The organism is Dokdonella fugitiva (assembly GCF_004342425.1).
GTDB lineage: Bacteria > Pseudomonadota > Gammaproteobacteria > Xanthomonadales > Rhodanobacteraceae > Dokdonella_A > Dokdonella_A fugitiva.
Map to the genome: position 1 here is coordinate 115,343 of NZ_SLWQ01000010.1, position 53,960 is coordinate 169,302.

The 53,960-nt window shown below is 69.2% G+C and carries 59 protein-coding genes and 3 pseudogenes (2 of these 62 running past the window's edge); 33 read left to right on the forward strand and 29 right to left on the reverse strand.

Annotated features, from left to right (window positions below; genetic code table 11):
• The 4 genes from EV148_RS15755 to EV148_RS15770 form a co-directional block, all read left to right on the forward strand.
• Positions 1-2,147, forward strand: partial view of an efflux RND transporter permease subunit gene (locus EV148_RS15755; protein WP_131999806.1) — the 3' portion only. It extends 1,024 nt beyond the left edge of the window; only the last 2,147 of its 3,171 coding nucleotides appear in the window; its start codon lies off the left edge, out of view; the stop codon is at positions 2,145-2,147.
• Positions 2,134-2,736, forward strand: coding sequence for a nuclear transport factor 2 family protein (locus EV148_RS15760; RefSeq protein ID WP_199222806.1), 603 nt, complete (start codon positions 2,134-2,136; stop codon positions 2,734-2,736). The genes EV148_RS15755 and EV148_RS15760 overlap by 14 nt, the downstream gene beginning before the upstream one ends.
• Positions 2,729-4,189, forward strand: coding sequence for an efflux transporter outer membrane subunit (locus EV148_RS15765; protein WP_199222807.1), 1,461 nt, complete (start codon positions 2,729-2,731; stop codon positions 4,187-4,189). The genes EV148_RS15760 and EV148_RS15765 overlap by 8 nt, the downstream gene beginning before the upstream one ends.
• Before the next feature lie 1,684 nt (positions 4,190-5,873).
• Complete coding sequence (locus tag EV148_RS15770) at positions 5,874-6,806, forward strand: HEPN domain-containing protein (RefSeq protein ID WP_158287506.1); 933 nt, start codon at positions 5,874-5,876, stop codon at positions 6,804-6,806.
• Positions 6,807-7,075: 269 nt separating this feature from the next.
• On the opposite strand, the pseudogene EV148_RS15775 reads toward EV148_RS15770, so the two are convergent.
• Both EV148_RS15775 and EV148_RS15780 read right to left on the reverse strand, forming a co-directional pair.
• A pseudogene (locus EV148_RS15775) lies at positions 7,076-7,318 on the reverse strand (IS110 family transposase); the annotation flags it as partial.
• Between the two features lie 90 nt (positions 7,319-7,408).
• A pseudogene (locus tag EV148_RS15780) lies at positions 7,409-7,630 on the reverse strand (IS110 family transposase); the annotation flags it as partial.
• Between the two features lie 163 nt (positions 7,631-7,793).
• Here EV148_RS15780 and EV148_RS15785 point away from each other — a divergent pair.
• A complete protein-coding gene (locus EV148_RS15785; RefSeq protein WP_131999808.1) occupies positions 7,794-8,210 on the forward strand; it encodes an OsmC family protein in 417 nt (138 codons plus the stop codon).
• 91 nt (positions 8,211-8,301) lie between these two features.
• Entirely contained in the window at positions 8,302-8,721 is a 420-nt protein-coding gene (locus EV148_RS15790; protein ID WP_131999809.1) for a hypothetical protein, read from the forward strand.
• Positions 8,722-8,728: 7 nt separating this feature from the next.
• Here the strand turns inward: EV148_RS15790 and EV148_RS19000 are convergent.
• Positions 8,729-8,899 (reverse strand): annotated as a pseudogene (locus EV148_RS19000) (IS110 family transposase); the annotation flags it as partial.
• 458 nt (positions 8,900-9,357) lie between these two features.
• Here EV148_RS19000 and EV148_RS15800 point away from each other — a divergent pair.
• The 3 genes from EV148_RS15800 (at position 9,358) to EV148_RS18740 (ending at position 10,914) form a co-directional block, all read left to right on the forward strand.
• Positions 9,358-9,876, forward strand: a complete 519-nt coding sequence (locus tag EV148_RS15800) for a DUF2199 domain-containing protein (RefSeq protein WP_131999811.1) — start codon at positions 9,358-9,360, stop codon at positions 9,874-9,876.
• Positions 9,877-10,061: 185 nt separating this feature from the next.
• Entirely contained in the window at positions 10,062-10,499 is a 438-nt protein-coding gene (locus EV148_RS15805) for a hypothetical protein (RefSeq protein ID WP_131999812.1), read from the forward strand.
• A gap of 58 nt (positions 10,500-10,557) precedes the next feature.
• Positions 10,558-10,914 (forward strand): hypothetical protein, encoded by a 357-nt coding sequence (locus tag EV148_RS18740; protein WP_199222808.1) that lies wholly within the window; start codon positions 10,558-10,560, stop codon positions 10,912-10,914.
• A gap of 60 nt (positions 10,915-10,974) precedes the next feature.
• Here the strand turns inward: EV148_RS18740 and EV148_RS15815 are convergent, their stop codons facing one another.
• Complete coding sequence (locus EV148_RS15815) at positions 10,975-11,910, reverse strand: CPBP family intramembrane glutamic endopeptidase (protein ID WP_131999813.1); 936 nt, start codon at positions 11,908-11,910, stop codon at positions 10,975-10,977.
• Positions 11,911-12,064: 154 nt separating this feature from the next.
• On the opposite strand from EV148_RS15815, the gene EV148_RS15820 reads away from it, so the two are divergent.
• The 4 genes from EV148_RS15820 (at position 12,065) to EV148_RS15835 (ending at position 14,553) form a co-directional block, all read left to right on the forward strand.
• Complete coding sequence (locus EV148_RS15820) at positions 12,065-12,934, forward strand: LysR family transcriptional regulator (RefSeq protein ID WP_131999814.1); 870 nt, start codon at positions 12,065-12,067, stop codon at positions 12,932-12,934.
• A 329-nt stretch (positions 12,935-13,263) separates the two neighbouring features.
• A complete protein-coding gene (locus EV148_RS15825; RefSeq protein ID WP_131999815.1) occupies positions 13,264-13,647 on the forward strand; it encodes a VOC family protein in 384 nt (127 codons plus the stop codon).
• A gap of 18 nt (positions 13,648-13,665) precedes the next feature.
• A complete protein-coding gene (locus EV148_RS15830) occupies positions 13,666-14,154 on the forward strand; it encodes a hypothetical protein (RefSeq protein ID WP_131999816.1) in 489 nt (162 codons plus the stop codon).
• Between the two features lie 123 nt (positions 14,155-14,277).
• A complete protein-coding gene (locus EV148_RS15835) occupies positions 14,278-14,553 on the forward strand; it encodes a DUF2277 domain-containing protein (RefSeq protein ID WP_131999817.1) in 276 nt (91 codons plus the stop codon).
• 13 nt (positions 14,554-14,566) lie between these two features.
• Here EV148_RS15835 and EV148_RS15840 read toward each other — a convergent pair whose 3' ends face one another.
• From EV148_RS15840 to EV148_RS15865, 6 genes are all read right to left on the reverse strand, one after another.
• Positions 14,567-14,959, reverse strand: coding sequence for a GFA family protein (locus EV148_RS15840; protein ID WP_131999818.1), 393 nt, complete (start codon positions 14,957-14,959; stop codon positions 14,567-14,569).
• A gap of 77 nt (positions 14,960-15,036) precedes the next feature.
• The gene (locus EV148_RS15845) at positions 15,037-15,669 is read right to left on the reverse strand and encodes a response regulator transcription factor (RefSeq protein WP_131999819.1); all 633 of its coding nucleotides are present in this window, start codon (positions 15,667-15,669) and stop codon (positions 15,037-15,039) included.
• Positions 15,666-16,454: a sensor histidine kinase gene (locus tag EV148_RS15850; protein ID WP_158287507.1), complete on the reverse strand. Its 789-nt coding sequence runs from the start codon at positions 16,452-16,454 to the stop codon at positions 15,666-15,668. The genes EV148_RS15845 and EV148_RS15850 overlap by 4 nt, the downstream gene beginning before the upstream one ends.
• Positions 16,444-19,812 carry a serine/threonine-protein kinase gene (locus tag EV148_RS15855; RefSeq protein ID WP_131999821.1) on the reverse strand — a complete coding sequence of 1,123 codons (3,369 nt, stop codon included), beginning with the start codon at positions 19,810-19,812 and terminating at the stop codon, positions 16,444-16,446. Before EV148_RS15855 ends, EV148_RS15850 begins: the two co-directional genes overlap by 11 nt.
• Positions 19,813-19,863: 51 nt before the next feature.
• The gene (locus EV148_RS15860) at positions 19,864-20,760 is read right to left on the reverse strand and encodes an FHA domain-containing protein (protein ID WP_131999822.1); all 897 of its coding nucleotides are present in this window, start codon (positions 20,758-20,760) and stop codon (positions 19,864-19,866) included.
• 7 nt (positions 20,761-20,767) lie between these two features.
• Positions 20,768-21,673: a DUF6689 family protein gene (locus EV148_RS15865; protein WP_131999823.1), complete on the reverse strand. Its 906-nt coding sequence runs from the start codon at positions 21,671-21,673 to the stop codon at positions 20,768-20,770.
• 253 nt (positions 21,674-21,926) lie between these two features.
• Here EV148_RS15865 and EV148_RS15870 point away from each other — a divergent pair, with 253 nt between their 5' ends.
• On the forward strand, positions 21,927-22,190 hold the full coding sequence (locus EV148_RS15870) for a hypothetical protein (protein ID WP_131999824.1): 264 nt from the start codon (positions 21,927-21,929) through the stop codon (positions 22,188-22,190).
• Between the two features lie 30 nt (positions 22,191-22,220).
• On the opposite strand, the gene EV148_RS15875 is transcribed toward EV148_RS15870, so the two are convergent.
• The 3 genes from EV148_RS15875 to EV148_RS15885 are packed head-to-tail and all read right to left on the reverse strand — an operon-like array spanning position 22,221 to position 25,058.
• Positions 22,221-22,877 carry a response regulator gene (locus EV148_RS15875; protein ID WP_131999825.1) on the reverse strand — a complete coding sequence of 219 codons (657 nt, stop codon included), beginning with the start codon at positions 22,875-22,877 and terminating at the stop codon, positions 22,221-22,223.
• Entirely contained in the window at positions 22,874-24,328 is a 1,455-nt protein-coding gene (locus tag EV148_RS15880) for a sensor histidine kinase (protein ID WP_131999826.1), read from the reverse strand. Before EV148_RS15880 ends, EV148_RS15875 begins: the two co-directional genes overlap by 4 nt.
• Before the next feature lie 55 nt (positions 24,329-24,383).
• Entirely contained in the window at positions 24,384-25,058 is a 675-nt protein-coding gene (locus tag EV148_RS15885) for a ribonuclease T2 family protein (RefSeq protein WP_131999827.1), read from the reverse strand.
• Between the two features lie 105 nt (positions 25,059-25,163).
• Here EV148_RS15885 and EV148_RS15890 point away from each other — a divergent pair, with 105 nt between their 5' ends.
• Positions 25,164-25,676, forward strand: coding sequence for an SET domain-containing protein (locus tag EV148_RS15890; protein ID WP_131999828.1), 513 nt, complete (start codon positions 25,164-25,166; stop codon positions 25,674-25,676).
• 130 nt (positions 25,677-25,806) lie between these two features.
• Positions 25,807-26,940, forward strand: a complete 1,134-nt coding sequence (locus tag EV148_RS15895) for a hypothetical protein (protein WP_131999829.1) — start codon at positions 25,807-25,809, stop codon at positions 26,938-26,940.
• 145 nt (positions 26,941-27,085) lie between these two features.
• On the opposite strand, the gene hemE is transcribed toward EV148_RS15895, so the two are convergent.
• Complete coding sequence (gene hemE / locus EV148_RS15900) at positions 27,086-28,147, reverse strand: uroporphyrinogen decarboxylase (RefSeq protein WP_131999830.1); 1,062 nt, start codon at positions 28,145-28,147, stop codon at positions 27,086-27,088.
• Between the two features lie 88 nt (positions 28,148-28,235).
• Positions 28,236-28,496, reverse strand: a complete 261-nt coding sequence (locus EV148_RS15905) for a WGR domain-containing protein (RefSeq protein WP_131999831.1) — start codon at positions 28,494-28,496, stop codon at positions 28,236-28,238.
• 238 nt (positions 28,497-28,734) lie between these two features.
• Between EV148_RS15905 and EV148_RS15910 the strand changes: the two genes are divergently transcribed.
• On the forward strand, positions 28,735-31,140 hold the full coding sequence (locus tag EV148_RS15910; RefSeq protein ID WP_199222809.1) for a TonB-dependent receptor plug domain-containing protein: 2,406 nt from the start codon (positions 28,735-28,737) through the stop codon (positions 31,138-31,140).
• 100 nt (positions 31,141-31,240) lie between these two features.
• On the opposite strand, the gene EV148_RS15915 is transcribed toward EV148_RS15910, so the two are convergent.
• The 3 genes from EV148_RS15915 to EV148_RS15925 all read right to left on the reverse strand — a co-directional run bounded on the left by EV148_RS15915 (position 31,241) and on the right by EV148_RS15925 (position 33,490).
• Positions 31,241-31,786, reverse strand: a complete 546-nt coding sequence (locus EV148_RS15915; protein ID WP_131999832.1) for an SEL1-like repeat protein — start codon at positions 31,784-31,786, stop codon at positions 31,241-31,243.
• Between the two features lie 88 nt (positions 31,787-31,874).
• A complete protein-coding gene (aroB, locus tag EV148_RS15920; protein WP_131999833.1) occupies positions 31,875-32,945 on the reverse strand; it encodes a 3-dehydroquinate synthase in 1,071 nt (356 codons plus the stop codon).
• Positions 32,942-33,490 (reverse strand): shikimate kinase, encoded by a 549-nt coding sequence (locus EV148_RS15925; RefSeq protein ID WP_131999834.1) that lies wholly within the window; start codon positions 33,488-33,490, stop codon positions 32,942-32,944. The genes aroB and EV148_RS15925 overlap by 4 nt, the downstream gene beginning before the upstream one ends.
• Positions 33,491-33,619: 129 nt before the next feature.
• On the opposite strand from EV148_RS15925, the gene xrtH reads away from it, so the two are divergent.
• The 9 genes from xrtH (at position 33,620) to EV148_RS15970 (ending at position 40,668) form a co-directional block, all read left to right on the forward strand.
• Positions 33,620-34,114 carry an exosortase H gene (xrtH, locus tag EV148_RS15930; RefSeq protein WP_131999835.1) on the forward strand — a complete coding sequence of 165 codons (495 nt, stop codon included), beginning with the start codon at positions 33,620-33,622 and terminating at the stop codon, positions 34,112-34,114.
• Between the two features lie 78 nt (positions 34,115-34,192).
• On the forward strand, positions 34,193-34,396 hold the full coding sequence (locus EV148_RS15935; RefSeq protein WP_131999836.1) for a dodecin family protein: 204 nt from the start codon (positions 34,193-34,195) through the stop codon (positions 34,394-34,396).
• Positions 34,397-34,445: 49 nt separating this feature from the next.
• The gene (locus EV148_RS15940) at positions 34,446-35,144 is read left to right on the forward strand and encodes a response regulator transcription factor (protein WP_131999837.1); all 699 of its coding nucleotides are present in this window, start codon (positions 34,446-34,448) and stop codon (positions 35,142-35,144) included.
• Positions 35,145-35,300: 156 nt separating this feature from the next.
• Positions 35,301-35,852, forward strand: a complete 552-nt coding sequence (locus EV148_RS15945; protein ID WP_131999838.1) for a hypothetical protein — start codon at positions 35,301-35,303, stop codon at positions 35,850-35,852.
• 20 nt (positions 35,853-35,872) lie between these two features.
• Positions 35,873-37,711, forward strand: a complete 1,839-nt coding sequence (locus tag EV148_RS15950; RefSeq protein ID WP_131999839.1) for a hypothetical protein — start codon at positions 35,873-35,875, stop codon at positions 37,709-37,711.
• Positions 37,708-38,208 (forward strand): Rab family GTPase, encoded by a 501-nt coding sequence (locus EV148_RS15955; RefSeq protein ID WP_199222810.1) that lies wholly within the window; start codon positions 37,708-37,710, stop codon positions 38,206-38,208. Before EV148_RS15950 ends, EV148_RS15955 begins: the two co-directional genes overlap by 4 nt.
• Positions 38,205-39,743, forward strand: coding sequence for an ATP-binding response regulator (locus EV148_RS15960; RefSeq protein WP_131999840.1), 1,539 nt, complete (start codon positions 38,205-38,207; stop codon positions 39,741-39,743). The genes EV148_RS15955 and EV148_RS15960 overlap by 4 nt, the downstream gene beginning before the upstream one ends.
• Positions 39,740-40,081 carry a YbjQ family protein gene (locus EV148_RS15965; RefSeq protein ID WP_131999841.1) on the forward strand — a complete coding sequence of 114 codons (342 nt, stop codon included), beginning with the start codon at positions 39,740-39,742 and terminating at the stop codon, positions 40,079-40,081. Before EV148_RS15960 ends, EV148_RS15965 begins: the two co-directional genes overlap by 4 nt.
• A gap of 38 nt (positions 40,082-40,119) precedes the next feature.
• A complete protein-coding gene (locus tag EV148_RS15970; protein ID WP_241988124.1) occupies positions 40,120-40,668 on the forward strand; it encodes a GNAT family N-acetyltransferase in 549 nt (182 codons plus the stop codon).
• On the opposite strand, the gene EV148_RS15975 is transcribed toward EV148_RS15970, so the two are convergent.
• Both EV148_RS15975 and pdxH read right to left on the reverse strand, forming a co-directional pair.
• Positions 40,611-40,955, reverse strand: coding sequence for a YqfO family protein (locus EV148_RS15975; RefSeq protein ID WP_131999842.1), 345 nt, complete (start codon positions 40,953-40,955; stop codon positions 40,611-40,613). The genes EV148_RS15970 and EV148_RS15975 overlap by 58 nt on opposite strands.
• 2 nt (positions 40,956-40,957) lie before the next feature.
• Positions 40,958-41,575: a pyridoxamine 5'-phosphate oxidase gene (pdxH, locus tag EV148_RS15980; protein WP_131999843.1), complete on the reverse strand. Its 618-nt coding sequence runs from the start codon at positions 41,573-41,575 to the stop codon at positions 40,958-40,960.
• Here pdxH and EV148_RS15985 point away from each other — a divergent pair.
• Both EV148_RS15985 and EV148_RS15990 read left to right on the forward strand, forming a co-directional pair.
• Positions 41,574-42,413, forward strand: a complete 840-nt coding sequence (locus tag EV148_RS15985) for a kinase (RefSeq protein ID WP_199222811.1) — start codon at positions 41,574-41,576, stop codon at positions 42,411-42,413. The two genes, pdxH and EV148_RS15985, sit on opposite strands and share 2 nt — an antisense overlap.
• Positions 42,414-42,608: 195 nt before the next feature.
• Positions 42,609-43,454, forward strand: coding sequence for an ABC transporter substrate-binding protein (locus EV148_RS15990; protein ID WP_131999844.1), 846 nt, complete (start codon positions 42,609-42,611; stop codon positions 43,452-43,454).
• Between the two features lie 58 nt (positions 43,455-43,512).
• On the opposite strand, the gene EV148_RS15995 is transcribed toward EV148_RS15990, so the two are convergent.
• The 3 genes from EV148_RS15995 to EV148_RS16005 form a co-directional block, all read right to left on the reverse strand.
• The gene (locus EV148_RS15995; RefSeq protein WP_131999845.1) at positions 43,513-44,094 is read right to left on the reverse strand and encodes a YggT family protein; all 582 of its coding nucleotides are present in this window, start codon (positions 44,092-44,094) and stop codon (positions 43,513-43,515) included.
• 32 nt (positions 44,095-44,126) lie between these two features.
• Entirely contained in the window at positions 44,127-44,975 is an 849-nt protein-coding gene (gene proC / locus EV148_RS16000; protein ID WP_131999846.1) for a pyrroline-5-carboxylate reductase, read from the reverse strand.
• An 80-nt stretch (positions 44,976-45,055) separates the two neighbouring features.
• Positions 45,056-45,745 (reverse strand): YggS family pyridoxal phosphate-dependent enzyme, encoded by a 690-nt coding sequence (locus EV148_RS16005; RefSeq protein WP_131999871.1) that lies wholly within the window; start codon positions 45,743-45,745, stop codon positions 45,056-45,058.
• 91 nt (positions 45,746-45,836) lie between these two features.
• On the opposite strand from EV148_RS16005, the gene EV148_RS16010 reads away from it, so the two are divergent.
• Entirely contained in the window at positions 45,837-46,874 is a 1,038-nt protein-coding gene (locus EV148_RS16010) for a type IV pilus twitching motility protein PilT (protein ID WP_131999847.1), read from the forward strand.
• Here EV148_RS16010 and EV148_RS16015 read toward each other — a convergent pair.
• From EV148_RS16015 to EV148_RS16025, 4 genes are all read right to left on the reverse strand, one after another.
• On the reverse strand, positions 46,867-47,196 hold the full coding sequence (locus EV148_RS16015; RefSeq protein WP_131999848.1) for a hypothetical protein: 330 nt from the start codon (positions 47,194-47,196) through the stop codon (positions 46,867-46,869). The genes EV148_RS16010 and EV148_RS16015 overlap by 8 nt on opposite strands.
• Positions 47,197-47,327: 131 nt before the next feature.
• The gene (locus EV148_RS16020) at positions 47,328-48,674 is read right to left on the reverse strand and encodes a PQQ-dependent sugar dehydrogenase (protein ID WP_131999849.1); all 1,347 of its coding nucleotides are present in this window, start codon (positions 48,672-48,674) and stop codon (positions 47,328-47,330) included.
• Positions 48,675-48,837: 163 nt separating this feature from the next.
• On the reverse strand, positions 48,838-48,990 hold the full coding sequence (locus tag EV148_RS18560) for a hypothetical protein (protein WP_158287508.1): 153 nt from the start codon (positions 48,988-48,990) through the stop codon (positions 48,838-48,840).
• Entirely contained in the window at positions 48,987-49,319 is a 333-nt protein-coding gene (locus EV148_RS16025) for a BON domain-containing protein (RefSeq protein ID WP_131999850.1), read from the reverse strand. Before EV148_RS16025 ends, EV148_RS18560 begins: the two co-directional genes overlap by 4 nt.
• A 153-nt stretch (positions 49,320-49,472) precedes the next feature.
• Here EV148_RS16025 and EV148_RS16030 point away from each other — a divergent pair, with 153 nt between their 5' ends.
• Positions 49,473-49,688: a hypothetical protein gene (locus tag EV148_RS16030; protein ID WP_131999851.1), complete on the forward strand. Its 216-nt coding sequence runs from the start codon at positions 49,473-49,475 to the stop codon at positions 49,686-49,688.
• A 40-nt stretch (positions 49,689-49,728) separates the two neighbouring features.
• On the opposite strand, the gene EV148_RS16035 is transcribed toward EV148_RS16030, so the two are convergent.
• Positions 49,729-50,436, reverse strand: coding sequence for a ParA family protein (locus tag EV148_RS16035; protein WP_131999852.1), 708 nt, complete (start codon positions 50,434-50,436; stop codon positions 49,729-49,731).
• A gap of 322 nt (positions 50,437-50,758) precedes the next feature.
• On the opposite strand from EV148_RS16035, the gene EV148_RS16040 reads away from it, so the two are divergent.
• The 3 genes from EV148_RS16040 (at position 50,759) to EV148_RS16050 (ending at position 53,864) form a co-directional block, all read left to right on the forward strand.
• The gene (locus EV148_RS16040; RefSeq protein ID WP_131999853.1) at positions 50,759-52,111 is read left to right on the forward strand and encodes a hypothetical protein; all 1,353 of its coding nucleotides are present in this window, start codon (positions 50,759-50,761) and stop codon (positions 52,109-52,111) included.
• A 62-nt stretch (positions 52,112-52,173) separates the two neighbouring features.
• A complete protein-coding gene (locus EV148_RS16045) occupies positions 52,174-53,079 on the forward strand; it encodes a metal ABC transporter substrate-binding protein (protein ID WP_131999854.1) in 906 nt (301 codons plus the stop codon).
• Positions 53,076-53,864 (forward strand): metal ABC transporter permease, encoded by a 789-nt coding sequence (locus EV148_RS16050; protein ID WP_131999855.1) that lies wholly within the window; start codon positions 53,076-53,078, stop codon positions 53,862-53,864. Before EV148_RS16045 ends, EV148_RS16050 begins: the two co-directional genes overlap by 4 nt.
• A gap of 51 nt (positions 53,865-53,915) precedes the next feature.
• Here the strand turns inward: EV148_RS16050 and EV148_RS16055 are convergent, their stop codons facing one another.
• Positions 53,916-53,960 carry the 3' portion of a S10 family peptidase gene (locus EV148_RS16055; RefSeq protein ID WP_131999856.1) on the reverse strand. Its footprint extends 1,458 nt past the window's final position, so 45 of the gene's 1,503 nt are visible here — the last part of the coding sequence; the start codon falls outside the window, past its right edge; it ends in the stop codon at positions 53,916-53,918.

Consider the following 53,960-nt stretch of genomic DNA (forward strand, 5'->3'; position numbering starts at 1 on the left):
TGGTGAGCACGCTGCTCGAGGCGGTGCTGCTGGTCGTGCTCGTGGTGATCCTGTTCCTGCAGACCTGGCGCGCGTCGATCATCCCGCTGATCGCGGTACCGGTGTCGATCGTCGGCACGTTCGCGGCGCTCTACCTGCTCGGTTTCTCGATCAACACGCTGAGCCTGTTCGGCCTCGTGCTCGCGATCGGCATCGTCGTCGACGACGCGATCGTCGTGGTGGAGAACGTCGAGCGCAACATCGAGGAAGGCCGCAGCCCGCTCGAGGCGGCGCACCAGGCGATGAAGGAAGTGTCCGGCCCGATCATCGCGATCGCGCTGGTGCTGTGCGCGGTGTTCGTGCCGATGGCGTTCCTCAACGGCGTGACCGGCCAGTTCTACAAGCAGTTCGCGGTGACGATCGCGATCTCGACGGTCATCTCGGCGATCAACTCGCTGACCCTGTCGCCCGCGCTCGCCGCGCGCCTGCTCAAGGCGCACGACGCGCCGAAGGACGCGCTGTCGCGCCTGATCGAGCGCCTGTTCGGCTGGGTGTTCCGTCCGTTCAACCGCTTCTTCAAGCGCAGCTCGGATCGCTACCAGGGCGCGGTGTCGCGCACGCTGGTGCGTCGCGCCGCGGTGTTCGCGGTGTACGCGGTGCTGCTCGTCGCGACGGGGCTGATGTTCCGCATCGTGCCGCCGGGCTTCATCCCGACCCAGGACAAGCTCTACCTGATCGCGGGCGTGAAGACGCCGGAAGGTTCGTCGATCGAACGCACCGACGCGCTGCTCAAGAAGGTCGCCGACATCGCGATGAAGACCGAAGGCGTCGCGCACTCGGTCGCGTTCCCGGGCCTCAACGCGCTGCAGTTCACCAACACCCCGAACACGGGCGTGGTGTTCTTTCCGCTGAAGCCGTTCAACGAGCGTCATCGCACGGCGGCCGAGATCGTCACCGAGATCAACCAGAAGATCGGCGGCCTGCAGGACGGCTTCACGTTCGCGCTGATGCCGCCGCCGATCCTCGGCCTCGGCAACGGCAACGGCTACCAGGCCTTCATCGAGGACCGCGACAACCTCGGCTACGGCGCGCTGCAGACCGCGGTGCAGTCGATGCAGGGTGCGATCGCGCAGACGCCGGGCATGGGCTTCCCGATCTCGAGCTACCAGGCCAACGTGCCGCAGCTCGACGCCGAGGTCGACCGCGTCAAGGCGAAGGCGCAGGGCGTGTCGCTGACCGGCCTGTTCGACACGCTGCAGACCTACCTCGGCTCGGTCTACGTCAACGACTTCAACCAGTTCGGCCGCACCTGGCAGGTCATCGCGCAGGCGGACGGTTCGTTCCGCGACAGCGTCGAGGACATCGCCAAGCTGCGCACGCGCAACGACCGCGGCGAGATGGTGCCGATCGGCTCGATGGTGAAGATCCACCAGACCTACGGCCCCGACCCGGTGCTGCGCTACAACGGCTATCCCGCGGCGGACCTCGCCGGCGAAGGCGACCCGCGCCTGCTGTCGTCGGCGCAGGCGATGGGCATCGTCGCCGACACCGCCGACAAGGTGCTGCCGAACGGCATGAAGATCGAATGGACCGATCTCAGCTACCAGCAGGCGACGCAGGGCAAGGCCGCGCTGGTCGTGTTCCCGCTGGCGATCCTGCTCGCGTTCCTCGTGCTTGCGGCGCTGTACGAGAGCTGGACCCTGCCGCTCGCGGTGATCCTGATCGTGCCGATGTGCATGCTCGCCGCGCTGCTCGGCGTCAAGCTCACCGGCGGCGACAACAACGTGTTCGTGCAGGTGGGCCTGGTCGTGCTGATGGGCCTCGCGTGCAAGAACGCGATCCTCATCGTCGAGTTCGCGCGCGAGCTGGAGATGCAGGGCAGGGGCATCGTCGAGGCCGCGCTGGAAGCGTGCCGCCTGCGCCTGCGCCCGATCGTGATGACCTCGATCGCGTTCATTGCCGGCACCGTGCCGCTCGTGCTCTCGCACGGCGCGGGCGCGGAAGTGCGCTCGGCCACCGGCATCACGGTGTTCGCGGGCATGATCGGCGTGACGCTGTTCGGCCTGTTCCTCACGCCGGTGTTCTACGTGACCCTGCGCAAGCTGTTCGGCAGCCGCCCGCTCGTGTCGCACGGCCAGCACGGCGAGATCGCCCATGCCCATGCATGAGCATGATCGCCGCCGCATGGCGCCGTCGTTCGCGGCGGCGTCCGTGCCGGCTGCAGCGGTGGCGCGCACCGACGCGGCCGGACCCGCGCATGCGGCCGGCGCGGTCGGGCCGCGCGACCAGCTCGCGATCGTCGACGCGCTGTACCGCTTCGGCGCCGGGCAGGACCTGCGCGACCGCGCGTTGTTCGCGTCGGCGTTCGCCGCCGACGCGACGCTCGACTTCAGCCAGCCAGCCGGCCGCTTCGGCGTCGCGCTCGCGCCCTTCGCGGGGCGCGAGGTGATCGTCGAGACGATCTTCGCGGCGATCGCCGCGCTGGACACGACCCACACCGTGACGAACCCGCGCATCACCGGTTACGACGGCGAGCGCGCGGGCCTGTTCGCGCTCGTCGAGGCGCAGCACCTGCCGCGCGGCGACCACCGCCGGCACCTGCTGCTCAAGAACATCTACCACGTCGATCTCGTGCGCCACGACGGCCTCTGGCTGATCGAGCACATGCGCATCGACAACGTCTGGTCCGCCGGCGACCCCACGGTGCTGTTTGCGAACGCACCCGTCGCCGCGACCGAGGAGAACCCTCATGGCTGATCCCATCCTGTCCACGGCGCCGAAGGCGCTCGCACTCGGCCTCATGCTCGCGCTCGGCGCGTGCACGGTCGGTCCCGACTACGTGAAGCCCGATGCCGCCGCGCCGGCCGAATTCGCGCGTGCCGACGCCGCCACCGATGCGGCCGCGGTTCCCGCGCCCGATGATGCATTCTGGGCGCGCTTCGGCGACGCCGAACTCACCGCGCTCATCGAGCAGGCGCTCGCCGCGAACAACGACCTCAAGGTCGCGCTCGCCCACTACGAGCGCGCCAACGCGGAACTGCGCAGCGCGAAGTTCGACGCACTGCCGGTGATCACCGCGAGTGCGAACGGCCAGGACATCCGCGCCAGCGCCGACCAGTTGCCCGGCGTCGACCGCGACGGCCGCGACACGAAGAGCTACGACGCTGGCGTCGCTGCGAGCTGGGAGCTCGACCTCTTCGGCCGCATCCGCCGCTCGATCGAAGCCGGTCGCGCCGACGCGGCCGCGAGTGCAGCCGACCTCGCCGCGGCGCAGGTCGCGATCGCGGGTTCCGTCGCGCGCACGTACGTGGAACTTCGCGGCCTGCAGGAACGCCTGCGCGTCGCGCAGGACAATGCAACGAACCAGCGCGAAACACTGCAGCTCGTCGACGCGCGCGTGAACGCGGGCGGCGGCACCGACTTCGACAGCGCGCGTGCGCGCGCGCAGCTCGAAACGACCGACGCGCGCGTGCCTGCGCTCGAGGCGCAGATCGCGTTCGCGATGCATCGCCTCGCCGTGCTCACCGGCCGCACGCCCGGCGCGCTGATCGAGGAACTGCAAACGCCGGGCGCATTGCCCGCGCTGCCCGAACGCCTCGACGCCGGCACGCCGGGCGAGCTGCTGCGCCGTCGCCCCGACGTCGCCGCGGCCGAGCAGCGCCTGCATGCCGCGACCGCGCGTATCGGCGTCGCCACCGCCGACCTGTTCCCGCGCTTCACGCTCGGCGGCCTGCTCGGCACCCAGGCGATCAGCACGGGCTCGCTGTTCGAACGCGACAGCGAAACGCATCTGCTCGCGCTCGGCGTCGACTGGTCCTTCCTCGACGTCGGCCACGTCCGCGCACGCATCGCCGCGAGCGGCGCCGACGCCGAAGCCGCGCTCGCGCAGTACCGCCAGAGCGTGCTGCTCGCGCTCGAGGACACCGAGAACGCGCTCGTGCGCTACGCCAAGGCGCGCGCCGAAGACGCCCAACTCGAACGCGCCGCCACCGACAGCGCCGAAGCCGCCCGCCTCGCCCGCGTCCGCTACGAAGCCGGCGCCGCCGGCCTGCTCGAAGTGCTCGACGCCGAACGCAGCCGCCTGCAGGCCCAGGACGCCTTCGCCGACGCACGCACGCGCAGCGTCACCGGCGCCGTCGCCCTCTATCAGGCCCTCGCCGGCGGCTGGCCGCAGCACGTGCCGCAGCGCGAGGGCATCGCGCAGCGCTGAGGCGCCGACTCCCTGCCGTCGCCCTTTTTCGTTTCGCCCCTCGCGCGCATTTCGCCTCTCTCGCTTGCGGGAGAGGCCGCCGCGCGACGCGCGGCGGGTGAGGGCATCCGGAGCGTAAGCCTACGTAGCCGTCGACGCTCCGCCAGAACCGCAACCGCCATCGACGGAGTCGGCCGGATCGCGCTCCCCGCGTCACCCTCCGTGCTCCCCGCTCCAACCCCGCCGCCGGGTCCTCCACCCGAAGGCCACGGAACTCGACACGCCACGCTCGACGCTCGACGCTCGCCGCGCCAGGCGCCGGACGCGAACGCCCGAGCGCCGAGCCCGAACGGACAAGGCGCAGGCCTCGAACCCCGAGCTCCGAGCCCGGACGACAAAGCTCAGGGCTGGAACGGCCGAGCGCCGAACTCGAAAGGCGGAGTTCCGATCTCGAAAAGTCGAGCTCCGAACTCGAAGGTCCGAGTTGCGAATCCGAAAGGTCGAGCTTCGCGAGGAGAGCGCCGAGCTTCGCGCTCGAAGTGCGAGGCTCTGCACTCGTCCCTCCGCGCTCGGAACTCGATCCTCCACCCGCGAAACCCGACCTTCCGGGCGACGAGCGCCAATGGCGCCCGGGAAAGCCCGATCCAGAGGGTTCCGAGCTTGCGGATCGCAGAAGCCGGAACGGACTCCTGAACCGACTCCGCCATTACCCGTTACGCCCGTATGTCCAGATGTGTAACCTGTTACGTCTTCACATACGGGATGTTGCGCGGTAGGGCGGACTCCATTGCGAGCCGACCGGCACCACAGGTGATTGATGTCGCACGGGAAATCATCTTGACCGGCAGGGGCGAGGACGAGCACGATGCCGCGCAATGCCCCGATCTCGGGGTCTATTTGTGGTTTGAACGCACTAATGGATCTCGATGACCTGGCATAGATACAGCATTTGGGACGACTGGAAAGAGTGGACGCAGTTTCTTGCGCTCGTGGACTATTCACTCGAAAGCTCAGCGTCTGTTTGGAAGTCCCTCCCGGTCAAAGACAGGGATCAGGTAACCCTCATACGCACAAATGGCGGCTCTAAATTCACTTGTCCAGGCGATAGGTTCTTACCGACACTCGAAAGCCGCCACACCGTATGCACCCTGCTCATACTGTCCTCATATGCATTGATTGAGGGCCATGTTGAGGAGGTGCTAAGCCATGCAGCCGATTCGTCACTTGCTTCGGTTGCTCTCGTAAACGACTTTCGCAATGGCATCGTGACTGCCAAGGGCCTCTGCTCTAGCGGAGGCATCGAGAAGTGGGGTACAACGCTACTAAGTGCTTTCGCCCGAGACTGGACCAATGTGCATGGCGGCAAGGCCGGCGCCGTAGAGGTAGCAACAGTCCGCAATGCCCTAGCTCATGGCAGAAAGTGCGTGACCACCTCCATGGTCAACCGCGTTTCGGCAGCTGGCGGAGCGCTCCCATGGAGTGTCGGCGATCCCATTACGCTGGATATGGCGTTGACTAGCCTATACCGCAATCGTTTGAGGTCGTTTGCACGTGTGGTTGGGACGGCTGCGCACGTGACGGCGTACCCTTAGCGTGCAGGTGCGTACAAGTCGTTCAAGCCGACGCCGCTTCGCGGCGCGTCACTCAGCGTTAGGCTTCACACATGGCATCTCGAAATCTGAAGCTAAGAAGGTCAATTGCTCCGATGCTTGAGTCGATTGACTCCATTCAATCTGACAATGGCAAGCCGCTACATCTGCGTCCCATTGAAGCAGCTGACCTGATTGCACGCCATTCGATCGTTAAGGTCGAAGAGGATGATGACAAGGACAACTTCATAGAGAAGCCGTGGTTCGCCGCAATCTACGCTGAGATCCACAAGTGGTACGTAGCCAAGTATGGCTCTTTGATGAAAGCCCAGCGCGACAACGCAACTGGACTTATCGTGCACAGGGGATTGCCGCACACGATCGACGTTCCAAAGACTATTTCGACGCTTCAGGAGAACGGTCTTGTGAGGCTCACTTTTCCCTCCAAGCTGTATCCCGCAGAGGATCCAATGGCATGGGTTCGGCCAAAGATATCAAAAAGGTCGATCGGGCCCAGGGCCGGAAAGTTGAGCAAGCGAATCGCAGGCACGTGCAATGGCTTGCGCAAAATTGGGCTCAATGCTGGCTTCGCTGGCGGCGAGAACACTGGGGTTCCGCTTATGGCAGCGTCCATCGTGGCGCACCTGAGCAAAGCTGCGGCGGCTGCTAGCTCGCATCACAAGGAGAGCAATTCGCTTGCCTTATGGGATCTCCACTTGGCATGCGAAAAGTCCGTTAAGTCGCTTCTTACGCAACGTAAGATACAATTTCCAAAAATACATGACTTAATGAAATTGAATGGTCTTGTTCATGATCCGGCATTACGCCAGATGGCGCACAGGGTCATTCGTCGCTTTCCAAGCGAGAATCAAGTGATTAGGCACCGGTACTTGCAGGAGATGGTAATTTCTCCAAACAAGCTTTACGTCTTCTACTCGTTGGCGCTGAGGCTTTGCGTGATCTATACCTCGAGCCTGACACAGGAATTCCAGATCGCAGACGCTTCATTCTTCCTGAAGCGGCCGCCGTGGTTCTCACAGCTGGAGTGAAGCCTACAGTTCATGTATGGATTCCCCTTGCAAGTGACCGAGTGATTCCGCTTCTGGCAAGCGGTGCGGTAGCAGTCGTGTATTCGGCCTTGGGGCGAGCAGCGGGTGCTCGGGCCATGATGGAATCCGCCGAGACGAAGCCACACGTTCAATCGGCCACACACGGCCAAAAGAGTTATAGGCTTGCTCGTCCCGGGGGCCGACTCGTTTGCCATCGTCGTTTCGCTTGGTGCAACGCGGGGTCGGGACTCAGTGGGTCGCCGGCGCGACTCGCACACGCGGTGTAGCCCCTGGATGCCTTGCTGTTCGGGCGTCTTGACAGGAACGCGTCGGATCGACGCGCAGCGCGCGGCTTCGAGCAAGCCCGCGGCGTCGGTGCGATCGGTCTTGTTGCGTCGCACGTACGGTCGCACGTCGTGCGCCGGCAGCAGCTCGACCGCATGCCCGAGTCGCGCGAAGCGGCGCGCCCAGTAATGCGCCGAACCGCAGGCTTCCATCACGACGCGCAGCGGCTGGCGGTGGATTAACGGGGTTGGATTAACGGGGTCAGAGCACCTTATTCGGGAGTCGACTCGCGATCGCGACGCGGCCGATGGGCGTTGCTGTCGCGCGAACCGGCGCGCCCAATAATGCGCCGAACCGCAGGCTTCCATCACGACGCGCAGCGGCGGGCGATTGTCGAGCACGCGCGCGAACGCCGTTCGGTTGAGCCGCCGGCGCTCGACGATGCGTGCATCGGCATCGGCGAAGGCAAGCTCGAACACGTCCTTGGCGAGGTCGATGGCGACGGTGGCAATGGCGCCATTGTCCGGCGTAGCATGCATGTCGGACTCCGCTCGCGATCCCGTGTCCGGATCATCATGATTCGCCTGGCTCACCGAAGCCGTGTGGCGACACGAGCGTTGTCCGTTCGATCATCCAAGCCGACGCCGCTTCGCGGCGCGGCTTTGCTCGGGTGTCGGGCCGCCCATTTAAGGAAGATCGCGTATGGAAATCTCCGCGCACATCCGCAATCACGCGAATGGCCACGAGGTCCGTGTTGCCACGGCGGGCAACATTCAGCGCGTCGAGGTCGCCGCGAAGACCCATGGTCCGGGAAGCTCGGTGAACGGTGGCGAGCTCCTCATGGCCGCGCTCGCCACCTGCTACTGCAACGATCTCTACCGCGAGGCTGCTCGCCTCGGAATTGAAATCAGCGGTTGCGAAGTCGTCGCCACCGCACGATTCAACGGCATCGGAGCCGGCGCCGAGTCGGTCAGCTATCGCGCCCGCGTGGATTCTTCGGCAGCACCGGAGCACATCGAGCATTTGCTGGCGCAGACCGATCGCCTGGCTGAGGTCCACAACACGCTCAGGTCCGGCTGCGCTGTGGAACGGGTTGCTTGGTATCCGCCGTCGGCCTGACAATTCGTCCAAGCCGATGCCGCTTCGCGGCGCGGCTTACGTCAGGCTTCAGCTGGACCGACATTTCGTACGCACTCTGGGGAGAAATCGAGTGAACACACCGGCGTGGTTCAAGTTCGTCGCAGTCCTCGCATTGCTCTGGAATCTGCTCGGCTGCATTGCATTCTTCTCCGACCTTCGTCTTTCGCCAGAAGACCTCGCCAAGCTTCCCGAGGCGCAGCAAGCGCTCTACGCCGCCCGTCTTGGCTGGGCGGTCGCAGCTACCGCAATGGCGGTGTTCGGCGGAGCTCTGGGTTCCATCGGGCTCCTCCTGCGCAAGAAATGGGCGCTTCCTGTTTTTGTTCTCTCCCTGCTCGGAATTATCGTTCAGGACATGGGTCTCTTTGTACTGGCAGACGGACTGCGGTTGGCGGGTCCTGTCGCTGTCGTCATGCAAGCGGTAGTGCTTGCCGTCGGCATCGGCCTCGTCTTGCTCAGCCGCAAGGGGATTGCGTGCGGTTGGCTGTCGTAAGGCGGCCAACCACGCGCAGCGGCGGGCGATTGTAGAGTCCGCGAGCGAACGCGGCTCGGTTGAGCCGCCGCGGCTCGAGGATGCGTGCATCGGCATCGGCGAAGCCAAGTTCGAACACATCCTTGGCGAGGTCGATGGCGACGGTGGAAATGGCGACATCGTTCGGCGTAGCATGCAGGGCGGACTTCTCTCGCGATCCCGTGTACGGATCATCATGATCCGCCTGGCTCATCGAAGCCGTGCGGCGACACAAGGTGAGTTCATTCGATCATTCAAGCTGGCACCGCTTCGCGGCGCGGCTTAGCTCAGGTGGTTAGGCCCCGCAATGAGCATCTCCGAACACGCTGCTGTTCGCGTTACCTCCGAGATCCCGGTGGAACGAATAGACCCTGGTGCTGGGCTAGGCCGCGTGCCGCGAGTCGGGATCTTGGCGCAGTGGTATTGGTGCATGCCATGTCTCGCGGGGAGCCGGCCTTTACAGTGGAGTGCGTCGACCCCGACGGACCCACTGTGTGGGTCGCGGATGTGTTTGCCTCGGAGATCGAGCGGGTTCCCTCCACTGCGGGCGGGCCCTAACGATTCATGTCAAGCCGAAGCCGCTTCGCGGCTCGGCTTAATTCAGGCGTCTAGGCTCCAATGACATACATCTGCGAGACGTGCGGGAAAGAGCATTCCGGATGGCCGCCGGACATCGGATTTCAGCGGCCTGATGAGGTGTGGGCTATCCCCGAGCCTACTCGTGTTGAGAGGGCGCAAGCCAACAACGATCTTTGCATCTTGGACGGCGAACGGTTCTTCATCAGGGCCATCCTCTACGTACCGCTATCGGGTCATGAAGAGAGTTGGGGGCTTGGCCTATGGATCGAAGTTTCTCAAGACGACTTCGATGTCTATTACCACCTCTACGACGAAGATGCATCATCGGCGGAACCCTTTCCAGGCCGCATCGCCAATGCTCTGAAGGCCTACCCGCAGGCACTTGGCGCCGAGGTTTCGGTTAAGTTGGGCACGGCGAAAGACCGCCCAGTGCTTACGTTTCCTCGTGACACGAATGTCGATCTAGGCGTTGCGCAGCGCGAGGGGCTTAGTGATGCTGCACTTCACGAGGCCATCCGCATCGAGCGTCCATCGCTGCTCAGTCGCGTTGGCGGCTAATTGAGGATTTCCTGCTTGTGCAATTTACATCAGCGACTTTGCGTATGTGACAAGCTGTACGCCGCCGCCAGGACCGATGCCGATGGCCACTCGCGTGTATGCCTACCTCGCCATTTGCGGCTTCACCTGCGAGGCGGAAAACGATCACGACGCTGGTTGACTTAGCCGTCCAGCGTGTCAGGCGCGTGGGCGACAGGACGCTGGGCGGCCGCCTCGTAACGGAGAACTCGTGGTCCAGTCAGCCGCCCATCCCTGCGGGCGAAGAGCAGCCGGACCATTACGTCTTGGCAGTTCTGGACCATATCGCCTCACGGCCGCCCGAGCTCGCCGAGTTCCTGCGGCGCCATGATTCGGGCATCAACGTCGTGGGCGAATTCCGTCGAATGAACGGGGGATTTCATATGTCTCCGGAGCTTGTCGCGCGCTGCGCAGACCTGGGCGTCTGGCTGGACTTTGATCTGTACAATTTCGTGGCGAGGATGAGCCAGAGGCGTGATGTACGTCGCGGCGTGCGTCGATGCCTCGGCTACCACGCCTCAGTAGCGGTGCACTCGACAGAATCCACCTCGACACCACACCATGCGCGCGACGCGATCCTCCTGGAAATGCCTGCCTCCCCCTGAGGCAACGGCGCCGCTCGGTTTCGACGCGGTCTTCACCGACGCGGAGGCGGAGCAGCTCATGCTCGGCCTCGTGCCGGAGCGGATGGAAGACAAGTGGTTCATCTATGGCGAGGACGGTTGGCTGCGGTTCCATCGCAGCTGGAGCGGCGCCTTGATCTATGCGCTGCGTCTCGACGGCTCGCCGGATGGCGTGCGTGTCGCGGAATCGTGGGTCAACCGCGATCCGGAGCAGTACGCGGCCACCGATGTTGCCTACGATCGCGCGCTTGTACGCTTCCTCATCGACGCGTTCCTGCTTCGCAAACCCGGCGTTCGTTTCCCGATGCCGCAGGATGCCGCGGGTGCCCCTGATGGGGTCGTCCAGCACGCGCTGGTCGGTCGCGCGTATCCGGAACGCGGCTCGGGCGATCGCTAGTTGGCCGGCCACGCGCTCCATGTTCGGTCAGTGATGCGACGTTGCCGCGCGGCGACAGCTTCAGGCGGGACGGGCTTCCGGTTGCGGTGACTTCAGCGTATCGATACGCGGTGTCGCGCCGCCGATGAGACGATGCTTTCGCTGGGCCCAGTACAGCATGGCAGCGACGGTGACCACGAGCATGACGATCGTGACGATGGAGCTTTCTGGACCGAACAAACCGCCTGTCAGCCAAACCGGGCCGCGATACTCGCCGACCATCGGTGCCATGCGACGCCAGTCTTCAATGCCTGACAGGGGTAGTCCGGAGAGGATGATCGTGAAGTTCCACGCAGCGTGATTCGCTGCTGCGACCCAGAGGTTTCGCGAAAGCACGAACACGAGGGTCCACAGTGCGCCGGTCAAGGTTACCGACACGATCATCGTGACCAGTTCCTGCATGCTGGCGCGGCCCTCGATATTTTCGAGATGACCGAGCGCGAAGATCACGGACTGCAGGCACAATGCCGGGACGGTGCCCCAGGCGCTTTCCAGGATGCGGAAAAGGATGCAACGGTAGGCGATTTCTTCCAGGGTCGCGGCAATCACGATCAGACCGGCGATGCCGAGCAGGCCGCGCTGCAGTCCATGGTAGGCGGTGATCTCATACGCCCCGAGCGCAAGCACCAACAGCATCGAAATCGCCACCAGCAGGCCGCCGGATGCGCCACCGAGCATGATCGCGAGCGGCGCGGGGCGCAGTTCACTGGCATTGCGGGCTTCGACAAGGCGGACGTAGGCCCAGTAAGCCAGCACGGCGAAGACGATAATGCCGGTCCGCCGCAGCAGGCTCGTGACGGAGTCGTCGGGATGGAATAGGGCCTGCAGTCCCGGCAGCACCAGCATGCGGACAAACAGCACGGCGCCGAACAGGGCGGCGAACGCCAAGAGCAGTTTCTTGGCAACGGCTATCACGCGCCGGAAATGATGCAAGGTGAACTCCTGCGTCTGTCCCATGAATGACCGGGATATCGCGAGGCGAGATGGCCCGAGTCGCAACCCGTGTCGCGCATTCTAGGTCAGTCGATAATGCATGCGCATGGTCATATCGGCATGACGCTCATGCATAATTGCATGCGAGCAACCACACGACGTCGGCAGCCGATTTCGCATGGAATGGAGCGATTTACGCATCTTCCTGGCCATCGCGCGGGAAGGAACGCTGGGGGCCGCCGCCCGGAAGCTGGCGCAGACGCAGCCAACCATGGGGCGACGATTGCGCGTCCTGGAGGACGCGCTCGGACACACGCTTTTCCAGCGGACCAAGGACGGTTTCGTCCTGACCGACGAAGGTTCCACCCTGCTGGGTCATGCCGAACGCATGGAAGCGGAAGCGCTCGCCATCGAGCGTCGGCTTGCGGGGCAAACGCAGCAACTCGAAGGCCTGCTGAGAATCACCTCGTCGGATTGGTTCGGCGCACATATCCTCACGCCGGTGCTTGCGGAGTTTTCCATCCTGCATCCTCAGGTCACGATCGAGTTGTTGACGGATGCGCGCTTCCTGAGCCTTTCCCGTCGCGAGGCCGATGTGGCGTTCCGCATCAGGCCGTTCGATGAGCCGGACGTCGTCTCGCGAAAGTTGTTGCACATGCGCTATCGCGCCTACCTTCGCCAGGGAATCGCCCATCCGATGGCGGGCGATGGCACCGGCAGTGCGTTGCTGGCGCTGGACTCCGCGTTCGCAGGGGTGCCCGACGACAGCTGGCTGCAAACGATGTTGCCGAAGGCACGCACGGTTTTCCGCAGCAACAGCCGCGACGTGCAAGCCAGGATGTGCGCTCACGGTGTGGGTATCGCGGTACTGCCGATTCCGTTGGCCGATGCCACCGGTGGCATCGAGCCGATCGACTTGGGCACCGAGCCGCCAGGCCGCGATACATGGGTCGGCTATCACCGGGATCTGCGTCGACTGCCTCGCCTTCGGGCATTGCTCGAGCTGGTGATCGCGCGGCTTGCGAACGGATCATCGGGCCGGCAGTGAACCGCGCATGTCTGTTTTGGGTCGGCAGCAGTCATTCGCCGACCACGGGACCGATCATTGCGGCCCGCGAGTCCGACACGGAGTACGCGTGCGCGCTCGTGCGCTTCCTCACCGACGCGTTCCTGCTCCGCAAGCCTGGCGTCCGCTTCCCGATGCCGCGGGGTGCCGGGGGCTCCCGAGGGCATCGTCCAGCGCGCGCTGGTCGGTCGCGCGCATCCGGAACGCGGCCCGGGCGATCGCTGGTGGGCGAGCCACGCGCTGCATGGCGACGCGTGCGCTTCGATGCGTTCGATCGGCTACGATCGAGGCTCCACCGACAGGAGGTCGCCATGCCGGGTCCCGCACGCGCTGGCCTGTTCGTTTACGCGAAGGATGCCGAGCGCCTCGCGACGTTCTACGCGTCGGTGGCCGGCATGGTTCGCCTGCACGCGACCGATGAACTCATCGTGCTCGAATCCGCGGACATCCAGTTGCTCGTGCACCGGATTCCCGCTGCCATCGCCGCGGGCATCGAGATCACGTCGCCGCCGCAGCGACGCGAGGACACGGCGCTGAAGTTCTTCTTCACGGTGCCGAGCATCGAAGCGGCGATGGCGACGGCGACGCGCCTCGGCGGCGATGTGTCCGGCGAACGATGGAACGGGCCCGGATTCGTCGTCTGCAATGCGTGCGACCCGGAGGGCAACATCTTCCAGGTCAGGGAAGCGACCTGACGACTCGGATCGGCGCCCATGCGAACGCTGCTGTACCTGTCGAGTCTCTTCCTCGCGCTGCCCTCGATCGCACTCGCCGCGGCATTCCTCGTGCTCGGCACCGCGATCTCGGCGCACTCGCTGCTCGGCTTCCTCGGCGTGCTGCTCGAGACGGCGCTCTGGTTGCTGCCGTGGGGCCTGCTCGCGATCATGGCCGTGTTCGTCGCGCTCGTGGTCGCGGGGTTTTCCGTCCGCTTACGCTGGCTCGCGAGCCTCCTCGTCGCCGCGCTCGCGATCGGCAGCAGCGCGACCGCGCTTGCGCTCATCACGTTGCACGGCAACGGGTCCCTCGGGCAGCTCGTGTTCTTCATCCCGGCTGCGGTTTCCGCTGCGATCGCGCTCTGGCTTGCGGTTCGGGAAGGCCGCGCGTCGGTGACGGCCGCGGGCGCTCGAGCGCGGGCCGACGACGCGCGCATCGCAGCGGCTGTGATCACGAGCGAAAATGGGATGCCACGTTCGCGGGAATGACGACGCCGTCAGGCCTAGGTGAGCTATCCCGCACCTTCGTGGACTCGGGAGTGATCTACTATCGACGCGGCCGAGGCAGCGCCCTACGGAGTTGCCCTCACCCGACGAGCGCTGGAGGTTTCCATGTGCAGGAACATCAAGACGCTGTACAACTTCGATCCGCCGGCGACGGAGGACGAGATCCGCGCGTCCGCGCTGCAGTTCGTGCGCAAGCTCAGCGGGTTCAATACGCCGTCCAAGGCGAACGAAGCGGTGTTCAACGCGGCGGTCGAGCAGGTCAGTGCGGCGGCCACCACGCTCATCAACTCGCTGTTCACCCTGAGCACGCCGCGCAATCGCGAGATCGAACGCGCCAAGCTCGTGATCGCCTCGGCGAAGCGATTCGGACGTTCGGAGTGACGACGGCGCGGGCCTAGTCCTCGAAGCGGTCCGTCGATTCGCGATCGCGCTCGTAGTGCCGCGCGAGCGGGAACGGCGGCAGCCACGATTCGCGCCGGATCGTCCAGAGCTCGTACGTCGGCGTGAACCGGTCGGGGGCGTCGAACGTGCCGAGGTTCACTTCGATTTCGTCGCCGCTGCGCCCGAACACCGACGAGCCGCAACGCGGGCAGAAATGCCGCCCGGCGTACGAGCGCGTCCCGCCTTCGATCGCCACCGCGTCGGCGGGGAAGATCGCCGAGGCGTGGAACAGCGCGCCGTGGTGCTTGCGGCAATCGAGGCAGTGGCAGATGCCGACGCGGTACGGGCGTCCCGTGGCGACGATGCGCACGTCGCCGCACAGGCAGCCTCCGCTGGATGTTTCCATGACGTCGCTCCTCTCGACCGTGGTCGAAACGTCGTGGGGACGCGCGCGGCGATTGCAACCGCGCGGTGGCGGGCGGTTCAGTCGACGAGGCGCTTGCGCACCGCGTAGCGCACGAGTTCGGCGCTGTTGCGCACGCCGAGCTTGGCGAGCACGCGGCTGCGGCGGTTCTCCGCGGCTTTCGCGCTGATGTCGAGCTTGTTGGCGATCTCCTTGATCGTGAGGCCGTCGACGACGAGGTGCAGCACTTCGCGTTCGCGGTCGGACAGCGCGCCGTAGGGATCTTCCGGCTGCGGATGCTTGAGCTGGCTGGCGAGGATCTTCGTCGCGTACGGGCCGAAGTAGACGCCGCCGGCGGCGATCGTGCGGATCGCATCGAGCAGCTCGTTGGTCGCGGTGTTCTTCACCAGGTAACCAGACGCACCCGCGCGCACCACCTGCACGGCGTACTCGTCTTCCTCGTGCATGGTCAGCACGAGCACCTTCGTGCGCGGCAGTTCCTCGGTCAGGCGGCGCACGACGTCGATGCCGGACAGGCGCGGCATCGAGATGTCGATCACCGCGATGTCGGGTTGCAGCGCGAGGGCCTGTTCGACGGCGCTGATGCCGTCGCCGGCTTCGCCGACGACGACGCAATCGCCGCTGGCCCGCAGCATCGCGACCAGGCATTCGCGCAACACGGTGTGATCATCGGCAATCAAGAGGCGGATCATGGGCTCGCTCCCGGGGAGGCATCCGATAGCGGGAAATGCACCGACAGGCCGAAACCGGCGCCGGGTGTGGACTGGAACTGGAGGGAACCACCGAACAGGCGCACGCGATCGCGCATGCCGCCGAGGCCGCTGCTGGCGCCCTGGCGGCCGCGCGCGAGCGCGGCATCGATGTCGCAGCCGCTGCCGTCGTCGCGCACGCGCAGGCTGGCCTGCTCGCCGCGGCCGTCGAACGCGATCGCCACGCGGCGCGCGGATGCGTGCCTGGCGGTGTTGGCGAGTGCTTCCTGCACGAGGCGGAACACCAACGTCGAGCGGTCGGCGTCGATGCCCGCGGGCGGCGCGTGGTAGTCGAGCTGCGTGTCGATGCCGTGCGTCTCGGAGAACGAGCGCGCGAGCCAGCGCAACGCGGGTTCGAGGCCGAGATCGTCGAGGATCTGCGGGCGCAGCATGCGCGACAGCGCGCGCGTGTCCTGCAGGGTCGAATCGCCGATCGCGTGCGCGCGCGCGAGTTCGTCGCGCGCGTGGCGGTTGCGTTCGTCGTCGGGCAGCGACGCCAGCGCTTCGCTGATCAGGTGCAGCATCGCGGCCAGGTTGTGGCCGACGCCGTCGTGCAGTTCGCGCGCGAAGCGGCTGCGTTCCTCTTCCTGCACGCGCCACACCGACCGCGCGATGCGCTGGAACGCGGCCTGGCCCTGGCGCAGGCGTTCGGCGAGGGCTTCGTGCGCCTGCAGGAGCTCGGTGAGCTGCGCGCGCATCTCGTTGGGGGAGGGGGGGTCAGTGCGCATCGCCGCCTTCCTCGCGCAGGCGTCGTTCGATCCGCTGGTCCAGGTTCGCGCGCGCGCCTTCGGGTGCATCGGCGAGCAGGTCCTTGCGCGCCGCGGCTGCCGCCGCGGTCGCCGCGATCGCTTCGGCTGCATCGGGCGGGAACGCGCGCGCGCCGAGGGCATGGACGAAATACGCGTCGGCCGCGCGGCCGGCATCCTTGAGCAAGGGCAGGGCTTCACGATAGCGCCGCGCGGCGGTGCCGCGATCGCCGGCCTGCAGCGCGGCGCCGATCTCGAGTTCGAGCCAGGCGAGCCGCGTCGGCACTTCGGCGAGCTGAGTGGCGTCGCCGCTCAGGGCGGCGAGTGCGGAGGCCGCGCGCGTCGGTTTGCCGGGCATCGCGAAGGCGAGTCGCGCACGCTGCAAGCGCACTTCGACCGCGACCTTGCCACTGTGCGCCTCGGCGGCGGCGGCAGCCGCATCGTCGAGCCTGGCCGCGGCGGCGGCGAAGTCGCCGCGCGCCTGCAGTTGTCTGGCGCCGACGAGCAGGAGCGTCGCGCGCTGGTCGGCATTGGCATGCCCGGCGGGGACCCTGGCGAGTGCGGCGTCGGTCGCCGCTTCGTCACCGAGTGCGCTCGACAGGCGCGCCTGCAGCAGCGTCGCCTCCACCAGCATGCGCCGGTCGGCGCGGCGCGCGGCGATCCGTTCCGCGCGCACGGCGTGGTCGAGACCCTCGGCCCAACGGCCCTCGGCGAGCGAGAGCTCGCCGAGGTCGAGGTGCGCGGCGGAGGCTTCCTCGCCGAGCTGGCGGTCCTCCGCATCGCGCAAGGTCTTCTGCAGGCGCTCGCGCGCCGCCGCGAAATGCCCGCGCGCGATGTCGAGCAGGCCGATGCTCTGCTCGACGCGCAGCAGGCCGTTGTTGTCGTCGAGCTTGCGGTAGAGGGATTCGGCCTGTTGCCAGTAGACCAGCGCATTGTCGAACTGGCCGAGCCGGAACGAACTGAAGCCGACGTTGTTGAGGCTCTCGGCGACCTGGTCGGGCAGGTCGAGCTGCTGGCGCAACGCGAGCGCCTCGCGATAGGCGACGAGCGCGGCCGCATCGTCGCCGCGTTCCTCGGCGATCACGCCGCGGTCGTTGGCAAGGTCGGCGAGGCTGGCGCGATCGCCGAGCTGCTCGAGCATCGCCTTGACGCGATCGAGCGTGCGCTCGGCCGCGTCGCGCTCGCCGCGCTCGGCCTCGACGATGGCGAGGTTGCGCAAGGTCTTGCTGAGGCCGAGCGTGTCGCCGAGGCGTTCGCGCGTCGCCGCGGCGCGCGTGTATTGCTCGGCCGCCGCGTCGAGCTGGCCGAGTCGCTCGTAGCCGATGCCGAGCGCGTTGCGCACTTCCGCTTCGGCGGCCGCGTCGCGCGCGCGCGTGTCGAGCACGAGCGCGCGCACGAGGTACTCGTCGACCGCGGGCTGCGCCTCGCCCTGCTGGATCGAGGTGCGGCCGAGCAGGAACCAGGCGCGTGCATCCTGGTCGTCTTCCTTCACGTAGCGGCGCAACTGCGCGATCGCGCCGGCGCCGTCGCCATCGGCGGCGAGGGTTTCCGCGGCGAGCAGGGAAAGGAATGGATCGTGCGGGAACGCGCGCACGGAGTCGTCGAGCAGGCTGCGCGCCTGCGCCGGGTCGTCGAGCGCGCGTGCGCGCAGCTCGCGCCCGAGCGCGCCGTCCTCGTGCGCGAACCGCTGCAGGATCGCCGCGCGCGTGTTGTCGGCCGGCAGTTCCTGCTGCGCGGCGGACTGCGCGTCGAGCAACGCGCGCGCGACGAGCGCGCTGGCCGGGTCCTGCGCGGCGAGTCCGGCGAGGGTCGCCGCCGCCGGCGCGGGTTCGTGCCGGTCGAGCGCGGCCAGCGCGCCGCCGAACGCGGCGAGCGAGGCGGGCGCGAGCGACGGGGTGGTTCCCGCGCGCCGCCCCGACGCGGCGAGCCAGGTCGCCGTCGCTTCGCGATAGGCGGCGAACAACTCGGCCGCATTCGTGCCGCGCACGTCGACGACAGGTCCGGCCTGCGGCGACGACGGCTCGCTCGACCAGAGTTGCAGGTGCAACGCCTGTGCATCGCGCGCGAGCGTGCCATGCACGAGGCGGGTCGCCTTGGCTGCGCCGGCGACGTCGGCGAGGCGGCGCAGCAGCACGTCGCGCGGCTGGTCCGGTGCGACGCGCGCGAGTGCGTCGAGCACGCGACGGCGCGGGATCGATGCCGCGCCGGGATCGTTGCGCAGCCAGGTCGCGAGGTGTTCGTCGAGGCCGCGCGCGATCGCGGCAAGCTCGGCATCGCCCGTGGGCGCGAAGATCGGCAGCACGCCGATGCGTGGCACGGCCGGCGCGACGACCGCGGCCGGCGCGGGCGCGGGCCACGGGTGGCGCCACAGCCAGGTGGCGAGCGCGGTGCAGGCGAGTGCGGCGAACGCGCCGGCCCACAGCACGCGCCGGTCGAGCGGCGGTCGCGGCACGCGCCTGGCGTCGAGCGCACGCACGGCATCGCGCGCCGAGGCGAACCGGTGCGCCGGATTGACCTTGAGCAGGCGCTCGCTGAACGCGTGCATCCATCCCGGCAGCTCCGGCCGCGCCCTGGCGAGCGACGGCGGGGGGCGCAACAGGCGTTGCACCACGGCTTCCGCCGGCGTGCCGCCGGAGAACGGCAGCTCGCCCGCGAGCATCTCGTAGAAGATGAGGCCGACGGCGTAGAGGTCGCTGCGCGCGTCGATCGGTCCACCGCGCGCCTGCTCGGGCGACAGGTATTCGGGCGTGCCGACGATCATGCCGGTCTGCGTCATGCCGGTCGCGCCGAGGATGCGGGCGACGCCGAAGTCGGTGATGTAGGCGTGGTCGCCGTCGCCGAGCAGCACGTTGGCGGGCTTCAGGTCGCGGTGGACGACGCCGCGCAGGTGAGCCGCGCCGAGTCCTTCGAGCAACCCGCGCACGATCGCGATCGCCTGTTCCGGCGCGAGCCTGCGCACGCGGTCGAGGCGGTGCTCGAGCGATTCGCCGGCGATGAAGTCCATGCTGATGAACCAGCGGCCGTCGTGCTCGGCGATGTCGTGGATGCGCACCACGTGCGGGCTCGATACCTGTCGCGCGAGCAGCAGTTCCTGGCGGAAGGTGCGGAACGCCTCCGGGCGGCGCGCGAGGTCGGGGCGCAGCAGCTTGAGCGCGACGTCGATGTCGAGCGAGAGGTCGCGCGCGCGGTAGACGACGCCCATGCCGCCGATGCCGATCATCGCCTCGATGCGGAAGCGCCCGCCCAGCACGTCGCCGGCGCGCAGCTCGCTCGCGGCGAAAAAGCCGGTGAGCGTCGCGGCGTCGTCGCTGGGCGATGGTTCGTTCAGGCCGGCATTCACGCGCCCACGATAGCGCGGAAGGCGCGCGCCGCACAGGTACGGACGCTTTTTCTAAGCCGATACCTTGCGCAAATCTTCCCACGACGGCGCATCGCCGTCGGGCAGCGCGTCGATGAGGCCGGCGATGCGGTCGCGCAGGCGCGCGGCCTCGAGCGCGGTCGCGGCCGCGCCGGCGACGTTCTCGACCAGTTCGAGGTCGAGTTCGGTGACCGGCGGCCCCGGCGTACGGCTGTCGGCGTAGATGACGCCCGTCGCGCCGTCCTGCATCAGCAGCGGCGTGCAGACGAGCGCGCGGATGCCGCCGAGGCGCACGCTCGGGCGTTGCGCCAGCCATGGCGAATCGGTCGTGTCGCAGCAGACCACGGACTTGCGGCTGGCGAGCACGCGCTCGACCGCCGCGGCGCTGCCGGCGAAGCGGTCGCCGGACAGGTCCGCCGGGCGCAGCGCGCGGCTCGCGTGCACGCGCAGGGGGCGCCCCGCGTCGGCGTACAGCACGAAGCCGCGGTCGAGGCCGGACAGCTGCAGCACCATGTCGAGCATCTGCGGGATCAGCGTGCTCATGCCGATGTTCGGCTGCTGCAGTTGCGCCGACAGCGCGCGCGACACTTCGCGTCGGCTGAGGCCGGCCGAGCGGTGCGCGGCGGCCGCGGCATCGTCGATGCGCTCGAACGAGCACTGCACGTCGCCGACGGAGAACCACGTGGATGCGGCGAGCTGCGCGCTGCGCACCATGTGGCCGTCGACGCGCAGGCCGTTCTTGCTGCCGGTGTCCGACAGCAGCCAGCCATCGCCGCGCCACTCGAGTTCGGCATGGAAGCGCGACACGGAGGGATGTTCGATGCGCAGCTCGCAGGCGCTCGCGCGGCCGAGGCGGTACGCCGTGCCTTCCTCGATCACGCGCACCAGCGCGGCGCCGTCGGGTGGATAGGCGGTCAGGCGCGCCGGCATGGAGCGATCACGCGCCGCCGGCGCAACGCAGCAGGCTGAAGCGCAGCGTGCGCGCGAGGCTCGACAGTTCGCCCGCGTCGTTGACCATGTCGCGCTGGCCGCGCCAGAGGTTGGCGATGTCGATGCCGGCGTGCGCCTCGACGTCGGCGATGAAGTCGTCGAGCGGTCCGAGTGCATTGGTGCAACCGAGCACCGGATCGAGCACTGCGGTGCCGATCGCGGCGATCACGTTGGTGAGCAGCGCCGTGAGTTCGCCGCGCAGCAGGTTGCCGAGGATCGCCGCGGTCAGGCGCAGGGTCAGCGCGGTCGACTTCGGCAGGATCACGACCAGCACCGCGACGAGGCCGGTGTTGGCGTCCTTCGCGACGATGAACTGCGAGAACGCGCCGCCGCGACCGCGTGCGCGCGCGCTGCCTTTGAGCACGTCCTCGGTCACGTCGGCGAAGGTGCCACCGATCGGCGCCTTGAGCAGGCGGTACGGACTGTTCGGCGTGTAGGCGAGCCGGTGCGTGTGCACCTCGATGTCGTAGGTGTTGTGGAACGACAGCACGCCGGTGCCGTCCTCGAAGGGTTCGAAGCCGCTCGTGAACAGTTCCGGCGTGCCAGGCGGCTCGATCGTGACAAGCATCGGGAACGCCGGGTCGATGGCGACGCCGGCGGGAAGCGCACCGGGTGGGTGGGCCGGGTCGAACAGCTCCGCGCTGAGGTTGAGGCTGCGCGGGCTGAGGTTGGTCGGCGTGTCGAAGACGATCGTGACTTCGGCGTCGTAGTGCGTGCCGAGCGCGTCCTCGAGCAGGATCGTCGCGTGCGCGGTATCGCCGATGACCTCGACGTCGACCTGCGCGTGCGCCACGTGCGCGCCGAGCAGCGCGGAGAGGAGCAGCGCGCAGGCAGGCAGGCGGAGCGGTCGCATGGTCATCGGGCCCCCGGGCACCCGGCGCGGACAAGGCGGCCGGGATTCATGCCCGAGTCTAGCGCGTAACCCATGCCACGCTCACGCCGGCGACAGCGCGAGGGAATTTCCCCGTCGCATGCGAGGGGGATTCCCTTGCGCGATCGACGCGCAAGCATGTCGCCGCGTTTTATCGTCGGGCCGCGGTGGCTGCGAACGGGACGGCAGCCGCCCGCGATCGCGAACAGGGGCGCGATGACATGGGCGACACGCAGTGAGCAACAGCCACGACGAAGAGAGCCGGCGCAACGACATGCGTCGCCGCATCGCGGAGGAACTGATCGCGAGCGAACTGCGGCGCCGGCAGCGCAAGCGCATCGACGCGGCGCTGCTCGACGCGGCGCGCGACCCGCCGGCGGACGCGGACGCGGACGCAGCGTCGCGGCAGCCCGGCGAAGCGCCGCGGCCCGCGGACGGCCAAATCGACGATGCGGACGACGAGGCGACGCCTGCGCCGCGCGATCCTGCCAGCGAATGAGCGTGCCCGCGGCCGCCGGCCGCGGCGGCGTCAGTGGGTCGGCCGCTGCTTGAGGCCGCTCTTCCATGCGTAGACGGCCGCCTGCGTGCGGTCGGTGACGTCGAGCTTGCCGAGCACGTTGCTGACGTGCGTCTTGACCGTCTTTTCGCCGATGCCGAGGCGTTCGGCGATCTGCTGGTTGTTGAGGCCCTCGGCGATCAACGCGAGCACTTCGCGCTCGCGCTGGCTCAGCGAGTCGAGCATCTCCGCGCCGGGTTCGTTCTCCTGGCGCAAAAGTTCCATCAGGCGCGCCGCGACGCGCTGGTGCAGCACGGCTTCGCCGCGCGCAGCCTTGCGCACCGCTTCGGCGAGCGCGTCGGCGTCGACGTCCTTGAGCAGGCACGAGAGCGCGCCCGCGCGCACCGCCTGGACGATCTGCTGCGCGTCCTCGAACGAGGTGAGCAGGACGACCTGGGTGTTCGGGTTCTGCTCGCGGATCAGGCGCGTGGTTTCGATGCCGCCGCCGGGCATGACGAGGTCGACCAGCGCGACCTCCGGCGATTTCTCGCGGCACAGGCGGATCGCGTCGCCGCCGTTTTCGGCTTCGCCGACGATGGACAGGTCCGCGTGCGTCTCGAGGAACGCGCGGATGCCTTGCCGGACGAGCACATGGTCGTCGGCGATGACGATGCGGATGGGCGTGTTCATTGGTCGGCAGTCTCCACTACGTTGAAGCTGACGGCAACCCTGAGGCCGCCCTCGGGGCGAGGGGCCAGCTCGAGGTGCCCGCCCGGCAGCAGCAGCGCCCGCTCGCGCAGGTTGCGCAGCCCCATGCCCGCCGCGGGCGCCTCCGGCGCGCCGCGGCCGTTGTCGGCGATGACGAGCTCGACCCGCTCCTGCTGGCGCGCGAGCCTGACCTCGACCCGGCTCGCGCCGCTGTGGCGCAACACGTTCGAGAGGGCCTCGTCGACGATGCGCAGCAGCGATTCCTCGACCGGCGCCGCCTGCGGCGGCACGTCGTCGAGCGTGGTCTCCACCGCGATGCCGCTGAGATGGGCCCACTCGACCGCGCGCGTGCGCAGCCGTTCGGCGAACGGCAGCTCGGCGTCGGAGGCGCGCAGCTCGTCGAGGATCTGCGCGAGCTCCTGCTGGATCTGCTGGGTGAGGCGCTGCGCCTGCTCGAGCCGGTCCGCGACCGTCGGGTCGGCGGCGATGCGGCGTGCGGTGGCGAGTTGCAGGTTGAGCGCGAATGCCTTCTGCTTGACCGTGTCGTGCAGGTCGCGCGCGAGGCGCTGGCGCTCGGCCAGGGTCGCCAGCTGCGCGCGCGTGCGCAGCAGGCCCTTGAGGTCGAGCGCCATGCGGTCGAGCAGGGTCGACAGCGCGCCGAGCTCGTCGCCGGAGTGGTCGCCGATGTGGTCGCCGAAGTCGCCGCGGCTCCAGGCGTTCGCCGCGTACGCGATGCGGTTGAGCCGGCGCGTCACCCAGCCGGCGAGGAACAGCGACGAGGCGATGCCGAACACGACGAGGAAGCCGAACACGGTCGGCGACTCGAAGCTCGATTCGGACAGCAGGTGGCGCCAGGGCGAAGGCAGGTGCAGTTCCAGCGCGAGCCAGCCGACGTCGCGGCCCTGCGCGTCGCGCAGCGGCGCCAGCGCGCGTCGCAGCCGGCGGCCTTCGTCGCTGCCGGGCAGCGCGACCGCATGGCCGGCGGCGCGCGCGCGGGAGAAATCCGTTGCCGACGGCGCCGTCACGTGCGCGCCGCGGTCGGGTGGCGAGACGACGCGTTCGCGGCCGTCGAGGTCGAGCAGCGCGGCGCTCAGCGGCCGCTCGGACAGTTCGAGCAACAGGTAGGATGCGTCCGGCGTGAGGCCGCCGCGCGGCTGTTGCAGGCGCAGCACCCAGCCGTCGAGCCAGGCCTGCGCGCCGACGCGCGCCGCTTCGTCGACGCCGTGCAACTCGGGCCAGCGGCGGGCGAACTCGTCGGCGCCGGCGTCCGCAGCGCGCTCGAGGCTGCCTTCGGCAAGGCCGCGCATCATCTGCTGGAACTCGTGCGAGAGGATCACCGCCTCGACCAGCACGAGGGTCGGCAGCGCGAGCAGCGCGTAGAACAGCGCGAGCTTGACCACGAGTCCGCGCAGGCGCGGGCGCAGCAGGGTCATGGGCTTGGGGCCGTGGGCATGCGCGCAAGCATACCTGTGCGCTCGCCGCGCGCGGCTAGCGCGCCGCGGGAATCGTGAACGGCGCCGACACCGGGCAGCCCGTGCGCATGCGCCTGCCGCAACTGCGCAGGCCGAGGTCCTTGTCGAGGCAGACGCGTACCTCGACCAGCGCGCCCTGGCTGCAGTGCAGGCTCAGCATGTCGTCGGCGAGGCCGGGGTTGGCGCGCTTGAGCGCAGCGCGCAAGTCGCCCGCGCGCATGGACAGGTCGCGCGCGGGCGCCTTCAGTTCGGGCGGCACCTGCACCGCCGCGTAAGCGCGGTCGGCGAGCCTGAAGTAGGCGTTCGGCGCGAGACCGCTGCAACTGCCGTGCGCCTGCCACTCGTGGTTGATGAGGCGGCGGCTCGGCATGAAGGCGAGCGTCGCCTCGACGGTGCGCCGGTCCGGCCTCGCGTCGGTGCGGCAGCGCTGCGGGCCGCCGCCGCCCTCGTACTGCGGCCACAGGCCGTGCAGCACGAAACCGTAGCCCTTGTGGCCGCATTGCTCGTCCTCGTCCGGGTGGGTCTGGCAGAACGTCGGCGACCACGACAGCGCCATGACGTAGTAGTCGTAGCGGCCCGCGCCGGTCGCTGCCGCGGGTGTCTTCGGCGCCTTCGGATGGCGCGCCGATGCGACGGCGCAGTGTCCGGCGAGCAGTGCGGCAGCGAGGAGGACGGCAAGGCGTTTCGTCACGGTGGCGCTTCCAGGGTCGCGATGCGCGCACGCTAGCACGTGATCGCCGCCGCGTGCGTACACGCTATGATGGCCGTTCCACTCCACGCGAATCCGAATCCACGCATGTCCAGACGCATCGCCGCCCGCCGCTCGCCGATCCATGGCAACGGCGTCTTCGCCCTCGTCGACATCCCCAAGGGCGTCGAACTCATCGAGTACCGGGGCAAGCGCCTTACCCACGCCCAGGCCGACCGCCTGTACGCCAACACCAGCGACACCGGGCACACGTTCCTGTTCACGCTCAACGACAAGTACGTCATCGACGCCAACAGCGAAGGCAACATCGCGCGCTGGATCAACCACAGCTGCAAGCCGAACTGCCGCGCCCTGCTCGAAGAAGACGAGGGCGGCGACCCGCGCAAGGACCGCGTCGTGATCGAGACGCTGCGCCCGCTGCGCGCCGGCGAGGAACTCACCTACGACTACGGCATCGTGCTCGAGGAGCGCCTGACGCCGCGCCTGAAGGCGATCTGGGCCTGCCGCTGCGGCGCGCCGCGCTGCACCGGCACCCTGCTCAAGCCCAAGCGCAAGCCGGCTGCGGCACGCAAGCAGGCGCGCAAGTCCGCGCGATCCTGAACGGGATCGCGCGCCTCGCCCGAGCGGTCGGATCGCGCGACCGGCGGGCGCGCGGTCGATTGTGCCCGCGATGAAATGACGCGTAGGATGCGCCGACAGGGCAGCCAGCGGTGCGGGGGCACGGGGGCACGTGAGCAACAGCAGGACCATTGCGGTCGTCGGAGTGTCGGAACAGGAGGTCGCGCACCTGCGCCTGCTGCTGCGCAAATGCGCGGACGATATCGGCCAGACCTGGCGCTGGGGTGACGAAGACACGGCCGACCTCGTCGTCGTCGACGTCGATTCCTTCGGCGGGCAGATGGCGCGCACGCGCGCGCAGGGCGCCGGCATCCGCTGCGCGGTGTTCACCGACCGCACGGTCGAAGGCGCCGACCTGGTGCTGCGTCGCCCGCTCACGCGCGCGAACGTGATCGAAGTGCTGAAGCAGGCCGCGACGCCGGTCGTCGCGCGTGCCGACATCGGCGCGCACACCGACGATTTCTACACGCGCGACCTCGGCGACGCCGCGAGCGACAGCGCGCCCGTGGCCGAACCCGACGTCCTGCCGGCGATGGGCCTGGACCAGGCGCTGCAGCCGCAGCCGCTCGAGCTGCGCGAAATGGTCGGGCGCGACCCGCCGCCACCGCGCGCGGCGCCGGCGGAACCGGCGCGCAAGTACGCGACGCGCGAGAGCATGCTCACCGACACCGCGCCGCGCGAACTGCGCGAATACCTCGAAAGCAACCTGCTGACGATGCCGGCGCGCTTCAGCCTTGCCGGTGCGCCGCCGCTCGTGCTCGACCCGAAGAACAAGGTCGCGCATGCCCCGGCCGCGCTCGGCGCGCTCGAACCGTATTGCCGCGTGAAATGGCGGCTCTGCGACTGGCAGCCGCTGACCGGCACCGAGCTCGCCGACGTGCGTGCCGAACAGCAGTCGCACGCGTATTCGCGTCTGGTCTGGCTGCAGGTGCTCGTGCAGTCGGATGGCCACCTCGCCAAGCACCTCGACCCGGGCGGCACCTACAAGATCAAGCACTGGATCGAGATCGACAAGGACCTCGGCCGCTATTTCCGCATCGCCTCGGCGATGCTGCAGCCGGCACGCCTGCACGAGATCGCCGCGGCCGCGGCCGCACCGATGGCCGAGGTGTTCAACCTCGTCAACGCCTACGACGCGATCGGCAACATCGAATGGCAACCGCGCGCACGCCGCCACGAGCCCGCGACGCCCGAACCGTCGCTGATGGGCCGCATCAGGAAGCCCTGGCGCCGCTCGTACCGCTAGCCCGCGCGGGGCCTGCCGCGCGAGACGAAGCAAAGCCAGAGGCAGGATTGCAGCACGAAGCACGCCGAGCACACGAAGAAGAGCTTCCCTGATTGCCTTCTCGGTGTGCTCGGTGTGCTTCGTGTTCCAGGGTTTCCGGCTTTGCTCAGCCGCCCGCGCGATACGCGTGCACTTCGTCGACGAGGGCGGCGACGTGGGCGGGGTCGATGTCCGGCGTGATGCCGTGGCCGAGGTTGAAAACGTGGCCGGGTGCGCCCGCGTACGCGTCGAGCACCTTGCGTGCCTGCGCGCGGATCGTGTCGGGCGACGCGGCGAGTACGGCCGGGTCGAGGTTGCCTTGCAGGGCGACGCGCTGGCCGACGCGCGCGCGGGCTTCGCCGAGGTCGATCGTCCAGTCGACGCCGAGTGCGTCGCAGCCGGTGTCGGCGAGCGCTTCCAGGTGTCCGTTGGCGCCCTTGGAGAACAGGATCAGCGGCACGTCGCGCGTGGCCGCGTCGGCCTTGAGGCGCGCGGCGATCGCGGCGAGCGGGCGCAGCGAGAACTCGCGGAACATCGCGGGTGCGAGCAGGCCGCCCCAGGTGTCGAACACCATGAGCGCCTGCGCGCCCGCGGCCGCCTGCGCGGCGAGGTAGCGCGCGACGGCTTGCGCGAGCGTGTCGAGCAGGCGGTGCATCGTCGGCGCGTCCTCGAGCGCGAGTGCCTTCGCGCGCGCGAAGCTCGACGAGCCTTCGCCTTCGATCATGTAGCAGGCGAGCGTCCACGGGCTGCCGGAGAAGCCGATCAGCGGCGCGCGCTCGTGCAGTTCGCGGCGCACGAGGCGCACCGCATCGACGACGTAGCGCAGGTCCGTTTCCGGGTCGGGCACGCCGAGGCGGGCGATGTCGGCCGCGCTGCGCAGCGGGCGCGCGAACTTCGGCCCTTCGCCTTCGACGAAGTGCAGGCCCAAGCCCATCGCGTCGGGGATCGTGAGGATGTCGGAGAACAGGATCGCCGCGTCGAGCGGGAAGCGCGCGAGCGGTTGCAGGGTCACTTCGCAGGCGAGTTCGGGCGTCTGCGCGAGGGCGAGGAAACTGCCCGCGCGTTCGCGCGTGGCGCGGTACTCGGGCAGGTAGCGGCCGGCCTGGCGCATGATCCAGATCGGCGTCGTGTCGACGGGTTCGCGGCGCAGCGCGCGCAGGAAGCGGTGGTCGGGCGTGGTGGTGGTCATGGTCTGCACGACGAAAAGGGATGGCGGACGGCGTCGTCGCGGCGGCGGGCACGCGCGGCGGACGCTGGAATCGGAACGGGCCGCGCGCTCAACGCGCGTGCGGCCCTTCGAAGCCCTGGCTGAACATCACGTGGAAGCCGCGCCGCAACTGCGCGTCGCGTGCGTGCTCGAACGCGGTCAACGCCGCATCGCGTTCGAGGTAGACCTCGCGCTTGCTGCTCGCGCGGCTGCCTTGCTGGCCCCATTCGCGAAACAGCGTCCAGCCGCCGAGCAGGTCCTGCTGCAGCACGAGCTGGTAGTAACGCGGCGCGTCGGCGCCGGTCGGTTTGGTCTGCATGAAGAGGCGCATGGGGCGTCGCGATCAGAGCATCGCGGATTGTAGCGTCTGCGTCGCGGCGGGCGTTAGCACCGTGACGCCGTACGGCACCGGTGCAGCTTGCCGGCACGCGTCCCGGTTCATCCGGAGTGGCCGGGAACGCCGCGTTCCTGCCCCGTTCGCCGCCTGCCGAGTGCGCGCCGTGCAGCCGCTGGCGGGCGCCGGATCGGTTAAGCTGCGCCGCACACACAGACTCCCTGGGGAGGGGATCATGGCTGTTTCGCGCTCGCTCGGCGCGGCCATCGCCGCGGCCGTCGTCAACATCGGTTTCCTGCACGCCGCCCATGCCGCCGAGGCGGATCCGCAGGCAGGTTCCGCCGCGCCGGCGGAAGACCGGATGACCGAACTCGAAGGCGTGACCGTACTCGGTTCGCGCCGCTACGACCGTTCCTCCGACACGGAAACGGCCGTGCCGGTCGACATGCTGCCGATGCAGAAGGCGGCCGAGCAGGGCGGCAACTTCGATCTCGCGCAGACGCTGCAGTACACCGCGCCCTCGTTCATTTCCGGCCACCAGACCGGCGCCGACAACGCCGACTCGGTCGATTCGGCCGCCCTGCGCGGGCTCGGCTCGGACCAGACCCTCGTGCTCGTCAACGGCAAGCGCCTGCACTCGACCGCGCTGGTCAACCTGTTCGGCGCGCGCAACCGCGGCAATACCGGCACCGACCTCAACACGATCCCGCTGCTCGCGATCGACCACGTCGAGATCCTGCGCGACGGCGCCGCCGCCCAGTACGGCTCGGACGCGATCGCCGGCGTCATGAACATCGCCTTGAAGCGCCGCAAGGGCTGCGAGGGTGTCGTCGGCTACGGCGAATACTCGCGTGGCGACGGCGAGAACTGGCTCGCCTCGGCCTACTGCGGCTTCCAGGTCGGCAACGACGGCGTCGTGGCGCTGACCGGCGAATACCTCGACCGCGGCCGCTCCAACCGTTCCGGCCCGGACAATCCGCGCACGATCGGGGATACCGCGGTCGAGAACGGCACCGTCTACTTCAACGGCGACATCCCGTTCGGCAACGGCATGCACTTCTACTTCGACGGCGGCCTGCAGAACCGCAGCGCCTCGTCGGGCGCGTTCGCGCGCGGCGGCATCGGTTCGGACGACATCCCGTCGCGCAATTCCGAGGCGATGTACCCGGACGGCTTCGTGCCGTTCATCGATCCGTACGTGCAGGATCGCCACGGCACCGCGGGCGTGTGGTGGAACTGGAACGACTGGCGCGTCGATGCGTCGCAGACGCTGGGCTACAACAAGCTCATCGACACCATCCGCCACACGCTCAACGCGTCGATCGCCAACTACGACCTCGAGCACGGCGGCGCCGGCATCAGCCCGGACCACTTCAACGCGGGCGGTTTCTCGTTCACGCAGGCGACGACGAACCTCGACTTCACGCGCTTCTTCGACGGCTGGTTGCACGGCGTCAACGTCGCGTTCGGCGGCGAGTTCCGCCACGAGAACTACGAGATCTACGCGGGCGAGCCCGGCTCGTACATCGACGCCGACGGCCCCGGCGGCGGCAACGCGGGCAGCCAGGGCTTCCCCGGCTTCCAGCCCGCCGACGCGGCCGACAAGAGCCGGCACAGCTGGGCCGGTTACGTCGACGTCGAGACGAACTGGACCGATCGCTTCATGACCGACCAGGCGCTGCGCTACGAGGATTACAGCGACTTCGGTTCGACCACGACCGGCAAGATCGCCGCCGCGTTCCGCGTGACCGACCAGTTCCTGCTGCGCGCGTCGGCGAGCACGGGCTTCCGCGCGCCGTCGTTGCAGCAGCGCTGGTTCTCCTCGACGTTCACCGACTTCATCAGCGGCGAACCGGTCGACGTCGTGCTCGCGCCCAACGGCGGGCCGATCGCGCGCGCGGCGGGCATCCCGAACCTCAAGGAGGAAACGTCGCAGAGCGTCACCGCCGGCTTCACCTGGAAGCCGACCGACGCGCTGTCGATCACGCTGGACGGTTATCGCATCGACATCGACGACCGCATCGTGCTGACCGGCTACTTCGACACGTCCGATCCCGACATCGGCGAGATCCTGCAGCAGCTCGGCGTCGGCTCGGCGCAATTCTTCGTCAACTCGGTCGACACGCGCACGCAGGGCCTCGACCTCACGGTCAGCCATGGCATGGACCTCGGCCAGGGCCGCCTCGAGAGCTTCCTCGCGTTCAACCACGGCACGACCAAGGTGCGCAAGGTGCACACGCCGCCGTCGCTGGTCGGCCGCGAGGACTCGCTGCTCGGCGAGCGCGACCGCCTGTTCATCGAAGGCGGCGCGCCGCGCTCGAAGGCGACGCTCGGCTTCGACTATTCGATCGGCGACTGGGACGCGAACCTCAAGTTCATCCACTTCGGCCGCATGACGCTCGGCACGTTCTCCGGCCCGCCGGTGCCGAACCAGCACTACGGTGCCGCGACCTCGGCCGACGCGAGCCTCACCTACAGCTTCAGCGAGAACACCAAGCTCACCGTCGGCGGCACCAACATCTTCGACAAGTTCCCGACTTCGCAGAATCCGGACGAGACCGACAACGGCTTCAAGTACGAAGCGGTGCAGTTCGGCCTCAATGGCGCGGCCTGGTTCGTGAGGCTCGCGCACAGGTTCTGAGGCGGGGGCGCGCGCAGCAAGGCCGGGGCGCCGGGATGAAAGTGGATTCCCTCCCGGGGGAATGACGACGGGATCCCGGCCCTCGGCCTCGGCCCTGGCGTCACCTCACCTCCGCCACGCACCGCTTCAGCAACAGGTTGGGCCCATCCTCGCGCGGCGCGCACACGACGCTGTCGAGGATGTGGCCGCCCTGCGTCGCGGCGAGGTTGCAGCTCATGTTGGTCGCGCGCAATCCGTAATTGTCGATGAGGCGGCGCGCCTCGACGTCGGCGATGCGGCGTTGCTCCGGGGTCATCGCGGCTTCGATCTTCTCGACGATGGCGTGGTAGCCGCGCTGGTTCACCTCGGCCGCGACCTTGAGCCACGCGTAACCGGTGAGATCGTCGCGCGGCGCGCCCTGGCCGAGCAGGTACATGCGGCCGAGCGCGGACTGGCTTTCCTTGTCGCCCGCGCACGCGGTGCGCTGGAACGCCGCGAATGCCTCGTCGTAGCGCTTGCCCTCGTAGGCGCGCTTGGCCTTGAGCAGCATCGAGCGCCAGTCGCCCGGCAGCACGCGGTCGAAGCCTTCGGCGATCGACGCGGCGAGCGCGGCGCCGCTCGCGGCGAACGCGAGCGCAACGGTGAGGCGGACGAAGGTCTTCTTCATGAGCATGGCTTCCTTGTGGACGTGGCCGGAACACTAGCGCACGCGCGCGCGACGTCAACGTCCGGAAGTCAGGGGGCTCGCCGCGCGCTCAGGCCGCAGCGAGTACGCCGCGGATCGCCGCGGCATCGACGTCGGGCACGATCGCGGCGGCACCGATGCCGTGCCAGAGGATCAGGCGCAGGCGGCCGCCGAGGTTCTTCTTGTCGAGCTGCATGAGCGCGAGCAGTCGTTCCGGATCGGCCGCCGGCGCCGCGGTCGGCAGCCCGAATGCGGCGAGCAGGCGCGCGAGGCGGCGCGCGTCGTCGTGCGACGCGTGCCCGCGTTCGGCCGACAGGCGCGCCGCGAGGACCATGCCGATCGCGACCGCTTCGCCGTGCAGCAGGTTGCCGTAGCCGGTCGCGGTCTCGAGCGCATGCCCGAACGTGTGGCCGAAATTCAGCAGCGCGCGCTCGCCCTGTTCGTGCTCGTCGCGCGCGACCACCCCTGCCTTGTGGCGGCAACTGGCGGCGATCGCTTCGGCGAGCACCGCGTCGTCGCGCGCGTTCAAGGCGTCGGCATGGCGCTCGAGCCAGGCGAAGAATGCGGCATCGCCGATCGCGCCGTACTTGACGACTTCGGCGAGGCCGGCGCGGTATTCGCGTTCCGGCAAGGTGGCCAGCGTGGACGTGTCCGCGATGACCGCGCGCGGCTGGTGGAACGCGCCGACGAGGTTCTTGCCCGCGGGCAGGTTCACGCCGGTCTTGCCGCCGACCGACGAATCGACCATCGCCAGCAGCGTCGTCGGCATCTGCACGAAGTCGATGCCGCGCATCCAGCACGCGGCGGCGAAGCCGGCGAGGTCGCCGATCACGCCGCCGCCGAGCGCGAGGATCGTGGCGTCGCGGTTCGCGCCGAGCGCGGCGAGCGCGTCGAACACGCGCGCGCAGGTCGCGAGCGTCTTGTGCGCCTCGCCGTCGGGCAGCACGAGGCTCGCATGGACGTGGCCGCGCAGGCCCGCCTCGACGCGCGCGAGATAGAGCGGCGCGACCGTCTCGTTGCTGACCACGAGCACATGGCGGCCGCGGATCGCCTCGCGCCAGCGCGCCGTGTCGGCGAGCAGGCCGGGGCCGACGTGGATCGGGTAGGCGCGCTCGCCGAGCGCGACGTCGAGGGAAATCATGCAGCCTCCGGATTGCCGCGTCGCCAGCGCGCCTCGAGCAGGTCGAGCAGGTCGTGTGCCGCGTGTGAACTGTTCCCGACGCCGCTCGAGGGCAGGCGCAGGTCGGCGATTTCGGCGTAGAGCGGATTGCGTTCGCGCGCGAGCCTTTCCAGCCGCTCGCGCCGGCCGGGCGCCTGCAGCAGCGGCCGTTGGCGATCGCGTGCGAGCCGCGCGAGCTGCGCGTCCACGTCCGCGTCGAGCCAGATCACGAAACCGTTCTCGCGCAGCACGCGCCGGTTCTCCGCATCGAGCACGGCGCCGCCGCCGGTCGCGAGCACGATGCCGTGGCGCGCGGCCAGTCCGGCCAGCATCGCGCTCTCGCGCCGGCGGAAACCCGCCTCGCCCTCGAGCTCGAAGATGAGGCCGACGGCGGCACCGGTGTGCGCTTCGATCTCGTGGTCGAGGTCGATGAACGGCATGCGGAACAGTTCGGCGATCAGGCGCCCGACGGTGGTCTTGCCGGCACCCATCGGACCGACCAGGAACAGGCTGGGTGCGGGATTCATGCCGGAATGCTAGCAGGGCCGCACGCCGCGGCGGTGACGCGTGCGTCACGCGCGGCTCGTCGCCGGGCGCGATGGCGATACAATCGCCGGCCTGCGGCACCATGCCGCCCCGCCACGCCGTCGCCCGCCATGCTCCGCTTCATAGTCCTGTTCGGCGCGATCTTCAGCGCGTTGTTCGTCGCCGAACTGATGCAGCCCGTCGATCGCCACGTGATCGAGCCGTTCACCGCCGCGATCGCCAAGGTCAGCGTCTGGCTGGTCGGCCTGTTCGACTCCCACGTGATCGCGTTCGGCAAGGAGCTGCACAGCACGCGCAACGGCTTCGCGATCTCGATCGAGCGCGGCTGCAACGGCGTCGAGGCGGTGATCATCCTCGTCTCGGCGATGCTCGCGTTCCCGGCGCCGTGGAAGCATCGCCTCGCCGGCATCGGCATCGGCTTCGCGGCGATCCAGCTGCTCAACCTCGTGCGCATCATCAGCCTGTTCTACCTCGGGCAGTGGAACCGCGTCTGGTTCGACTGGTTCCACTTGTACCTTTGGCAGGCGCTGATCGTGCTCGACGCACTCGTCGTGTTCCTGGTCTGGTTGCGTTACGTGCCGCGCGAGGGCATCGAACCGGCCTGAGCCGGCGGCGCACGCGCATGTCGCGCCCGCGCGCGCCTTTGCTATAGTGGGCCCGCCCTTCCCGAGAGGAGCCTGATCATGTCCGTCGCCAAGGTCATCGAACTCAGTGTGTCGTCACCCAAAGGCATCGAGGATGCCGTCCAGCAGGGACTGCGCAAGGTCTCGCAGACGGTGAAGAACATCCGCGGCGCGTGGGTCAACGAGATCAAGGTCGTCACCGGAGACGACGGCGCGATCACCGAATGGCGCGTCAACATGCGCGTGAACTTCGTCGTCGAGTGAGCGCATCCGCCGGGGGAGCCGCCGACCACGACCGACCGACGCCGCCATCATGAACAAGCTCGGACTGGTAGTCGGCCTGCTCGAGGATGACGAGGACATGGCGGCGCTGGTCGGGCAGTGGCTGGAGGAAGCCGGCTACGCGACCCGCCTGTTCCGCAGCGTCGGCGAATACCGCCGGCGCCAGGGCAGCGAGGCGGTCGACCTGTTGCTGCTCGACTGGATGCTGCCGGACGGCAGCGGCATCGAAGTCATCGAGGGCATCCGCAGCTCGGCGAACAGCCGCCTGCCGGTCGTGTTCCTGACCGCGCGCGATACCGAGGACGACATCGTGCGCGGCCTCGCCAGCGGTGGCGACGACTACGTCGTGAAGCCGCCCAAGCGGCGCGAACTGATCGCGCGCGTGAGCGTCGTGCTGCGCCGGCACGGCGCCGATGCGGAGGCTGGCGAGACGATCGAACTCGCGCCGTACTCGCTCGATGCGAAGCGCCGCCGCATCAGCGTCGACGGGCGCGAGGTGGACCTCACCCAGCGCGAATTCGACCTCGCGAGCTTCCTGTTCCGCCGCCACGGCCGCATCGTCAGCCGCGACGCGCTGCTCGAGAACGTGTGGAACCTCAGCTCGGCCGTGTCGACGCGCACGGTCGACACGCACGTGAGCCGCCTGCGCAAGAAACTCGAACTCAGCGGCGAGCATGGCTGGCGCCTCGCCGCGATCTATCAGCACGGCTATCGGCTCGAGCCGATCTGAGCCGGCGCGCCGGGAACGGCGCGCGAACCGCAGCACCGGGAGATCGCGATGGCCACCGCAGCAAAACGGAGTCCGCGCCGGAAAGTCGATCCGCGCCAGCGGCCGGCGCCCGAGCGGCGCGCGGCGGCCACGCGTACGCACACGAGGAGCAAGGCCATGGCAGATCCGAAGAAGCCCGCCGCGGACGGCGGCGCCGATCGCAACGTCGACCAGATCCGGGACATCCTGTTCGGCGGCCAGATGCGCGACTACGAGCGCCGCTTCCAGGACCTCAACCAGCGCTTCGAAGCCGAGCTCACGCGCATGCGCGAAGCGCAGGAGAAGCGTCTCGCGCAGATCGACAAGCGCCTCGACGACCAGCTCGACAAGCTCGGCAAGCTCGTGCGCCAGGAGATCGAGGACCGCAACGGCGCGATCGACGACCTCGAATCGCGCCTGCAGCAGGCCGCGCGCACCGCGCGTGCGGAAGTCAACAAGGCGCTCGATGCGCTCGCGCAGGAGATCGCGCGCAGCGACGAGCGCCTGCGCGGCGAAATCGCCGAACTCGGCGCAAGCGTGCAGGCACGCGCGGGCGAGGCCGATTCCGCGCTCGCGCGCACGGGCGCCGAACTGCGCGCCGAGAAGGTCGGCCGCGACGACCTCGCGGCGTTGCTGACCGAATTCGCGCTCAGGCTGCGCGGCGACTTCGAACTGCCGTCGCCGAAATAGGAGACGGGCGGAGCGCCGCGATGACGAGCCCTGGCATCGGCGACCTCGCCGGTCGGCCCGTGGCGCCGCGCATGGCCGATCCTGCCGAGGCCCCCTCGCGCGAGGCATCGGAGGCGCCCGGGGGCTTCGAGCGCCTGCGCGAACTGCTGCTCGGCGGCGAGCGGCGCGAGCTCGCCGACGCACGCGCGCGCATCGCCGAGCTCGAACGCGCGCAGCGCGATCTGCCCGCGCGCCTTCCCGATGCCGCGGTCGAGGCCCTGCGCAACGAGCAGGGCAACCCGCGCGTCGCCGCGGCCCTGTCCGAGCCGGTCGCGCAGGCGCTCGGCGCGGCCGTGCAGAAGCACCGGCAGAGCCTCGTCGACGCGTTGTTCCCGATCCTCGGCCCGATGATCCGCAAGTCGATCGCCGAGGCGTTGCGCAGCCTCGTCGCCAACCTCAATGGCGCGATCGAGAGCAGCTTCACCGCGCGCGGCCTCAAGTGGCGCTTCGAGGCCTGGCGTGGCGGCGTGCCGTACGCCGAAGTCGTGCTCAAGCATCGCCTCGCCTACGGCATCGACCACGTGTTCCTCATCGAGCGCGCGAGCGGGCTCGTGCTGCACCACGCCTCCGCACCGGGCCTGCCGCCGCTCGATGCGGATGCGATCGCGGGCATGCTCACCGCGCTCGGCGACTTCGTCGACGACTCGGTCGGCGGCGACGTCGGCGGCGCGCTCGAGTCGGCGCAGGTCGGCGCGGACCTCGTCTGGGTCGAGCACGGCCCGCGCGCCAATCTCGCCTGCTTCGTCCACGGCGTGCCGCCGGCGCAGTTGCGCACCTTGATGGAGCAGCGCCTCGAGGAGATCCATGCGCACCTGCTCGCGCTGCCGCCGGACGCGCCGCTGCAGTCGCTCGGCGAGGATGCGCTCGTGCGCGGGCTGCTCGCGCCGGCGGCGCTGCTGCGCGACACCGAGGAAGCGACCGCGCCGTCGTCCGCGCGCAAGCCGTCGCGCGTGCCGCTGCTGGTCATCGGCGCGCTCGCGCTCGCGCTGCTCGGCGGCCTCGCATGGTCGCGCTGGCGCTGGGACGCGCGCATCGACGCACTGCGCGCGCGCCTCGCCGCGCATCCGGGCTTCGTGCTCACCGGCATCGAAGCCCGCGCCTGGCGCGCGCTCACCGTGCACGGCCTGCTCGATCCCGATGCGGAACCACTCGATGCCGTGCTCGCGGGCGCCGACCTGGGCGCGGTCGTTCCCACGCTCGACGCGAGTGGTTACGTCTCCACCGACGATGCGGTGATCGCACGCCGCGCGGCGCGCCTGCTCGCGCCGCCCGGCTCGGTCACGCTCGCCGTGCAGGGGCGCGTGCTGCGCCTGTCCGGCACGGCGCCGCAGGCATGGATCGACGCCGCGCAGGCGCGCGCGCCCTGGGTCGCCGGCGTCGCGCGCGTCGAATCGTCGCTCTCGGCCGCCGCCGCCGGTGCCGGCGATGACGCGGCCGTCGCGCAGCGGCAGGCCCGCCTCGAGCTCGAGCGGGTCCTCGCCGAACTCCAGGCACGCCACGTGGCGTTCGTGCAGGGCGTGGATCCGGCCGACGGCGCCGACGCGGTCGTCGACGACCTCGCGGCATCGTTGCGCCGCGTCACCGCGCTCGCACCCGCGGCGAAGGTCGAGGTTGGAATACGCGCCTACGGCAGCAACGACGAAAGCGGCGGAAGCGAAACCAATGCGCGCGTGCGTGCGCAGCGCGCGCAGTGGCTCGAACACGCGCTCGCCGCGCGGGGCATCACCGGCGTGAGCGTGGCCGATTCCGCGCAGCCGGCAGACGCGCCGAACCGCCGCGGTGCCGAGCTGCGCGCAACCGTGCGCGAGGCAGGCCCGTGAACGCGTCCTCCTGCAAGGTCTGCATGCTCGGCGACTTCGGCGTCGGCAAGACCAGCCTCGTCGCCCGCTACGTGCGCAGCACGTTTTCCGACAAGTACCTCACCACGGTCGGAGTCAAGGTCGACAGCAAGGAGGTCGCACTGCCGGGGTGCGAACCCGTCAAGCTCGTGCTGTGGGACATCGCCGGGCGCAGCGCGCTCGACGCGCCGAGCACGAGCTACCTGCGCGGCGCGAGCGCCCTGCTGCTGGTCGCCGACGGCACGCGCGAAGCAAGCCTGAGTTCCGCGCTCAACCTGCTCATGCAGTCGCGCAGCACGCTGCCGGACGCGGTCGCCGTGCTCGCGGTCAACAAGCTCGACATCGTCGAGCGCTGGGAAGTCGCCGCGACCACGCTGGCCGAGATGCGCCGCAGCCTGCCGGTGTTCGAGACGAGCGCGCTGTCGGGCGCCGGCGTCGAGGATGCGTTCGCCGAAATCGCGCGGAGACTGGTCGGATGATCGTCGACGCCACCTGGCCCGCGGTCGTGCAGGCCTACCTTCGCGCGGTGCTGGTCGACCGCGCGCACCTGCTGCTCTTCAGTTTCGCACCCGGCTGGCGCCTGCTCGGCGTGCAGGGCGATCCCGCAGTCTACGGCCTCGCACCGTACGGGCCGGAAGGCCTGCAGGCATTGCAGGACCTGTTCGTCGGCCTGCCACTCGATCGCGACCAGGACATCCCGTTCGTCGAACTCGCCAACGGGCGCAGCGCGCACGTGCACCTCGTCGCCGACGACGACGGCTTCCACGTGTTGCTGCTCGACGCCGAGGAAGCGCGCTCGCACGAACGCGTGCAGCAGCAGCTCGTGCACGAGGCGGTCATCGCCAGCCACGCGAAGTCGAAGGCGATCGGCCAGCTCAAGGACATCCGCGACGAACTCGACCGCCAGCGCAGCAGCCTGGAAGAAGCGAATGCGCTGAAGAACGCCCTCATCGCGACGCTGAGCCACGAGTTCCGCACGCCGCTCACGGCGATCTTCGGCTACCTGCACCTGGTCGAGCGGCGCGCGTTCGCCGACGCGACCTCGCGCCAGGCGCTGCAGGCCGTGCGCCGCAGCGCGACCTACCTGTTCGCGCTGGCCGAGAACCTGCTCGAGTACGGTCGCGGCGAAGCGGGCGGGGCCTTGCTCAACCCGGTCGAGGTCGACCTCGCCGCGCTGCTCGCCGACGTCGAGGCCATGTTCGCGCCGCTCGCCGAGGCCAAGGGCGTGCGCTTCCACGCGACGCTCGCGAGCGAGGACGCCACGCCGCCGCGCTTCGATGAAGTCAAGCTGCGGCAGATCCTCGTCAACCTGCTCTCCAACGCCGTGCGCTACACGGCCTCGGGCGAAATCGGGCTCGCGCTGGACTGGCGTCGGCGCCACCTCGTCGTCGAGGTGCGCGACAGCGGCATCGGCATCGCGCCCGAGTTCGTCGGCCAGGTGTTCAAGCCGTTCAACCGCGGCGCGCAGGCCGGCTGCAAGGGCGCGGGGCTCGGCCTCAGCATCGTGCGCCGGCTGGTCGAGCAGATGCATGGCACGCTCGCGCTCGAATCGGAGCCGGGGCAGGGCACGCATTTCCGCATCGAGCTGCCGTCGGTCGCGTCGATCGCGTCGGCGGCCGAAGTGCCCGGGCTGCGCGGCCACCGCGCGCTCGTCGTCGACGACGACCCGGATGTCGCGCAACTGCTCGAAGTGCTGCTCGAGGACCTCGGCTTCGAGGTGGAGGTGCTCGGCGAGGCAGCGCCGGCGATCGCGCGCGCGGCGGCCTCGCGGCCCGATCTCCTGCTCGTCGACGTCGAGTTGCCCGGGCTTTCCGGCAATGCGGTCGTCTACCAGCTGCGCGCGCAGGGTTACCGCGGGCCGGTCGTCGCATTGTCGGCCAATGCGACCACGGATGCGCGCGACGCGTCGCTGCGTGCCGGCGCCAACCATTACCTGACCAAGCCGCTCAACCTCGAACGCTTCGCCGCAGTGGTGCGGCGCGCGGTCGGCGAGGGCGCGAAGGAGGCGACATGAAGAAGGTCGATCGCAGCATGGTGACCACCGCGAACGAACTGCACGGGCATCGCGTCGCCGTCAGCCTCGGCGTCGTGCGCGGCATCACCGTCCGCTCGCGCAGCGTCATTGGCAACATCGGTGCGGCGCTGCAGACGCTGGTCGGCGGCAACATCAGCCTGTTCGCCGAATTGTGCGAGCGCGCGCGCAGCGACGCCTTCGACCTCATGCTCGAGCACGCGGCGGAACTCGGCGCGAACGCGGTGATCGGCATGCGCTACGACGCCAACGAGATCGCGCAGGGCGTGACCGAGGTACTCGCGTACGGCACCGCCGTGATGGTCGAACCCTCGCGCTGACCTCGCCGGCGCCGCGGTGGCGCGCGTATGATCGCGGCATGACCGTCCTGCTGCGCGACGCGACCGTCGCCGACCACGACGCGATCGTCGCGCTCAACGCCGCCGAAGTGCGCCACACCAGTCCGATGGACGGCGCGCGCCTGCGCGAACTCGACGCGCTCGCCGGCTGCCACCGCGTCGCGATCGTCGACGGCGAGGTCGCCGCGTTCCTGCTCGCGATGCCGGACCACGTCGCCTATCGCAACGACAACTACGCGTGGTTCGCCGCGCGCTACGAGCGCTTCTGCTACATCGACCGCGTCGTCGTCGGCGCGCACCGGCAGGGCCGGCGCCTCGGGTCCCGGCTCTACGAGGACCTGTTCGCGTGGGCGCGTGCGCGGGCGATCCCGCGCGTCGCCTGCGAATTCAACCTGGTGCCGCCGAACGAACCGTCGCGCGCATTCCACGCGCGACACGGCTTCGCCGAAGTGGGGCGGCAGTGGCTCGGCGGGAAACAGGTCTCGATGCAGGTTGCCGCGGTCGGGCGCGATCAGGGCGCCGGCATCGACGACTCGTCGACGAAGACCGCGGGCACTTCCCACGGGTGATGCGGGCGGATGCCCGCTTCGACGAGGCGCTGCAGGCGCGCTGCGTCGCGCGGAATGCAGAACTCCACGCGCACGCTCGGCGCCCGCACCAGCTCGCCGATGCCGCCGAGCGTCGGGTGTGCGCCCTCGAGCGGCCGGAACTGTTCCGTCGACGGCGCCGAGATCCACGCCGAGTGCGCATAGTCGCCGATGCGCAGGTCGTCGACCGCGCAGACGCCGTCGACGACGCGTTGCACGTGGTCGACCGGGACGTACACGCTCACGCGGTAGACCGGCAGCAGGCGCATCGCTAGGGAAACAGCATGCGCCGCGTCCAGCGGCCGTCGGTGCCCCGTTCGTAGCACTGGCGCTCGTGCAGGCGGAAGTCGGCGCCGAACCAGAGTTCGATCCGCTCGGGCACGACGATGTAGCCACCCCAGTGCGGCGGACGCGGCACCGCGACGCCATCGAAGCGGCGTTCGACCTCGGCGATGCGCGCCTCGAATTCGGCGCGGTCGGCCAGCGTGCGCGATTGCGACGAGGCCCAGGCACCGACCTGGCTGCCACGCGGGCGCGTGGCGAAATACGCATCGGAATCGGCGGCGGGCAATCGCTCGACGCGGCCCTCGACGCGCACCTGCACGCCGTTGCGCAGCGTCTTCCAGTGAAAGCACAGTGCCGCGCGCGGGTGGGCCAGCAGCTGTTCGCCCTTCGCGCTTTCGTAGTTGGTGTAGAAGCGGAAGCCGCGCTCGTCGTGGCCCTTGAGCAGCACGATGCGCGCGCTGACGCGATCGCCGACCGCGGTCGCGAGCGTCATCGCCGTCGGCTCGGGGTCGCCGGCCGCCCGTGCCTGCTGCAGCAGGTCGCCGAACGCGGCGAGCGCCTCCTGATACAGTGGATCGGTCCCGTGGTTCGCAGGTGCGTTCATGCGCGCGGATGCTAGCACGCACGGTTATCCGCCGGAGGTCGTCGAGCGCGTGCTCGGCGCGTTGCCGGTGCGCGGCCGGCATGCGCGTCGCCCGCTGCTGGTCGGACTCTCCGGCCTGCAAGGCAGCGGCAAGAGCACGTTCGCGCGCGCATTGGCCGCGGCCGCGAATGCGCGCGCCATCCCGTGCGACGTGCTTTCGCTCGACGATTTCTATTACGGCCGGCGCGCCCGCCAACATTTCGCGCGCACGCGCCACCCGCTGTTCGCGACGCGCGGCGTGCCGGGGACGCACGACGTCGGACTGTTGCTGCATGCCCTCGCTGCGCTCGGCGTCGCCGGCCCGCGTCGGCCCGCGCGCCTGCCGCGTTTCGACAAGGGCCGCGACACGCGCGTCGTGCCATCGCGCTGGCGACGCGTGGCGCGGCCGCCGGCGCTGGTCGTGCTCGAAGGCTGGTGCGTCGGCGTGCCGCCGCAGGATGCGCATTCGCTGCGCCGCGCGGTCAATGCGCTCGAGCGCGACGAGGACCGCGACGGCCGATGGCGGCGTGCCGTGAACGCCGAGCTCGCCAGAGCGTATTCACTCCTGTGGCGACGACTCGACCGGCTCGTGCTGCTGCAGGCGCCGTCGTTCGCGGTGGTCGAGCGCTGGCGCGACGAGCAGGAGCGGGCACTGCGCGCGCGTGGCGCGCCGCGCGCGCTCGACCATGCGGCCTTGCATCGCTTCCTCATGCACTACGAGCGCCTGAGCCGTCACGCGCTGCGCACGTTGCCGCCGCGCGCCGACATCCGCCTCGTGCTCGACGAGCACCGGCGCGTGCGCGGGATCGAGGGCGCGTGAGGGCATCACCGCGAAGCCGTCTGCGGGCTCTGGTTCCGGATCAGAATGGACTACCGCTTTCGCGGGAACGACGACATGGGCATCGAGGGTGCCCGGGGGAGGGTTGACTCGATCCGGGTGGTAGCGCGTGCGTCGCGGACTTCATCCAGTGGCGCCCGGGGCGCGTCGCGCGGTATCGCATGCGACAATCGATGCATGCCGTACGACATCGGGCCCCGACGCATCGTCTGCCTCACCGAGGAACCGACCGAAGTGCTCTACGCGCTCGGCGAGCAGCAGCGCATCGTCGGCATCTCGGGCTTCACCGTGCGGCCGCCGCGCGCACGCAAGGAAAAGCCCAAGGTGTCCGCGTTCACGAGCGCGAAGATCGGCGAGATCCTCGCGCTGGAGCCCGACTTCGTCATCGGCTTTTCCGACATCCAGGCCGAGATCGCGCGTGAACTCATCGCCGCCGGCGTCGAGGTCTGGATCAGCAACCACCGCAGCGTCGCCGGCATCCTCGACTACATCCGCCGGCTCGGGGCGCTGGTCGGCGTGCCCCGGCGCGCGGAGGAGTACGTGCACCAGGTCATGATGCACCTCGACTCGATCGAGCGCGCGGCGGTTGCACTGCCGAAGCGCCCGCTCGTCTATTTCGAGGAATGGGACGAACCGTTGATCACGGGCATCCGCTGGGTCGCCGAGCTCGTGCGCATCGCCGGCGGCGACGACGTGTTCCCGGAACGTTCCGCGATGCCGCTCGCGCGCGATCGCATCATCGCCGACCCCGGCGAGGTCGTGCGCGAGGCGCCCGACATCATCTTCGGCTCCTGGTGCGGCAAGAAGTTCCGCCCCGACCGCGTCGCCGCACGCCCCGGCTGGTCCGCGATTCCCGCGGTGCGCGACGGCGAACTGCACGAGATCAAGTCACCGATCATCCTGCAACCCGGCCCCGCGGCCCTGCTCGACGGCATCACCGCCCTGCACACCGTCATCGCCCGCTGGTCACACGCGTACGCCGAGCGCGCGGCGCGAGGGCCGTCGAGAAAGAGACGAAGCTGAAACGCGTTGCTTCTCTCCGCGCCCTTCGTGTTCCAGCCTTTCCGGCTTTGGCTTCGGCTTACAGCGCGCCCTGCGCGAGGCGTTGGCCGAGGTCGAGGAGCGGGGCGACGAGCAGGGCGAGGGCGAGCATCAGGGCGAGGATGACCAGCGCGGGCGAGAAGTCGAAGCCGCCGAAGGTCGGCAGGCGCTTGCGCACCGGTCGCAGCAGCGGCTCGGTCAGCTGGAACAGCAGCGGCACGACCGGATTGGTGCGCTCGACGCTGATGAAACTCATGAGCGCGCGGACGAAGATGAGGCCGATGCAAAGCACGATCACGAGTTCGATGAGGTCGGCCACCGCCATCACGGCGAGGCCTGCCAGACCAAGGCCCTGGCCGTACATCGCGTAGAGGAGTGCGAGCTTGATAGCGGTCAGCAGCCATGCGACCAGCGTCGCGGCGACGTCGAAGGTGCGCCAGTTCGGGACGAGCCGGTGCAGCGGCATCAGCAGCGGATTGGTGAGCTTGTACAGTGCCTGGCAGACGGGGTTGTAGAAGTTCGCGCGCACGAGCTGCAGCAGCACGCGGAAGACAGCGAGCGCGACGAGCGTCACGAAGACGAAGTTGACGATGATCTGGCCGGCGTTGGCGAAATAACCCATGGATGCGTCCTAGGCCTGGCTGCGGTGCAGGGTCATGAATAGCGCTCCGAAAGCTCCTTGCCGCGCGTGGTTGCCGCGGCGACCGCGTCCGCGACCAGTGCCCTGAGGTTGCCGTTCGCGAACGCTTCGAGTGCGGCCGCGGTCGTCCCGCCCGGCGAGGTCACCCGTTCGCGCAGCACCGTCGGCGGCTCGCCGTCCTCGACCAGCATGCGTCCCGCGCCGAAGCAGGTCTGCGTCGCGAGCGCGCGCGCGGTCGCCCGCGGCAGCCCTTGCGCGACCGCGGCGTCCTCGAGTGCTTCGACGAGGAGGAAGAAGTAGGCGGGCCCCGATCCGGACAGCGCGGTCACGGTGTCCATGAGCTCTTCGCGCTCGATCCACACGGTCGCGCCCGCCGCGCCGAGGATCGCCTGCGCCTGCGCGCGCTGCGCGGCGCTCGCGTCGTCATTGGCGATCATGCCGGTCGCGCCGGCGCCGATCAGCGCGGGCGTGTTCGGCATCGAGCGCACGATCGGCACGCCCGCGCCGAGCCACGCGGCGAGCTGGTCGATGCGGATGCCGGCGGCGATCGAAATGACGAGCGGCCGTGCCGCCGCGACGGTCGCCGCGATCTCGGCGCAGACGTCCTTGAGCACCTGGGGCTTGACCGCGAGCACGAGCGCATCGGCGGCTTCGGCCGCGGCGCGCGCGTGGTCGTGCACGGCGACGCCGAAGTCGCGCGCGAGTGCGCCGCGCAGTTCCGCGTTCGGCTCGGCCACGGCGATCGCCGTGGCCGGCGTGCCGCCGCGCACGAGGGCGCCGATCAGGCTGCGCGCCATGTTGCCGCCGCCGATGAAGGCGATGCGGGTCGGAATCGGGGGGCGGGAATCGGGAAGTGAAGGCATCGTCGGGTTTTCAGCTGCGTCGTGTGCGTGTGGCGCGAGCATAGCAAGACGATCGCCGCCTGCCGTTGCCGCGCGCCGCTTCAACCGGGGCCGCGCTCGCGCCGGCCGAACAGCGCGGTGCCGACGCGCACCATCGTCGCGCCTTCGGCGATCGCCAGTTCGAAGTCGTCGCTCATGCCCATCGACAACGTGTCGACCTGCGGATGGTCCGCACGCAACGCGTCGAACAGGGCGCGCATGCGCCCGAATGCGGCGCGGCGCTGCCCGGGATCGGGCGCCGGTGCCGGTATCGCCATGAGGCCGCGCAGGCGCAGGCGCGGTTCGGCAGCGACCATCGCGGCGAGCGCGGCGATGTCGCCGGGCACGCAGCCGGACTTGCTCGCCTCGTCGTCGACGTTGACCTGCACGAGCACGTTCAAAGGCGCGCGCGCCGGCGGCCGATGTCGCGCGAGCGGCGCGACGAGCTTGGGCCGGTCCAGGCTCTGCAGCCAGTCGAAATGCTGCGCGGCCTCGCGGCACTTGTTCGACTGCAGCGGTCCGATCAGGTGCCATTCCAGCGCGAGGTCGGCGAGCTCCGCCTGCTTGGCGATCGCTTCCTGCACGTAGTTCTCGCCGAAGGCGCGCTGGCCGCAGGCGGCGAGCGCGCGCACGGCCGCGGCCGGCTGGGTCTTGGACACCGCGACGAGGGTCGGCGGCGGCGCGCCGGCCGCTTGTCGCGCCACGGCAACGCGGGCCGTGACGGAAGCATAGGCGGTTTCGCAGAAATTCATCGCAAGGTCGCGCACGGTCTGGTTTTCATCTGGCTATACTGCCGCAACCGGGCGCCCGGGAGGCGCCGACTGCCGTTTCAGGGGACACGCGATGGACATTGCCGAGCTGCTGGCGTTTTCGGTCAAGAACAAGGCCTCCGACCTCCACCTCTCGGCCGGCCTGCCGCCGATGATCCGCGTCGACGGCGACGTGCGCCGCATCAACATCCCGGCGCTCGAGCACAAGCAGATCCATTCGCTGATCTACGACATCATGTCGGACAAGCAGCGACGCGACTACGAGGAATTCCTCGAGGTCGACTTCTCGTTCGAGATCCCGAGCCTGGCGCGCTTCCGCGTCAACGCGTTCAACCAGAACCGCGGCGCCGGCGCGGTGTTCCGTACCATTCCGTCCGAGGTGCTCACGCTCGAGGACCTCGGTTGCCCGCGCATCTTCAAGGAACTCATCGCGCAGCCGCAGGGCCTGATCCTCGTCACCGGCCCGACCGGTTCGGGCAAGTCGACCACGCTCGCGGCGATGATCGACCACGTCAACAAGAACGAGTACGCGCACATCCTCTCGGTCGAGGACCCGATCGAGTTCGTGCACACCTCGCAGAAGTGCCTCATCAACCAGCGCGAGGTGCACCGCGACACGCACGGCTTCAACGAGGCGCTGCGTTCGGCGCTGCGCGAAGACCCCGACTACATCCTCGTCGGCGAGTTGCGCGACCTCGAGACGATCCGCCTCGCGCTGACCGCCGCGGAAACCGGCCACCTCGTGTTCGCGACCCTGCACACGAGTTCGGCGGCGAAGACGATCGACCGCGTCATCGACGTGTTCCCGGCCGGCGAGAAGCCGATGGTGCGCTCGATGCTGTCCGAATCGCTGCGCGCAGTGATCTCGCAGAGCCTGCTCAAGAAGGTCGGCGGCGGTCGCATCGCGGCGCACGAGATCATGGTCGGCATCCCGGCGATCCGCAACCTCATCCGCGAGGACAAGGTCGCGCAGATGTACTCGGCGATCCAGACCGGCAGCCAGTACGGCATGCAGACGCTGGACCAGTGCCTGCAGGACCTGGTCAAGCGCGGCATCGTCACGCGCCAGCAGGCGATCGGTTACGCGAAGAACAAGGAAATCTTCAAGTAGCACGGCGCGCCCCGCGTCGAATCCCGCGCGTCCGCGCGGGGTCGCCCTCCTCCTTGTGGACGACCCGGGTTTCGAGGTCCTTCGCGAGCCGCTGCGCGAATGCGTTCTGCGAACGCGCCTGGTCGGGACGGCCTTCGGCTTCGCGCCGACGCCTTAGGCGCGCGATGTCCTCGTACGAGCGGAAGATGGAAAAGACGAAGCCGGATTCGCATTCGATGTCGGCGACCGAATAGTCGTTGCGCTTGTTCTTCGGCGGCTGCGGGTTCTGGTCACTCCATTGGATCAGGCGGCGACCTTCGAGCGTGTTGCGCACTTCCTTCATCTGGCGGCCTTCGCAGGTCGCGCCATCGACCCGAGCGCGTCGATCCGGATGTCGACGGCGTCGTAGGCCATTGTTCGCCGGAGACCGGTGCCGTGCCCTGGTAGTCGGCGCGCGTCGCCGTCGTCGACGGGCTAGGGCGAAAGCCGATACGCCACGCGCCAGAGCGTACCGCCCTGGTCCTCCGAGACCAGGAGCGATCCGTCGCGGGCGACCGCGATGCCGGTCGGGCGTCCCCACACGTGCGTGTCGTCGATGACGAATCCGGTCATGAAGTCCTCGTATTCGCCGGTCGGCACGCCGTCCGCGAAGCGCAGGCGCACGACCTTGTAGCCGGTACGCGGCACGCGGTTCCACGAGCCGTGCAGGGTCACGAACGCGTCGCCGCGATAGGTGGACGGGAACATCGTGCCGTCGTAGAACGCGATGCCGAGCGGCGCGGAATGCGCCTGCATCAACACGTCGGGGACGACCACGCGGTCCGCGAGGTCGGCGCGTTCGCCCGCCCAGCGCGGATCGGCGTGCGCGCCGATGTAGTACCAGGGCCAGCCGTAGAAGCCGCCTTCGCGCACGCGCGTCGCATACTCGAACGGCAGGTCGTTGCCGAGCCCGTCGCGTTCGTTGACGACGCACCACGGCGCTTTCGTCGCCGGCTGCACCGCCATGCCGGCGCAGTTGCGCAGGCCGGTCGCGTACAGGCGGGCATCGCCGCCATCCGGCGCGATCGTCCACACCGCGGCGCGGCGGTCCTCGTCGCCCCACGCCGCGCCGCGCAGGCGCGTACGTTCGAACGCGGCGATCTCCCCGGCGCTGCGCGTGGGCATGCCCTTGGCGACATTGGAAGCGGAACCGACCGCGACGAGCAGGCGCCGCGCGTCGGGTGCGGCGAGGTCGCGCGTCGAATGGCCGCCCGCGGGGATTCCCTTCAGCACCACGTCCGGTGCCGCGCTCGCGACCGTGTCGCCGTTGCGGTAGGCGTAGCGCAGGATGCGATCGGGTTGCGACACGTAAACCGCGGTCGGCTCGGGGCCCGGGGGAAAGAAGGCGATGCCGTAGGCTTCGCGCAGGCCCGTCGCGAACACGACGGGTTGCGCGGGCAGCTTGCCATCCGCGCCCGGGCGGAACACGAGCACGCGTCCGCCACCGGTCTCGGCGAGGAACACGTCGCCATTCGGAGCGACACGCAGGGTGCGCGGTTCGTCGAGTCCTTCGGCGACGAGTTCGACCGCGAAACCCGCCGGCACGGCCGGCACGCGCTCGCCACGTGCCGCGCTTCGTGCCGGACTCGCGCCGATCGTCGACTGCTGCGCGGCGGCGTCGGGCAGGTCGTCCGGGCGCAGGTGGCGGCGTACGCCGGGCGCATCATCGCGCCAGCTGCCGAATGCGGCGGAACCCTTGCGCACGGGCGTGGGCGGAGCCGCCGCGGCGGCGACGCCGGCAGCGAACAGGGCGGCGATGATGATGACGGCGCGTGCAGGCATGCCGGCGATTCTCCAGGGGCCTTTGCCGACCGTAACAGCGCAGGACGGCACGCGCCAGCGCGCGTGCCGTCCTGCCGCGGGTCCCTCCGCAGACGCCCGATCCCGGGGCTTGTCGCTTCCTCCATGGGCCGCGCGTCCCGGGTTGCCCGGCGCGCGGCGAACCTCAGAACAGGTGCGTGAAGACGTAGATCAGCAGGAGCAAGCCGGCGGGAACACCGAGCAACCATGCGAGCACGTACTTGAACATTCGACACCTCCTTGGCGTGACGGACGGCCCATGGCCGTCCATGCGGATGGGCTTGAACTCGAGGCTCACTTCACCTTGAGGCCCGAATCATCGATCGCCTTGACGCCCTTGACCTGGCGGGTGGCCGCGACCGCCTTGTCGAGCGCGGCCTGCGTCGGCAGCACGCCGATGAGGATGACCTTGCCGTCGACCGTCTTCACCGAGATGTCGGTGCTCTTCACGCCGTCCGTGGTCGCGAGTTCCGCCTTCACCTTGGTGGTGATCCAGGTATCGGTGATCGGCTGGTCCGAATTCATGGATGCGTCTTCGGCATGTGCGGTCGTCGCGAGCGCGGGAACGAACCCGGAACCGCAGGCGCAGGCGACGGTGAGGACGGCAACGGCAATCTGCTTCTTCATGGAAACCTCACGGTGTGAATGGCGGCGCCAAGCTAGGCGGCGCGCTTCGCACCGAACCTGAACGCGCCAGTGCAGGCTTCAGCCACGCGTTAGGCAACGGCGTGTGAACTGCCCGCGTGCCGCCAGGTGCACGTTCAAAGGCAGAGGCTTTCCATGCGCATCGGTCTCGTTCTCGCAGGCGTCATCCTCATCGCCCTCGGCGCCGCCGCATTCACCGGCAAGCTCGACTTCACGCACGACAAGGAGGTCGTGAAGATCGGCGAGTTGTCCGCTTCGGTGAAGGAGGAGAAGTCGGTGCCGCAATGGCTCGGCGGCGTCGGGGTCGTGGTCGGCCTGGGCTTGCTCGCCGTAGGCGCGATGCGCAAGTAGGCGCACGCGCCGCGGTGCGCCGCATGCAGCTGTCGCGCGCTCAGCTGACCAGCGTGCGCGTCGGCAGTGGCGTGACGTTGCCGCGCGGTTGCACGTCCCCGGCGCGGCGCTCGAGCCATTGCAGCAAAGGCGCCCAGTCCTCGCGGTGCGCGCGTGCCTGGCTGCCGTTGTCGTCGAACACGCTGAGTCCTGTCTCGGCGAGGCCGACATAGGTTTGCGAATCGCGCACGCGGATCATCGCGGCCTGGGTCAGGCGCTCGAGCGTCGCGTCGAGCTGCCGCGCGGAATGGGTGCGCTCGCGCAGCCGGTTCGCGACGAGGGCAACGCGCAGCCGGCCGCTGCGCACGTCGGCGAGCCTGCGCACGGTGTCGAGGAATGCGAGCGTCGCGCGCAGGTCGATCGACGACGGCACGACCGGCACGAGCACGACGTCCGCATGGCGTGCGAAACGCTCGAATTCGTGCGCGCGCAGCCCGGCCGGCGTATCGATCAGCAGCACCTCGGTCGTCGCCGGGATGCGCAGCAGCCAGCCGGCACTCAGGCCGTAGGTTGGATCGTTGCTCGCGAGCGCATGGATCGGCGGCAGGTGCGCCGCGCGCAGGCCGCACCAGGCGAGCGAGGAGCCTTGCGGATCGCAGTCGACGAGCGTGGTGCGCTTGCCGCTGCGCGCGTAGCAGCCGGCGAGGTTCGTCGTGAGCGTGGTCTTGCCACAGCCGCCCTTGCTGTTCGCGATCAGGATGCGAAACATGCCCCTTCCCCATGCCGGGCCAAGCGGCCGGTCGACGACAACCTAGCGCATGATATGCGAGTAATTCGCGAAATTCATCGCGGATCGCTTGGAATTTCCAAGGAAAAAAGCCGTATGGACGGCTCGCCGTCCAGGTCGAAGGCGGCCTTCCATGACGCGTCCGCGGCGCCGCGTCAGCTCGTTGAAAGCGCAAGTCCATTACAAGTAAGCCGTCGAGCGAGCCCCCTGACCAATGGCACACGCGGCTTCGATTGTTATAACATAACAATATCTCGACGGCGGTTCAGCGCCGGACCCGTGTCCATCCGAGTGAGTCAGTCCCATGCGTGCATTCGTCCTGGCCGCGTGCGCGGCCGTGGTTTCCCCGGCCTTGCCGGCGGCGGCGCCCACGCCCTCCGCGACCTTGCAACAGCAGTTGCAGGCGCTCGAGGCGCGGGTGGCGGCGCTCGAGGCGAACGACCGCAGGCTGCGCGAGCAGGCGGATGCGGCGAACGCCGCCGCCAAGGCGGCGCAGGACGAACTCGCCGCGTTGAAAGCCTCGACGGCGGCAGCGGTCGCCGCCGAGCCGGTGCCGGCCGCGTCGCCCGCAGCCGTGTCCGGCAGCAGCGCGAACGCGTTCAATCCCGCGATCAGCGTCATCCTCAACGGCAGCTATTCGAGTCATTCGAAAAACCCCGACGACTACGTGCGTGCGGGCTTCCCCGTCGTCGGCGAGGGCGGGCCGTCGCCGCGCGGCTTCTCGCTCGGTGAAAGCGAACTGTCGCTGGCCGCGAACATCGACGAGAAGTTCTACGGCCAGCTCACGCTCAGCGCAGAGAGCGAGAACGGCGAGGACCATGTCGGCGTCGAGGAAGCGTTCGTCGACACGACGGCGCTGCCGCAAGGTTTCAACCTGCGCCTCGGCCGCTTCTTCTCGGACATCGGCTACCTCAACAGCCACCACACGCACACCGACAATTTCTTCGACCGGCCGCTGCCGTACCAGGCCTTCCTCGGCAGCCAGTACGGCGACGACGGCGCCCAGCTGCGCTGGCTGGCACCGACCGACTTTTATCTCGAATTCGGCAGCGAGATCTTCCGCGGCGCGAACTTCCCCAGTGGCGGCGCCGAGCATTCCGGTGCGGGCGTGAAGACGTTGTTCGCGCACGCGGGCGGCGACGTCGGCACGGAGAATTCGTGGCTCGCCGGCGTGTCGATGCTGAAGTCGAGCGCCAAGGGCGCCGACGACGGCTTCAGCGGCGACAGCACGCTCTACATCGCGGACGCGACCTGGAAGTGGGCACCGCAGGGCAACTTCAAGGACGGCGGCGTGACCGTGCGTGGCGAGTACTTCTCCGACCACCGCGACGGTACCTGGAACCCGCCCGTGGACGATGGCACGCCGCTCGCGTGGCGCGGTGCGCGGCGTGGCGCTTACCTCGAAGGCGTGTACCGCTTCAACCGCACCTGGGACCTCGGCTATCGCGTCGACAAGCTGTGGGCGGACCGCCACGGCCCGTTCGCGAGCGATTTCGATCCGTACCGCAACACGCTCGAACTCAGCTGGCACAACAGCGAATTCAGCCTGCTGCGCCTGCAGTTCAGCCGCGACGAGCCGGATGCGAACACCACCGACAACGCGTTGACGCTGCAGTACCAGGTCAGCCTCGGCGCGCACGGCGCGCACAAGTTCTGAATCGAATCGATGAACGTGGGAGCGGCTTCAGCCGCGATGCTCTTGCCCTGACGGACCCAACGATGAACAGACTGACTTCGCTCTGCATGCTGGCGCTCTGCGCCGTCGCGTTCGCCGCGCCCGCGCGCGCGAACCTCAAGGTTTTCACCTGCGAACCGGAATGGGGCGCTCTGCTCGACGAACTCGGCGGCGACAAGCTCGATGTCGACGTCGCGACGTCCGCGTTGCAGGACGTGCACGTGATCGAGGCAAAGCCGAGCCTGATCGCCAAGGTGCGGCGCGCCGACCTCGTCGTCTGCACCGGCGCCGATCTCGAGGTCGGCTGGCTGCCGCAGCTCGTGCGCCAATCCGGCAATCCGAAGATCGCCTCCGGCGACGGTTCGTTCATGGCGGCCGACCAGATCACGACGCTCGAGAAGCCCGCGCAGCTCGATCGCGCCAACGGTGACGTGCATCCGGGCGGCAATCCGCATTTCCAGATGGATCCGCGGCGCGTGCTCGCCGTCGCGAAGGCGCTGTCGGCGCGCCTCGCCAAACTGGACGATGCGAATGCCGCGACCTACGCGCAGCGTCTCGCCGACTTCAGCGCGCGCTGGAACGCGGCGATCCCGCGCTGGGAGGCGAAGGCGGCGCCGCTCAAGGACCGCAACGTCGTCGTCCACCACAACAGCTGGATCTATCTCACGACCTGGCTCGGCATGCACGAGATCGGTTCGCTCGAGCCCAAGCCCGGCGTGCCGCCGACCAGCGCCCATCTCGCCACGCTCGTCGACACGACCAGAAGCCAGCATGCGCTCGCGATCATCCGCGCCGCGTACCAGGACCCCAAGCCGGCCGACTGGTTGGCCGAGCGCACCGGCGTGCCCGCGCTGACCTTGCCGTTCACGGTCGGCGGCGACGCGCAGTCGAAGGACCTCTTCTCGTTCTACGACTCGACCATCGACAAGCTGCTCGGAGCGATCAAGTGACCTTCAACACGGCCGGCCTCGACCCCGCCATCCTCGGGCCCGCGTGCGCGGCGGGCCTGATCGTGCTGTCGACGCACGTGCCGCTCGGCAAGCAGGTGCTGTCGCGCGGCATCATCTTCATCGACCTCGCGATCGCGCAGATCGCCGGTCTCGGCGTGATCCTTGCGCAGTTCCTCGGCGTCGACGAAGCGAGCTGGGGCGTGCAGGTCGCCGCGGCGCTCGCGGCGCTCGCGGGTGCAGGCCTGCTGGCGTGGACCGACCGGCGCTGGCCTGAATATCAGGAGCCGCTGATCGGCACGCTGTTCGCGCTCGCCGCGACCGGCGGCCTGTTGCTGCTCGCGAACAATCCGCAGGGTGGCGAACATCTCAAGGACCTGCTCGTCGGCCAGATCCTCTGGGTCAGTTACGGACAGCTCGTGCCGGCGCTGCTGCTGTCGATCGCGCTGCTCGCGTTCATGGGCTGGCGCCGCGGTGAACTGCACGGCCTGCTGTTCTACGGCCTGTTCGCGCTCGCGATCACGACCTCGGTGCAGCTCGTCGGCGTCTACCTCGTGTTCGCGAGCCTGATCATTCCCGCGCTCGCGACCGCGGGCATGCAGGGCAGGGGCCGCCTCGCCGCGGCCTACATCGTAGGCGCGCTCGGTTACGCGAGCGGCCTCGTGTCGTCGGCCGTATTCGACCTGCCGAGCGGCGCGCTCATCGTCTGGATGCTCGCCGCCTGCGGCCTGCTCGCGCAGCTCGTGCCAGTGGTGCGACGTTCGCATCCGGCACACCGCGCGGGATGACCCTGCGCGCATAGCGGCGCCGATCAGCGTCGCGCGACGCCGCGCGCGCGGTCAGTGGGCGGCGTAGAGTTTCATCACGTCGCGTCGCAGCGCGGC

Excerpts from the sequence above, each read along its gene's own strand:
- EV148_RS15760 (WP_199222806.1), top strand. The coding sequence starts at position 2,134 with ATGCCCATGCATGAGCATGATCGCCGCCGCATGGCGCCGTCGTTCGCG.
- EV148_RS15765 (WP_199222807.1), top strand. The coding sequence starts at position 2,729 with ATGGCTGATCCCATCCTGTCCACGGCGCCGAAGGCGCTCGCACTCGGC.
- EV148_RS15770 (WP_158287506.1), top strand. The coding sequence starts at position 5,874 with ATGCTTGAGTCGATTGACTCCATTCAATCTGACAATGGCAAGCCGCTA.
- EV148_RS15785 (WP_131999808.1), top strand. The coding sequence starts at position 7,794 with ATGGAAATCTCCGCGCACATCCGCAATCACGCGAATGGCCACGAGGTC.
- EV148_RS15800 (WP_131999811.1), top strand. The coding sequence starts at position 9,358 with ATGACATACATCTGCGAGACGTGCGGGAAAGAGCATTCCGGATGGCCG.
- EV148_RS18740 (WP_199222808.1), top strand. The coding sequence starts at position 10,558 with ATGCTCGGCCTCGTGCCGGAGCGGATGGAAGACAAGTGGTTCATCTAT.
- EV148_RS15815 (WP_131999813.1), bottom strand. The coding sequence starts at position 11,910 with ATGGGACAGACGCAGGAGTTCACCTTGCATCATTTCCGGCGCGTGATA.
- EV148_RS15820 (WP_131999814.1), top strand. The coding sequence starts at position 12,065 with ATGGAATGGAGCGATTTACGCATCTTCCTGGCCATCGCGCGGGAAGGA.
- EV148_RS15825 (WP_131999815.1), top strand. The coding sequence starts at position 13,264 with ATGCCGGGTCCCGCACGCGCTGGCCTGTTCGTTTACGCGAAGGATGCC.
- EV148_RS15830 (WP_131999816.1), top strand. The coding sequence starts at position 13,666 with ATGCGAACGCTGCTGTACCTGTCGAGTCTCTTCCTCGCGCTGCCCTCG.
- EV148_RS15835 (WP_131999817.1), top strand. The coding sequence starts at position 14,278 with ATGTGCAGGAACATCAAGACGCTGTACAACTTCGATCCGCCGGCGACG.
- EV148_RS15840 (WP_131999818.1), bottom strand. The coding sequence starts at position 14,959 with ATGGAAACATCCAGCGGAGGCTGCCTGTGCGGCGACGTGCGCATCGTC.
- EV148_RS15845 (WP_131999819.1), bottom strand. The coding sequence starts at position 15,669 with ATGATCCGCCTCTTGATTGCCGATGATCACACCGTGTTGCGCGAATGC.
- EV148_RS15850 (WP_158287507.1), bottom strand. The coding sequence starts at position 16,454 with ATGCGCACTGACCCCCCCTCCCCCAACGAGATGCGCGCGCAGCTCACC.
- EV148_RS15860 (WP_131999822.1), bottom strand. The coding sequence starts at position 20,760 with ATGCCGGCGCGCCTGACCGCCTATCCACCCGACGGCGCCGCGCTGGTG.
- EV148_RS15865 (WP_131999823.1), bottom strand. The coding sequence starts at position 21,673 with ATGCGACCGCTCCGCCTGCCTGCCTGCGCGCTGCTCCTCTCCGCGCTG.
- EV148_RS15875 (WP_131999825.1), bottom strand. The coding sequence starts at position 22,877 with ATGAACACGCCCATCCGCATCGTCATCGCCGACGACCATGTGCTCGTC.
- EV148_RS15880 (WP_131999826.1), bottom strand. The coding sequence starts at position 24,328 with ATGACCCTGCTGCGCCCGCGCCTGCGCGGACTCGTGGTCAAGCTCGCG.
- EV148_RS15890 (WP_131999828.1), top strand. The coding sequence starts at position 25,164 with ATGTCCAGACGCATCGCCGCCCGCCGCTCGCCGATCCATGGCAACGGC.
- hemE (WP_131999830.1), bottom strand. The coding sequence starts at position 28,147 with ATGACCACCACCACGCCCGACCACCGCTTCCTGCGCGCGCTGCGCCGC.
- EV148_RS15905 (WP_131999831.1), bottom strand. The coding sequence starts at position 28,496 with ATGCGCCTCTTCATGCAGACCAAACCGACCGGCGCCGACGCGCCGCGT.
- EV148_RS15910 (WP_199222809.1), top strand. The coding sequence starts at position 28,735 with ATGGCTGTTTCGCGCTCGCTCGGCGCGGCCATCGCCGCGGCCGTCGTC.
- EV148_RS15915 (WP_131999832.1), bottom strand. The coding sequence starts at position 31,786 with ATGAAGAAGACCTTCGTCCGCCTCACCGTTGCGCTCGCGTTCGCCGCG.
- aroB (WP_131999833.1), bottom strand. The coding sequence starts at position 32,945 with ATGATTTCCCTCGACGTCGCGCTCGGCGAGCGCGCCTACCCGATCCAC.
- EV148_RS15925 (WP_131999834.1), bottom strand. The coding sequence starts at position 33,490 with ATGAATCCCGCACCCAGCCTGTTCCTGGTCGGTCCGATGGGTGCCGGC.
- xrtH (WP_131999835.1), top strand. The coding sequence starts at position 33,620 with ATGCTCCGCTTCATAGTCCTGTTCGGCGCGATCTTCAGCGCGTTGTTC.
- EV148_RS15935 (WP_131999836.1), top strand. The coding sequence starts at position 34,193 with ATGTCCGTCGCCAAGGTCATCGAACTCAGTGTGTCGTCACCCAAAGGC.
- EV148_RS15940 (WP_131999837.1), top strand. The coding sequence starts at position 34,446 with ATGAACAAGCTCGGACTGGTAGTCGGCCTGCTCGAGGATGACGAGGAC.
- EV148_RS15945 (WP_131999838.1), top strand. The coding sequence starts at position 35,301 with ATGGCAGATCCGAAGAAGCCCGCCGCGGACGGCGGCGCCGATCGCAAC.
- EV148_RS15950 (WP_131999839.1), top strand. The coding sequence starts at position 35,873 with ATGACGAGCCCTGGCATCGGCGACCTCGCCGGTCGGCCCGTGGCGCCG.
- EV148_RS15960 (WP_131999840.1), top strand. The coding sequence starts at position 38,205 with ATGATCGTCGACGCCACCTGGCCCGCGGTCGTGCAGGCCTACCTTCGC.
- EV148_RS15965 (WP_131999841.1), top strand. The coding sequence starts at position 39,740 with ATGAAGAAGGTCGATCGCAGCATGGTGACCACCGCGAACGAACTGCAC.
- EV148_RS15970 (WP_241988124.1), top strand. The coding sequence starts at position 40,120 with ATGACCGTCCTGCTGCGCGACGCGACCGTCGCCGACCACGACGCGATC.
- EV148_RS15975 (WP_131999842.1), bottom strand. The coding sequence starts at position 40,955 with ATGCGCCTGCTGCCGGTCTACCGCGTGAGCGTGTACGTCCCGGTCGAC.
- EV148_RS15985 (WP_199222811.1), top strand. The coding sequence starts at position 41,574 with ATGCGCGCGGATGCTAGCACGCACGGTTATCCGCCGGAGGTCGTCGAG.
- pdxH (WP_131999843.1), bottom strand. The coding sequence starts at position 41,575 with ATGAACGCACCTGCGAACCACGGGACCGATCCACTGTATCAGGAGGCG.
- EV148_RS15990 (WP_131999844.1), top strand. The coding sequence starts at position 42,609 with ATGCCGTACGACATCGGGCCCCGACGCATCGTCTGCCTCACCGAGGAA.
- EV148_RS15995 (WP_131999845.1), bottom strand. The coding sequence starts at position 44,094 with ATGGGTTATTTCGCCAACGCCGGCCAGATCATCGTCAACTTCGTCTTC.
- proC (WP_131999846.1), bottom strand. The coding sequence starts at position 44,975 with ATGCCTTCACTTCCCGATTCCCGCCCCCCGATTCCGACCCGCATCGCC.
- EV148_RS16005 (WP_131999871.1), bottom strand. The coding sequence starts at position 45,745 with ATGAATTTCTGCGAAACCGCCTATGCTTCCGTCACGGCCCGCGTTGCC.
- EV148_RS16010 (WP_131999847.1), top strand. The coding sequence starts at position 45,837 with ATGGACATTGCCGAGCTGCTGGCGTTTTCGGTCAAGAACAAGGCCTCC.
- EV148_RS16015 (WP_131999848.1), bottom strand. The coding sequence starts at position 47,196 with ATGAAGGAAGTGCGCAACACGCTCGAAGGTCGCCGCCTGATCCAATGG.
- EV148_RS16020 (WP_131999849.1), bottom strand. The coding sequence starts at position 48,674 with ATGCCTGCACGCGCCGTCATCATCATCGCCGCCCTGTTCGCTGCCGGC.
- EV148_RS16025 (WP_131999850.1), bottom strand. The coding sequence starts at position 49,319 with ATGAAGAAGCAGATTGCCGTTGCCGTCCTCACCGTCGCCTGCGCCTGC.
- EV148_RS16030 (WP_131999851.1), top strand. The coding sequence starts at position 49,473 with ATGCGCATCGGTCTCGTTCTCGCAGGCGTCATCCTCATCGCCCTCGGC.
- EV148_RS16035 (WP_131999852.1), bottom strand. The coding sequence starts at position 50,436 with ATGTTTCGCATCCTGATCGCGAACAGCAAGGGCGGCTGTGGCAAGACC.
- EV148_RS16040 (WP_131999853.1), top strand. The coding sequence starts at position 50,759 with ATGCGTGCATTCGTCCTGGCCGCGTGCGCGGCCGTGGTTTCCCCGGCC.
- EV148_RS16045 (WP_131999854.1), top strand. The coding sequence starts at position 52,174 with ATGAACAGACTGACTTCGCTCTGCATGCTGGCGCTCTGCGCCGTCGCG.